The organism is Bradyrhizobium sp. AT1 (assembly GCF_001590795.1).
In the GTDB taxonomy this organism is placed as follows: Bacteria; Pseudomonadota; Alphaproteobacteria; order Rhizobiales; family Xanthobacteraceae; genus Bradyrhizobium.
This window is the reverse complement of sequence record NZ_JXDL01000001.1, coordinates 3,521,780-3,578,576: the sequence shown is the minus strand read 5'-3', so window position 1 is coordinate 3,578,576 and position 56,797 is coordinate 3,521,780. Positions and strand designations below refer to the sequence as shown.

Annotated in this window: 58 protein-coding genes; 31 read left to right on the top strand and 27 right to left on the bottom strand. The window is 59.4% G+C overall.

Annotated elements, in window-relative coordinates:
* Positions 1-4: 4 nt before the first annotated feature.
* From SE92_RS16710 to SE92_RS16675, 8 genes are all read left to right on the top strand, one after another.
* Positions 5-493, top strand: coding sequence for a chemotaxis protein CheW (locus tag SE92_RS16710; protein WP_063203581.1), 489 nt, complete (start codon positions 5-7; stop codon positions 491-493).
* Between the two features lie 50 nt (positions 494-543).
* Positions 544-2,346: a methyl-accepting chemotaxis protein gene (locus tag SE92_RS16705; protein WP_063196745.1), complete on the top strand. Its 1,803-nt coding sequence runs from the start codon at positions 544-546 to the stop codon at positions 2,344-2,346.
* Positions 2,347-2,492: 146 nt separating this feature from the next.
* The gene (locus SE92_RS16700) at positions 2,493-3,347 is read left to right on the top strand and encodes a CheR family methyltransferase (RefSeq protein ID WP_063196744.1); all 855 of its coding nucleotides are present in this window, start codon (positions 2,493-2,495) and stop codon (positions 3,345-3,347) included.
* Between the two features lie 17 nt (positions 3,348-3,364).
* Positions 3,365-4,456: a protein-glutamate methylesterase/protein-glutamine glutaminase gene (locus SE92_RS16695; RefSeq protein ID WP_063196743.1), complete on the top strand. Its 1,092-nt coding sequence runs from the start codon at positions 3,365-3,367 to the stop codon at positions 4,454-4,456.
* Positions 4,457-4,461: 5 nt separating this feature from the next.
* Positions 4,462-6,189: a hypothetical protein gene (locus tag SE92_RS16690; protein ID WP_063203580.1), complete on the top strand. Its 1,728-nt coding sequence runs from the start codon at positions 4,462-4,464 to the stop codon at positions 6,187-6,189.
* A gap of 144 nt (positions 6,190-6,333) precedes the next feature.
* Positions 6,334-6,780, top strand: a complete 447-nt coding sequence (locus SE92_RS16685) for a hypothetical protein (RefSeq protein ID WP_063196742.1) — start codon at positions 6,334-6,336, stop codon at positions 6,778-6,780.
* A 110-nt stretch (positions 6,781-6,890) separates the two neighbouring features.
* Entirely contained in the window at positions 6,891-7,172 is a 282-nt protein-coding gene (locus tag SE92_RS16680; RefSeq protein WP_063196741.1) for a hypothetical protein, read from the top strand.
* Positions 7,173-7,293: 121 nt separating this feature from the next.
* A complete protein-coding gene (locus tag SE92_RS16675) occupies positions 7,294-7,740 on the top strand; it encodes a CHRD domain-containing protein (protein WP_063203579.1) in 447 nt (148 codons plus the stop codon).
* A gap of 46 nt (positions 7,741-7,786) precedes the next feature.
* On the opposite strand, the gene SE92_RS16670 is transcribed toward SE92_RS16675, so the two are convergent.
* From SE92_RS16670 to SE92_RS36675, 3 genes are all read right to left on the bottom strand, one after another.
* Positions 7,787-8,152, bottom strand: coding sequence for a VanZ family protein (locus SE92_RS16670; protein ID WP_063196740.1), 366 nt, complete (start codon positions 8,150-8,152; stop codon positions 7,787-7,789).
* A gap of 74 nt (positions 8,153-8,226) precedes the next feature.
* The gene (locus SE92_RS16665; RefSeq protein WP_063196739.1) at positions 8,227-9,813 is read right to left on the bottom strand and encodes an EAL domain-containing protein; all 1,587 of its coding nucleotides are present in this window, start codon (positions 9,811-9,813) and stop codon (positions 8,227-8,229) included.
* 762 nt (positions 9,814-10,575) lie between these two features.
* A complete protein-coding gene (locus SE92_RS36675) occupies positions 10,576-10,749 on the bottom strand; it encodes a hypothetical protein (protein WP_198172659.1) in 174 nt (57 codons plus the stop codon).
* Positions 10,750-11,819: 1,070 nt separating this feature from the next.
* On the opposite strand from SE92_RS36675, the gene SE92_RS16655 reads away from it, so the two are divergent.
* The 3 genes from SE92_RS16655 (at position 11,820) to SE92_RS16645 (ending at position 12,996) form a co-directional block, all read left to right on the top strand.
* Positions 11,820-12,110 (top strand): hypothetical protein, encoded by a 291-nt coding sequence (locus SE92_RS16655; protein WP_063196737.1) that lies wholly within the window; start codon positions 11,820-11,822, stop codon positions 12,108-12,110.
* A 42-nt stretch (positions 12,111-12,152) separates the two neighbouring features.
* On the top strand, positions 12,153-12,569 hold the full coding sequence (locus SE92_RS16650) for a hypothetical protein (protein ID WP_063203578.1): 417 nt from the start codon (positions 12,153-12,155) through the stop codon (positions 12,567-12,569).
* A gap of 148 nt (positions 12,570-12,717) precedes the next feature.
* Positions 12,718-12,996 (top strand): hypothetical protein, encoded by a 279-nt coding sequence (locus SE92_RS16645; protein ID WP_245324620.1) that lies wholly within the window; start codon positions 12,718-12,720, stop codon positions 12,994-12,996.
* Positions 12,997-13,010: 14 nt separating this feature from the next.
* Here SE92_RS16645 and SE92_RS37145 read toward each other — a convergent pair whose 3' ends face one another.
* Positions 13,011-13,694, bottom strand: coding sequence for a hypothetical protein (locus SE92_RS37145; RefSeq protein WP_245324619.1), 684 nt, complete (start codon positions 13,692-13,694; stop codon positions 13,011-13,013).
* Positions 13,695-14,401: 707 nt separating this feature from the next.
* Between SE92_RS37145 and SE92_RS16635 the strand changes: the two genes are divergently transcribed.
* Entirely contained in the window at positions 14,402-14,644 is a 243-nt protein-coding gene (locus SE92_RS16635; RefSeq protein WP_063196734.1) for a hypothetical protein, read from the top strand.
* 80 nt (positions 14,645-14,724) lie between these two features.
* Positions 14,725-14,967, top strand: coding sequence for a hypothetical protein (locus tag SE92_RS16630; RefSeq protein WP_157095507.1), 243 nt, complete (start codon positions 14,725-14,727; stop codon positions 14,965-14,967).
* 30 nt (positions 14,968-14,997) lie between these two features.
* Here the strand turns inward: SE92_RS16630 and SE92_RS16625 are convergent, their stop codons facing one another.
* The gene (locus SE92_RS16625; RefSeq protein ID WP_063196732.1) at positions 14,998-15,375 is read right to left on the bottom strand and encodes a hypothetical protein; all 378 of its coding nucleotides are present in this window, start codon (positions 15,373-15,375) and stop codon (positions 14,998-15,000) included.
* A 290-nt stretch (positions 15,376-15,665) separates the two neighbouring features.
* Entirely contained in the window at positions 15,666-16,058 is a 393-nt protein-coding gene (locus SE92_RS16620) for a hypothetical protein (RefSeq protein WP_063203577.1), read from the bottom strand.
* 217 nt (positions 16,059-16,275) lie between these two features.
* Here SE92_RS16620 and SE92_RS16615 point away from each other — a divergent pair, with 217 nt between their 5' ends.
* A complete protein-coding gene (locus SE92_RS16615; RefSeq protein WP_063196731.1) occupies positions 16,276-16,650 on the top strand; it encodes a hypothetical protein in 375 nt (124 codons plus the stop codon).
* Between the two features lie 4 nt (positions 16,651-16,654).
* Here the strand turns inward: SE92_RS16615 and SE92_RS16610 are convergent, their stop codons facing one another.
* Positions 16,655-17,317, bottom strand: coding sequence for a hypothetical protein (locus SE92_RS16610; RefSeq protein ID WP_063196730.1), 663 nt, complete (start codon positions 17,315-17,317; stop codon positions 16,655-16,657).
* 62 nt (positions 17,318-17,379) lie between these two features.
* Positions 17,380-18,117 (bottom strand): metallophosphoesterase family protein, encoded by a 738-nt coding sequence (locus SE92_RS16605; RefSeq protein WP_063196729.1) that lies wholly within the window; start codon positions 18,115-18,117, stop codon positions 17,380-17,382.
* A gap of 193 nt (positions 18,118-18,310) precedes the next feature.
* On the opposite strand from SE92_RS16605, the gene SE92_RS16600 reads away from it, so the two are divergent.
* Positions 18,311-18,937 carry a transglutaminase-like cysteine peptidase gene (locus SE92_RS16600; protein ID WP_063196728.1) on the top strand — a complete coding sequence of 209 codons (627 nt, stop codon included), beginning with the start codon at positions 18,311-18,313 and terminating at the stop codon, positions 18,935-18,937.
* Positions 18,938-18,946: 9 nt separating this feature from the next.
* On the opposite strand, the gene SE92_RS16595 is transcribed toward SE92_RS16600, so the two are convergent.
* From SE92_RS16595 to SE92_RS16585, 3 genes are all read right to left on the bottom strand, one after another.
* A complete protein-coding gene (locus tag SE92_RS16595; RefSeq protein WP_245324618.1) occupies positions 18,947-19,894 on the bottom strand; it encodes a hypothetical protein in 948 nt (315 codons plus the stop codon).
* Between the two features lie 460 nt (positions 19,895-20,354).
* Positions 20,355-20,630: a hypothetical protein gene (locus SE92_RS16590; RefSeq protein WP_063196726.1), complete on the bottom strand. Its 276-nt coding sequence runs from the start codon at positions 20,628-20,630 to the stop codon at positions 20,355-20,357.
* 76 nt (positions 20,631-20,706) lie between these two features.
* Positions 20,707-21,270: a hypothetical protein gene (locus SE92_RS16585; RefSeq protein WP_245324617.1), complete on the bottom strand. Its 564-nt coding sequence runs from the start codon at positions 21,268-21,270 to the stop codon at positions 20,707-20,709.
* Between the two features lie 277 nt (positions 21,271-21,547).
* Here SE92_RS16585 and SE92_RS16580 point away from each other — a divergent pair, with 277 nt between their 5' ends.
* From SE92_RS16580 to SE92_RS16525, 12 genes are all read left to right on the top strand, one after another.
* Positions 21,548-22,750 carry a polysaccharide biosynthesis/export family protein gene (locus SE92_RS16580; protein ID WP_063196725.1) on the top strand — a complete coding sequence of 401 codons (1,203 nt, stop codon included), beginning with the start codon at positions 21,548-21,550 and terminating at the stop codon, positions 22,748-22,750.
* A gap of 295 nt (positions 22,751-23,045) precedes the next feature.
* Positions 23,046-23,507 (top strand): hypothetical protein, encoded by a 462-nt coding sequence (locus tag SE92_RS16575; protein WP_245324616.1) that lies wholly within the window; start codon positions 23,046-23,048, stop codon positions 23,505-23,507.
* 81 nt (positions 23,508-23,588) lie between these two features.
* On the top strand, positions 23,589-25,037 hold the full coding sequence (locus tag SE92_RS16570; RefSeq protein WP_245324615.1) for an O-antigen ligase family protein: 1,449 nt from the start codon (positions 23,589-23,591) through the stop codon (positions 25,035-25,037).
* 139 nt (positions 25,038-25,176) lie between these two features.
* A complete protein-coding gene (locus SE92_RS16565; RefSeq protein ID WP_063196722.1) occupies positions 25,177-25,797 on the top strand; it encodes a hypothetical protein in 621 nt (206 codons plus the stop codon).
* 299 nt (positions 25,798-26,096) lie between these two features.
* Positions 26,097-28,346 (top strand): polysaccharide biosynthesis tyrosine autokinase, encoded by a 2,250-nt coding sequence (locus SE92_RS16560; protein WP_063196721.1) that lies wholly within the window; start codon positions 26,097-26,099, stop codon positions 28,344-28,346.
* 24 nt (positions 28,347-28,370) lie between these two features.
* On the top strand, positions 28,371-29,096 hold the full coding sequence (locus SE92_RS16555) for a hypothetical protein (protein ID WP_063196720.1): 726 nt from the start codon (positions 28,371-28,373) through the stop codon (positions 29,094-29,096).
* Positions 29,093-29,512: a hypothetical protein gene (locus SE92_RS16550; protein WP_210183124.1), complete on the top strand. Its 420-nt coding sequence runs from the start codon at positions 29,093-29,095 to the stop codon at positions 29,510-29,512. The genes SE92_RS16555 and SE92_RS16550 overlap by 4 nt, the downstream gene beginning before the upstream one ends.
* Before the next feature lie 88 nt (positions 29,513-29,600).
* Complete coding sequence (locus SE92_RS16545) at positions 29,601-30,794, top strand: glycosyltransferase family 4 protein (RefSeq protein ID WP_157095506.1); 1,194 nt, start codon at positions 29,601-29,603, stop codon at positions 30,792-30,794.
* 57 nt (positions 30,795-30,851) lie between these two features.
* Positions 30,852-32,171, top strand: a complete 1,320-nt coding sequence (locus tag SE92_RS16540; protein WP_157095505.1) for a hypothetical protein — start codon at positions 30,852-30,854, stop codon at positions 32,169-32,171.
* A 123-nt stretch (positions 32,172-32,294) separates the two neighbouring features.
* The gene (locus SE92_RS16535) at positions 32,295-33,389 is read left to right on the top strand and encodes a hypothetical protein (protein WP_063196716.1); all 1,095 of its coding nucleotides are present in this window, start codon (positions 32,295-32,297) and stop codon (positions 33,387-33,389) included.
* Positions 33,390-33,545: 156 nt separating this feature from the next.
* Positions 33,546-34,388, top strand: coding sequence for an FkbM family methyltransferase (locus SE92_RS35030; protein WP_084251831.1), 843 nt, complete (start codon positions 33,546-33,548; stop codon positions 34,386-34,388).
* Positions 34,385-35,842, top strand: coding sequence for an oligosaccharide flippase family protein (locus SE92_RS16525; RefSeq protein ID WP_063196714.1), 1,458 nt, complete (start codon positions 34,385-34,387; stop codon positions 35,840-35,842). Before SE92_RS35030 ends, SE92_RS16525 begins: the two co-directional genes overlap by 4 nt.
* A 9-nt stretch (positions 35,843-35,851) precedes the next feature.
* Here SE92_RS16525 and SE92_RS16520 read toward each other — a convergent pair whose 3' ends face one another.
* On the bottom strand, positions 35,852-36,592 hold the full coding sequence (locus SE92_RS16520; RefSeq protein ID WP_063196713.1) for an FkbM family methyltransferase: 741 nt from the start codon (positions 36,590-36,592) through the stop codon (positions 35,852-35,854).
* Between the two features lie 293 nt (positions 36,593-36,885).
* On the opposite strand from SE92_RS16520, the gene SE92_RS16515 reads away from it, so the two are divergent.
* Positions 36,886-37,845, top strand: coding sequence for a class I SAM-dependent methyltransferase (locus tag SE92_RS16515; protein ID WP_063921220.1), 960 nt, complete (start codon positions 36,886-36,888; stop codon positions 37,843-37,845).
* Positions 37,846-37,854: 9 nt separating this feature from the next.
* Here the strand turns inward: SE92_RS16515 and SE92_RS16510 are convergent, their stop codons facing one another.
* The 8 genes from SE92_RS16510 to SE92_RS16475 form a co-directional block, all read right to left on the bottom strand.
* On the bottom strand, positions 37,855-38,997 hold the full coding sequence (locus SE92_RS16510) for an endo-1,4-beta-xylanase (RefSeq protein WP_198172658.1): 1,143 nt from the start codon (positions 38,995-38,997) through the stop codon (positions 37,855-37,857).
* Positions 38,998-39,189: 192 nt separating this feature from the next.
* Positions 39,190-40,386 carry a glycosyltransferase gene (locus SE92_RS16505; RefSeq protein ID WP_063196711.1) on the bottom strand — a complete coding sequence of 399 codons (1,197 nt, stop codon included), beginning with the start codon at positions 40,384-40,386 and terminating at the stop codon, positions 39,190-39,192.
* A gap of 16 nt (positions 40,387-40,402) precedes the next feature.
* The gene (locus SE92_RS35025; protein ID WP_084251829.1) at positions 40,403-42,076 is read right to left on the bottom strand and encodes a GMC oxidoreductase; all 1,674 of its coding nucleotides are present in this window, start codon (positions 42,074-42,076) and stop codon (positions 40,403-40,405) included.
* Positions 42,077-42,089: 13 nt separating this feature from the next.
* A complete protein-coding gene (locus tag SE92_RS16495) occupies positions 42,090-42,971 on the bottom strand; it encodes a hypothetical protein (RefSeq protein ID WP_063196709.1) in 882 nt (293 codons plus the stop codon).
* Positions 42,972-42,981: 10 nt separating this feature from the next.
* Complete coding sequence (locus tag SE92_RS16490; protein ID WP_063196708.1) at positions 42,982-43,323, bottom strand: hypothetical protein; 342 nt, start codon at positions 43,321-43,323, stop codon at positions 42,982-42,984.
* Between the two features lie 152 nt (positions 43,324-43,475).
* Positions 43,476-43,823 (bottom strand): glycosyltransferase family protein, encoded by a 348-nt coding sequence (locus SE92_RS34700; RefSeq protein ID WP_084251828.1) that lies wholly within the window; start codon positions 43,821-43,823, stop codon positions 43,476-43,478.
* Between the two features lie 104 nt (positions 43,824-43,927).
* On the bottom strand, positions 43,928-45,028 hold the full coding sequence (locus SE92_RS16480; RefSeq protein WP_157095503.1) for a Gfo/Idh/MocA family protein: 1,101 nt from the start codon (positions 45,026-45,028) through the stop codon (positions 43,928-43,930).
* A gap of 326 nt (positions 45,029-45,354) precedes the next feature.
* Positions 45,355-46,740, bottom strand: a complete 1,386-nt coding sequence (locus SE92_RS16475) for an undecaprenyl-phosphate glucose phosphotransferase (RefSeq protein ID WP_245324614.1) — start codon at positions 46,738-46,740, stop codon at positions 45,355-45,357.
* Between the two features lie 432 nt (positions 46,741-47,172).
* Here SE92_RS16475 and SE92_RS16470 point away from each other — a divergent pair, with 432 nt between their 5' ends.
* A complete protein-coding gene (locus SE92_RS16470) occupies positions 47,173-48,105 on the top strand; it encodes an ABC transporter substrate-binding protein (RefSeq protein WP_245324613.1) in 933 nt (310 codons plus the stop codon).
* A gap of 684 nt (positions 48,106-48,789) precedes the next feature.
* Here SE92_RS16470 and fcl read toward each other — a convergent pair.
* The 6 genes from fcl to SE92_RS16435 all read right to left on the bottom strand — a co-directional run bounded on the left by fcl (position 48,790) and on the right by SE92_RS16435 (position 54,428).
* Positions 48,790-49,767, bottom strand: a complete 978-nt coding sequence (gene fcl / locus SE92_RS16460; protein ID WP_063196705.1) for a GDP-L-fucose synthase — start codon at positions 49,765-49,767, stop codon at positions 48,790-48,792.
* A complete protein-coding gene (gene gmd, locus SE92_RS16455; RefSeq protein ID WP_063196704.1) occupies positions 49,748-50,833 on the bottom strand; it encodes a GDP-mannose 4,6-dehydratase in 1,086 nt (361 codons plus the stop codon). The genes fcl and gmd overlap by 20 nt, the downstream gene beginning before the upstream one ends.
* Before the next feature lie 198 nt (positions 50,834-51,031).
* Positions 51,032-51,616 carry a transglutaminase-like cysteine peptidase gene (locus SE92_RS16450; protein ID WP_245324612.1) on the bottom strand — a complete coding sequence of 195 codons (585 nt, stop codon included), beginning with the start codon at positions 51,614-51,616 and terminating at the stop codon, positions 51,032-51,034.
* Positions 51,617-51,800: 184 nt separating this feature from the next.
* Positions 51,801-52,427 (bottom strand): hypothetical protein, encoded by a 627-nt coding sequence (locus tag SE92_RS16445; protein ID WP_245324611.1) that lies wholly within the window; start codon positions 52,425-52,427, stop codon positions 51,801-51,803.
* The gene (locus SE92_RS16440; protein WP_063196703.1) at positions 52,424-53,605 is read right to left on the bottom strand and encodes an ERF family protein; all 1,182 of its coding nucleotides are present in this window, start codon (positions 53,603-53,605) and stop codon (positions 52,424-52,426) included. Before SE92_RS16440 ends, SE92_RS16445 begins: the two co-directional genes overlap by 4 nt.
* The gene (locus SE92_RS16435) at positions 53,589-54,428 is read right to left on the bottom strand and encodes a YqaJ viral recombinase family protein (protein ID WP_502686796.1); all 840 of its coding nucleotides are present in this window, start codon (positions 54,426-54,428) and stop codon (positions 53,589-53,591) included. Before SE92_RS16435 ends, SE92_RS16440 begins: the two co-directional genes overlap by 17 nt.
* 311 nt (positions 54,429-54,739) lie before the next feature.
* Between SE92_RS16435 and SE92_RS35880 the strand changes: the two genes are divergently transcribed.
* Complete coding sequence (locus SE92_RS35880) at positions 54,740-55,159, top strand: hypothetical protein (RefSeq protein WP_157095502.1); 420 nt, start codon at positions 54,740-54,742, stop codon at positions 55,157-55,159.
* Between the two features lie 85 nt (positions 55,160-55,244).
* On the opposite strand, the gene SE92_RS16430 is transcribed toward SE92_RS35880, so the two are convergent.
* Positions 55,245-55,463 carry a hypothetical protein gene (locus tag SE92_RS16430; RefSeq protein ID WP_063196702.1) on the bottom strand — a complete coding sequence of 73 codons (219 nt, stop codon included), beginning with the start codon at positions 55,461-55,463 and terminating at the stop codon, positions 55,245-55,247.
* A 457-nt stretch (positions 55,464-55,920) separates the two neighbouring features.
* Here SE92_RS16430 and SE92_RS16425 point away from each other — a divergent pair.
* On the top strand, positions 55,921-56,797 hold an 877-nt coding region (locus SE92_RS16425), incomplete at its 3' end, for an ABC transporter transmembrane domain-containing protein (protein WP_245324610.1).

The window sequence follows — 56,797 nt, the reverse complement described above, 5'->3', positions numbered from 1 at the left end:
CATCATGGCCGCAACCTCGCAATATCTGACGCTCGGGCTCGCCGGCGAGACGTTCGGCATCAGCATCCGCAATGTCCGTGAGATCCTGGACATGCGACCGATCTCACGGCTTCCTCATGCCCCGGACTTCCTGCTCGGCATGATCGACGTGCGCGGCAGCGGTTATCCGATCGTCGACCTCCGGACCAAGCTCGGCCTGCCGAGCGTGCCGGCGACCGAAGCCACCCGCATCATCATCCTTGACGTGCCGATGAAGGACCGCCTGGTCGGCGTCGGCTTCGTCGCCGACTGTGTGTTCGAGGTCACCGACATCGACGAGCAGGCGATCGAGCCGATCCCCGAGATCGGCGGCAAATGGCAGTCCGATTATGCCTCCGGCATCGGCCGCAAGGGCGAAAAGTTCGTCGTCATCTTCGATCTCGCCAAGCTGATGGCGAACGACAAGATCCCGGAAGGGCGCGATGCCGGCGTGGATGCGCCTCGCGCCGCCTGAGTTTTGTGAAGCGTGATTGAAGAAACCCAATTCGAACCAACGAGACCGACATGAGATTCACCGTCAAAGCCAAGCTCGCCAGCGCCTTCGGCCTGGTCATCCTGCTGTTCATGGTGGCGGGCGCCGTCAGCTACACGAAATTGTCCGAGTTGGCCGCGACCGCGGAGTCCATGGTGCTTCGCGCCAAGCGGATGGAGAAGGCGGCCGAGGTCGAGAAGATCATCTGGCAGCAAGTCAGGGCGGAAAAGAACGCGATCCTGGGGACGGAGCATCAGGCCGAAGAGTTCGCGGCGAATGCGGCCAAGCTTCGCGACGAGGCGACGAAGATCAAGGACGAGGTCTACGCGCTCGCCAGCGAGGGCGGCAAGAAGCTGCTCGACAATTTTGCGAGTGCCTATGCCAGGATGAACGCCTATCAGGAAGAGACGATCAGGCTGGCGAAGACCGACAAGGCAAAGGCGAGTGAGCGCTCGATGGGCGACGGCCGCAAGGTGGTCGCGGACGCAACGGAGGCGATGGGTGCCTATGTCGCGAACACCAAGAGGCAGATGGCCGAGCAGGCCGTGCAGTCCCAGGAGGACAGCCGCCGGGCCCAGCTGATCCTCATCGTTCTGGTCGTGGTCTCGCTGATCGTTGCCGCGATCGGCGCGGTCTGGATCTCGATCAACATCAGCCGGTCGCTCGCCAAGGCGGTTGACCTCGCCGATGCCGTCGCGATCGGCGATCTCAGCCACAAGATCGATAATGTCGCCAACGACGAGATCGGCGATCTCGTCAAATCCCTGAACGCGATGACCGCCAATCTCAATGCAACGGCTGCCGTGGCCAACGAGATCGCACATGGCAACCTGATGGTGGAAGCCAAGCCGTTGTCGGACAAGGACACGCTCGGCCTCGCGCTCGAACGCATGGTCGAGAAGCTTCGCCAGATCGTGTCGGAAGCCCTGACGGCGGCGCAGAACGTCTCGGCCGGCAGCCAGGAGCTCTCCGCCAGCGCCGAACAGCTCTCGCAGGGCGCGACCGAGCAGGCCTCGTCCGCCGAGGAAGCCTCCTCCTCGATGGAGGAGATGGCCTCGAACGTGAAGCAGAACGCCGACAACGCCAACCAGACCGAGAAGATCGCCGCACAGTCGGCGAAGGATGCGGAAGCCTCCGGCGCAGCCGTCGGCCGCGCCGTCAGCGCGATGCAGACCATCGCCGAGAAGATCACGATCGTGCAGGAGATCGCGCGCCAGACCGACCTGCTCGCGCTCAACGCGGCGGTCGAGGCCGCCCGTGCCGGCGAGCATGGCAAGGGCTTTGCGGTGGTCGCCTCCGAAGTGCGCAAGCTCGCCGAGCGCAGCCAGGCCGCCGCCGCCGAGATCGGCACGCTCTCGGCCGAGACCGTCAAGGTGGCGCAGGAGGCCGGCGGGATGCTCTCCAAGCTCGTTCCCGACATCAAGAAGACCGCCGAGCTGGTCGAGGAGATCACGGCCGCCTGCCGCGAGCAGGACGTCGGATCGGCCCAGATCAACCAGGCGATCCAGCAACTCGACAAGGTCGGCCAGCAGAACGCCAGCGCGTCCGAGCAGGTGTCCTCGACGTCGGAGGAGCTCGCCTCGCAGGCCGAGCAGCTCCAGTCCACCATCGCCTATTTCCGCATCGAGCAGGGCGGCAAGGGGCATGCGGCGCCGATCGACCGGGCCGTCAATCAGTTGCGCGCGAAGGCGGCCACCATGGCGGCCGTCGAGCGTCCGGCGAAGAAAGTCGTGCCGGCCAAGCCGGCGCGCGCCGTGAAGGTTGCCGGCGGCGGTGGCTTCGCTTTTGACATGAACGACGGCGAGGACGATCGGGACGCCGATTTCCAGCGCTAGGACCCCTCGAAACTCCGGCAGACCGGCTCACCCCATGACGGTGAACCGGTCCGCTTTCAACGGCTACGTCAACGCTTAGGATCGAAGATGGCCCGTACGGCCCGACATTCAGTACAGGCGGCCATCCCGGACCGGAGCGTGCGGTCATGATGCCCGCCGTGCAGGATACCGCCGTGCATCTGTCGGACCGCCATTTCCGGACCATCGCCGAATTGATCGAGGGTCAGGTCGGCATCAAGCTGCCGCAGGGCAAGCGGCTGATGCTGGAGGGGCGGCTGCACAAGCGCGTGCGCGCGCTGAATTTTTCCGGCCTCAACGAATATGTCGAGAACCTGTTCGAGGCGGATCATTTCGATACCGAGCTTACCCATCTCATCGACGTGGTCACGACCAACAAGACCGATTTCTTTCGCGAGCCGCAGCACTTCACCTTCATGCGCGACGTCGCGATCCCCGCTTTGCTCAAGGCGCACGGACGTACGAACGCGAACCTGAAGGTCTGGAGCTCGGCGAGCTCGACCGGCATGGAGGCGTACACCACCGCGATGGTGCTCGACGACATGACGCGGAACGGCTCGCGCTTCCAGTACCGCATTCTCGGGACCGACATCTCGACCGCGGTGCTGCGCCTCGCCAAGACGGCGATCTACACCCGCGACGTGCTCGCGCCCGTGCCGGAGCACTTCGTGAAACGATATTTTTCGTCGTCGCGGGACAAGTCGCGCGGCGAGGTGCGTGTCGTGCCCGAGCTGCGGCGCACCACTCATTTCATGAGGATGAACCTCATGGACAAATCCTACCCCGTCGATCGTGACGTCGATATCATCTTCTGTCGCAACGTCCTGATCTATTTCGAGCGCGAGACCCAGCGCAAGGTGGTCGAGCAATTGTGCAGCCATTTGCGTCCGGGCGGCTATCTGCTGGTCGGACATTCGGAATCGATGATTCACAGTGCCGTGCCTGGGCTGAAGCAAGTTCAGCCAACCATTTTCCAGGTCTAGCCGGAGCGCCGCCTAAAATGCCGAAGCAGAAAGTTCGCGTGCTGATCGTGGACGATTCGGCGTCGGTGCGCCAAATCCTCCTGACGATCCTGTCCGAAGACCCTGATATCGAGGTGATGGGAACGGCATCCGATCCGTTCGTTGCGGCAAAGCGTCTGCAGGACGAAATTCCCGACGTCATCATCCTCGACCTCGAAATGCCGCGGATGGACGGGATGACGTTCCTGCGCAAGATCATGGCGCAGCGCCCGATCCCGGTGATCATCTGCTCTTCGCTGACCGAAGAAGGCTCGAACGTGATGTTCGAGGCGTTCGAAGCGGGCGCGGTGGACATCGTGCCGAAGCCGAAGATCGACACGCGGCAGGCGCTGCTCGAATGCTCGACGCGGCTGCGTGAGGCCGTGAAGTCGGCCGCGCGCGCGCGAGTTCGCCCGCGTGCGGAGCGTCGGGCCATCGAGAAGAAGCTGACCGCCGATGCCATCATCCCGCCGCCGGTGCAGGGCAGGGTTCGGCCGACCACGGAACGCATCGTCTGCATCGGCGCGTCGACGGGCGGGACCGAAGCGCTCAACGACGTCCTCGAGATGCTGCCGCCGCACAGTCCGCCGATCGTCATCGTCCAGCACATGCCCGCAGGCTTCACCGCGGCCTTTGCCAAGCGTCTCGACGGCGTCTGCCAGATCAAGGTCAAGGAGGCCGAGGACGGCGAGCCGGTGCTGCCGGGCTGTGCCTATATCGCCCCCGGCGCCCGGCACATGCTGCTCCAGCGCATCGGCCTGCGCTACCAGATCGCGATCAAGGACGGTCCGCCGGTGTCGCGGCATCGTCCCTCCGTCGACGTGTTGTTCCGCTCGGCGGCTCAGCACGCCGGCGCCAACGCGCTCGGCGTCATCATGACCGGCATGGGCGACGACGGCGCGCGCGGGATGCTGGAGATGCGCAAGCTCGGCGCCTCGACGCGGGCCCAGGACGAAGAGAGCTGCGTGGTGTTCGGCATGCCCAAGGAAGCCATCGCTCACGGCGGTGTCGAGAAAGTCGTTTCGCTGCATCAGATCCCGCGCGAGATCATGCACTGGTATCAGGCCGGGCACGCCGCGGTGGCGGGTTGATGGCCATGTCTTCCGTTCCGGCCGATACGTTCGCTGAGGCAATTGCCGCGATCGAGGACGTCTCCTCGCGGGTCGAGGATGTCTTCGCGCGCGTCGGTCACGGGCTCGGCCGCGGCCACCTCATCTTCAAGGAGCTGAACCAGGGTCTAGCGACGCTCTCGGGCGAGCTCTCCGGCGCGGAGATCGAGGGCGCCGCGACGGCGCTGCAGGAGATCGCCGCGAGGCTGAGCGAACTCGCACAGGCGCTGCCGGCGGAGAGCGCCCTCCTGGAGACGATCGGCAAGAGCACGGCGGAGGCGTCTTCGCTGCTCAAGCCGCTGTTCAAGCACATCCAGATGATCACCATCATCGCGCGCAGCGCGCGGATCGAGGCCGCCTCGCTCGACGGTGACCGCGAGGGCTTTCTTGCCTTCACGCAGGAAGCCTATGATCTCGGCAAGGCCGTGCAGCGCTCGATCGAAGGCTGCGGGCGGGACCAGCAGCGCCTGTCCGAGGCGGTCGCGACCGCCTCCGGCCGCCAGAAGGAATTCGAGAGCCGCTACCGGGCCCAATTGATGTCGGAGAGCGCCGAGCTCGGTGCGGCCTATTCCGGCCTGCGCGACCAGCGCAGCAAGAGCAGTCACCTCGCCGATCGCGCCAGCTCCAGCACCAGGAAGATCGCCGAGGCGGTCGGCGGCGCGATCATCTCGCTGCAGGCCGGCGACAGCACGCGCCAGCGTCTTGAGCACGTGTCCCACGGCATCAAGCTCGCGTCGGAATCCGCGCCGAGCCTGGTCCCCGGACCGCTCCCGAGCGATGACGGCGTGCGTGCGATCTGCCAGCTGCAGGCGGCGCAGCTCAGGGACGCCCAGCGCGAGTTCGGCGGCGACGTCGGCCAGATCGTCGGCGCGCTGACCGCCATCCTGCGCGATGCGGGCAGCGTCGCCGGCCACGGCCGCACGCTGTTCGGCGGCGAGGAGGACGGCTCGTCGTCGTTCCTCACACGCATCAAGCAGACGCTGGCGCACGCGTCGACCCTGATCGGAACTTGCGAGAGTGCGGGCCGCGCGGTCGACGAAGCGCTCGCGATCGTCGAGGATACGCTGGCGAAATTTCGCCAGGCGATCGCCGGGCTTGCCGAGGCGACGGTCGACATCACGCTGATCGGAATGAATGCCGGCCTCAAGGCAAGCCATCTCGGCAGCCGCGGCAGCGCCTTCGTCGTCATCGCCAACGAGCTCAAGGCGACCGCCGACCAGGTCTCCGCGGGCGCGGGGCGGCTGCGGCCCGTGCTCGACGGCATCGAGCGCTCGGCCGGTGAGCTGAGGCAGCTGCGCGTGCAGGGTGATCCCACGCAGCTCGCCAAGCTCGAGCCGCAAATCCTTGTGGCGCTGCGCGAGGTCGAGGCCGGCAACGAACGGCTCGGCAAGCTGATGAGCCGCCTCGTGGACGAAGGCGCGGAATTCGAGCGGCTGATGAATTCGGCCCAGGTCCTGATGACCACGCTCGGCGAGAGCTCCGCGGCCCTGCCTGCGGTCGCCGCGCGGCTCGAGACCGCGAGCGCGGGCGCGCAGCGGTTGCGGCCGGAAGCGCAGGATCAGGCGATCCTCGACGATCTCTTCGCGCGCTACACGATGGAGCGTGAGCGCGACGTGCATCGCGACGTCCTGCAAACACTCGGACTGGTGTCGGCCGCCGCCACGCGCCGGGTCGAGGCGGTCGCGGCCGCGGATGACGGCATCGAATTGTTCTGACGCCGGTGCCGCGATGCGCGGCGGCTGCAATTTGACGGGTTCGCTTTGCAGGGCGTTAACCGTGGCGGAATGCTCGCCGCATCGGTCATTGCCGCGCCCCGGAGTTGGTTGCAAATACCAGTGAATTCTACGGTGGATGCTTCCATGATGCGGGACGGCAAATACGCGGCCTGGTTCAGGACCCCGCGCGCCCAGGGCACGGGCGTCGTGCATCTGGCTGGCGGGCGGATCTCCGGTAGCGACAGCTTCTTCACCTATGGCGGATCCTATCAGTTCGATGACGACCAGCGCTTCACGGCCGTCCTGACCACCCGGCGATATGCCGATGGACCGCCGACCGTGTTCGGCCTGGACGAGGTCGAGGTCAGCCTCGCCGGCGTGTGCAACGGCGCGATGGCGACCTGCTCCGGAACGGCCAGGGAAGCGCCCGACGTGATGTTCGAGGTGACGCTGATCTACAGCCAGGAAGATGCGCCGGCGACGGAGGCTCGATCCGCTGTCGTGAAGCTCAACGACAAATTGCCCAAGGGCCTCGACAGCCGTGCGCGCTCGCGCCAGTTCCCGGCACCTCCGAGGCCACCCGCGTCTTAGTCTTGTGTTGACGCTATCGCCGTGAAGCGGGCTGCGACCGCGATGCGGCAACGGTGCATTCAGGGGGACAAGGCTAGGATGAAGCCGCTTGTAAAGGGACGGACGACAACATGCCTCAGATCTGGATGACGTATGACGAACTGGCGACGCTCAGCGGCTGCACGCCGGCGGAGGCCAGGATGCGGGCCATGCATTTGTCGCTCGACCGCCGCAAGAGCCGCGATGGCGCAACACGCGTCAAGCTCGACCTCGCGCTGACCGCCAAGTTCTTCGCATCGATCCGCGAAGCGGATTTCGATCTCGACGGCGCCATCGCCGCGCTCCAGAGCACGCATCGGCAGATGGCCGAACTCCTGACACCAACCGGGTTCCGCGAGCGCGGAGCAGCTTAAGCGCTTCGCGCTTGGAACTCCGATAGCTTTTCGCGAATCAGGCATAGTCTCGTCTCCGGAAGATCAAGCCGAAGCCGGGGTTTCAACCATGACGGGCCTTTCCAGCCCGCAGGAGAATGCCATGAGGAAAGCCAGGGATCGGATCGGCGTGACTTTGTTGGGAATTGCGATGCTCGGCGGGCTGTGGACCGCCACGGCCGCGCCGTCACGCGCGGAGGTCGTCAAGCTGCAGGCCGACCTCAAGGGCAGCAACGAAGTGCCTCCCAACAGCTCCACCGGTTCGGGCAAGGCCGAGGCCGCGTTCGATACCGAGACCAAGGTCCTGACCTATACGGTCAGCTATGCCGATCTGACGGGTCCGGCGATGGGGGCTCATTTTCATGGTCCCAGTGAAGCGGGCAAGAATGCCGGCATCGCGCTGCCGTTCAAGACGGTCCAAAGCCCCATCCAGGGCAGCGCCACGCTCACGGAGGCTCAGGCGGCGGATCTGTTGGCCGGGAAGTGGTACGCGAACATACATACCGCGGCGAACCCAGGCGGCGAACTGCGCGGGCAGATGATGAAGTAGGGGCCATGCTGCGCCGGCGCTGAAAGGATCTTCAGCGCCGCGAGCTTCAGGCGGGTGGCCGGGGCAGGAAGGCCAGGATCGTTTGCGCGAGGATGACACCGACGGTGCCGCCCGCAGCCTTTTGCAGCACGTCCAGGAAGCCCGGATCACGATCGGGCGTCAGCGCCTGCAGCACCTCGAGCCCCATTGCGACGGCCAGGACAAGCGAGCAGGCCAAAACCAGCCGCCCGGGCAACAGGAAGGCGAGCAGGAAGCCCAGCAGCCCATAGGCACTGAAGCGCTCGATGACGACGATCCAATAGGCCTCGCTATGCCCCATCAGCGCCGGCCGTCCCGCCAGTCTTGCCAAGGTGGCATAGACGATGAGAGCGAGGCAGATGGCCGCGGCTGCGATGAGGTGATTTCGACGCATGGCCCATCATAGCCGCTCGGGGGCCGGACCGCTTCGAAAGACGAGAATATCGTTAAAGCATCCCGGCGAGCCGGTCAGGCGACCAGGACATCGCCAGCCGGCGACGGGCTTGCGGAGCGGCGGCGTGAATCGACGAGCTCGCTGAATTTTGCAAATGGGAGCGGTGCGGCGACGAGATAGCCCTGGCCTTCTTCGACGCCCGTCGCGATCAGCGCCCGGAGCTGCTCCTCGGTCTCGATGCCTTCTGCAACGACCGTCATGCGGAAGTCCTTGGCGAGCGCGACCAGCATCTCGACGATGGTCGTGGTCGATGCATCCACGGTGATGGTGTCGACGAAGAACTTGTCGATCTTGATCGTGTTGGCGCCGAGCCCCTTCAGTCGCGACAGTCCGCTATGGCCAACGCCGACGTCGTCGATGGCGACGCGAAAGCCATGGTCGCGCAGCTCGGCCACGATTGCCGCGGCGCGCGCGAGATCGTCCAGTTCGTCGCGCTCGGTGACTTCGACCACGATCTGGCGTGCGGAGACTCTGGCCGTCAGAACCGTGCGGCGCAGCGTTTCGACGAAGCCGGCACTCAGCAGGTGCTTGGGCACGACGTTCAGGGACATCTTGAAGGTCTTGTCGGCCTTCAGCATGGGTTGCAGGTCGGAGAGCGCCGATCGCAGGATCTGCCAGGTCATCACCTGGATGCGCCCGCTGGATTCGGCCAGCGGAATGAAGTTCATCGGCGGCACCACCGAGCCGTCCCGACGGACCCAGCGTGCCAGGATCTCGCAACCCGTGATCCTGCCTGTCCTGAGATCGAAGATGGGTTGATAATAGGGCTTGAATTCGCGGGCTGCGAGGGCGCGATCGAGATCGGCGACCGGCCCTTCCATCCGGCGGCTGCGTGCCAGCAGGATGCCGAAGAGGACGCCAAGTCCGACGGACACTGCGAGCGCCGGCCAATAGGATTCGCTGTTCCAGTTCGAAAGGACCGCGTGCTCGATCCGGATCGTGGCGTGAAGCGGGAAGCGCGTGGAATGCCGCTCGAAGCTGATCGGCCCGAGCAGGGGCCTGTCGGCATCGAGCCGGAAATCGCCGAGCTTCTCGCCATTGCTCAAGGCGAGGATCACCTCGCTGTGCGCGCGCAGCTCGGCGGGCATGAGATCGAACAGGTTGGCATTGATGCCGACGATGGCGACCAGGGCGGAGCTGCGATCGACGTCCCTGAGCACACCCAATGCATCGCCGCCGAATTGCTCGACGCGAAACAGCGAGGGCGCGTTGTCGCGCGAGGGCAGCATGTCGCGGCGATCCACCCATCCCTTGTCGAATTCGAGCGTCTCGGAATAGGCCGAGCAGATCACCGAGCCGTCCGGCTTGACGAGGCGGACATCCTTGATCGTCGAGCGCTGGTAGACGTGGAGGCGGATGGCTTGCAACGCCCCCGGCTCGCAGCTGGCAAGATTGCGCTTTGCGAGCTCGTCGAGGCTGGCGGCGGCAAAATCGACCGCGAATTCGGAGCGGCGCAGAACCACCTCGGTCAGCTCGTTGAGCTGGTGCGCCTGCTGGTGGCGAATGACGGCCTCCGCCGCAAGATGGCCCGCCAGGGCGAACGCCATCGTGCTCGCGAGCACGAGCGCCACAAACGGAAGGTTCGGTCGCTGGTGTCTCATCCGGTCCGGGCGGAATTCAGGAGAGGCGGGGACTTGATCTTGGGAATTATCTTGAGAACTAGCTTGGGACTTATCTTGGGAATTGATCCTAGCCAGCGGGGGCTAAGATAGGGTTTAACGAGCGGACCGGCGCGGATGGGCGACCGAGTGGTTGCCTGACCAATGGTCGCGCGGCCCGAGCATGAAAGTTGAGCAGTATGATCAGGACGTTAAGCCTTCTTCTCCTGTCGTTGGTCGTCGGAAGCTCTGTGGCCTTGGCGCAGGGGACCAAAGACCAGCCGGCGGGCAATCAGCCCACCACACGCAGCGGCACGGCGACAAATTCCAGTTCGGACAGCATGGGTGGTGCCTTCAAGGGGACGGGGACTCCCAACTATGGAACCAGCCCGGGGATGGGATCCCAGAAGAAGACGCGCAACTAGGCCTGAACGGCTGGGCGGATTGAAAGGAGGCCGTTCGCGCTCACCGAAGGCGGGCGTGGATGACCTCTGGATAGGATCTGCCTGAGCCGGCGGTGCGGGGTGCGGCGGGGTCGCGGGCGGCCCGCAGGCGAAGCACGACGAATGCGATGTTAATCGCCAGCCAGATCAACATTGCGGAAATGGCAAAATGGACCACTGCCAGACCTCACTTCGAGGTCTGGATAACAGCCCAAGGTTGCCTTGGTTCCGTCTTGCAGGGCGAGAAAGCTCAGCGGATTCGGAGGGCTGCCAGGAGGGGACCGACGGGGAAACTGTCGTCCGCGACGAACCGCTTCCAAGACTAGCCCTTCTTCCCCGTCTTCGACTTCAGCGAAAGGCCAAGCCGCAAAGCCATGCGCTTGATCGCGTCAGGCGAGCGTCCGAGAACCTTCGCTGCCTCTTCCAGCGAAGCCGAAGACTTCGCCAGCTCCATGAGCCGGCGGTCTTCCTTAAACGACCAGGGCTTGCGCGCCATAACCGAAATGATCCTCTCGTCGACACAACGACAAAGCCGCCAAGCGACCCATGTTCGCTCGACGGCTTTGCTTGGGTGGGGCCAGGCTTGGGGGAGCCCGGTGCGAAGATGGATATGCGATCGGTTAGACTTCGCAACAAACAACGCGGATTAAGCTAACTCCTCAACCTTACCGCGATGAAGTTGGTGCATGACGCTCCGTATAACCACGGTGTTTCGTGGCGAATCCAATGCACCGCGTTGTGGTGGCGAGGATTGGGGCCAGCGGAGCTGCACCGACGATGAAGGCTCCGTCAGTCCGCACGGCTGCCTTGGGCCACAGAAGAAAGGGCCGTCATCAAGGCGCGCCATGAACGAGGGTTCATTGTGTCGCCCTGTCGAGTTCTGGTAAAGAGAAGATCGAGAGCCTCTTGCCGGCGATCCGTGCCCACGCGCGTCGACCAATCTTCAAGCACCACGTTGCACAAACTTCATGTTCGTCTGACAAAAGTTTCAGCGCTGCCGATCTTGAAGTCGTCACAACGAAAAGATGAAATGAACGCGGGAGGAACGTTCCGGCAAACGTGGGAACATTCCAGATGTTGGCTGTTTTGGTTTTGATGTCGATTTTCGCGGCGGGTTTCTGCTGCGGCTATGGTGTCAGGGCGTGGCGCTCGAAAAGGCGATCGGCGCGATACCGCCTCTACGCGCCCTATACCCCCGCTGCGATGGAGACCGGTCGAAGCCAGCCGCCATCGTAAATCTTGCAGCGACCTGCGTCCGCTCGAGGGGCGTGGCCGCGAAATCGAAATGACGAACCGAAATAACGATCCGAAATAACCATGTGTGGTTAGGTTAACTGGTCACCGTCCTTGAGCGCTTCGGAAGGGCAGCCTAAAGACGGATCAGTTCATGACGAGCATTGGGCCGCTTCGAATTTTCCGAGGCGCGCAGGTAGGCATAGATGACGTATCTCATTGCGTTGCTGGGCGCGACGACTTGCGCCCTCATTCTGATTGCGTTTGTTTGCACCTATGGTCGGCATCTGAAGGACCTTCCAGGTCCTTGGATCATGAACGAGGGTCATTCAATTGATTGATCAACGACACAACGCGCCCCGCCGGTATTTCGTTGACGCGCAAGGGCATCGCGTTCTGATCGGCCTGTCGCTGCAGGAGACGGCGGAATTCGAAGCGCTGGATGTCACAGCGACGGAGACGCCGCAAATCGTGACCGAAACCGGCATGGGCAAGGGAGCCGCCGCGGTTGACGACGTTCGATGGCTTGAGCTCTACTCCAAGCACGAAGGAGCCTGGCGGGTGTGGATCGCACGGAGCCAGGCGGAGCGGATACCGGATTTAGGCTTTGTTAACCATGTCTGACCGATGGTAGCGGCTTAGATTTCGAGAATGGGGATGGCCCACATGTTTCAGCTGTTCCTGAGAGCACGCGCGCACAATCTTCTCGGCTCCCGCCGCGAGGACAAGGGCTTCAAAGCCCGCTCCGTGGAGCGTGATGCGGAGACCGACCGCGCCAGGATCGGCGCCGTGATGGCCGCGATCGACACCGCCCTGCGAGATGCGGAGAGGGAGCAGGTCGGTCTCAGTCGACGTGTCGATGACGCACTCGCGCGTGCATCCGTCACCTTCGGAAACGGCACCGACGAATATCTCGAGCGCGAGGCGCTCGACAATTATCACCAGGATCTGTTCGCGGCCGACATCTCCAATGGCCAGCGCCGGCTCAAGGAATTGGCAAGCTCCATTGCGCACTTGAAGTTCGTCAGGACCGCAATGCTGACGCGTTTTCCGGATTTCAAGCCGCCGCAGCTCAACAGCTGATATTGGGAAGCTTGTGGCGCGCCCTGCGGGCGTCCCCCAAGGGGCCCAGGGCAGGCCGCGTGACAATTCGGCTCCGCTTTGCGGTTTGGCGCCTTGATCCTTTTTGCTATGGTTCCGAGAAGCATTCACGGATTGAAGGAGCAAAGAGGTGCCGGTCAAGAATTTGCGGACATTGGTTGGCTTGGCGGCTACTTTGACATTGGCTGTGCCGGCAACGGCCTCAGCCATCACAGCGGAGGTCGCGCGCGCATGCGACGCGGCGGTGGCCAAGGCCTTTCCGCCCCGGCAAATCGGCAATCCGGCGGCAGGTAGCGCCAAGGGAACGGCCAAGGATCAGCGCGACTATTTCCAGAAGTGCGTCTCGAATAACGGCAAGGTCGACGACGCGCCGGCGGAAGCGTCCAAGGACAGCAAGCCGTCAAAATAGGAAATCGAACTAGGCTAGCGTCGCGGCGGCGGGCATGGCGAGTAGAACGCGCCGTTCGCCGCATTGATGCGCTCGACGCATTGGTTGGGATCGGTGACGGTCCCGGCCACGGTGAAATCGTAGCCCATGCCCTTGACGACGACGACGTAGCGGCCGGGCGACAGCGCGAAGCCGTCCTGCTCCGGTTGCAGCAGCAGCATCCTCGGCTGATCCTCGACCGGTCCGACCTTGTAGGGGTAGGACATGCTGCGAATGACCCAGGAATCGCCCGCGCTGACCATGGCGGCCTTGCCGGAGGCATCGACGCCCATCGACCGCGATACGTTGGCGACGACGCGAACCTCGGTCACGCTTGCGTCAATGCTTCCGTCGGGTCTGAACACGATGAATCTGACATCGCCGCTCGTCAGCGTCGTTGCACTCGGCGTGTTGATGGCCGCCGAGATGGCGACGCGGCGGTCCGGAATCTTTCCCGGGACCGGCTTCAGTTCCTGCAGCTGTCCTTCGTTCAGCGCGTAGACGCCGAAGGTCGTCGGCAACGGGATCGAGGGTTGCGCGGTTGGTGCCGGCTCCCTGGCGCTGTCGGACGACCGTTCAACGGTTTCGCTCTCAGGTGGGGTTGCCGTGGCAGCCGGGCGAGGCTCGGGGCTCGCCGCTACCTGCTCGGATGGTTTTGCCAATTGCGACAGTGCGGCCATTTGTGTCTTTAACCGCGGCCAAAAGATCACTGCGGCGCTGCCGCCGGCAATCAGCAGGAGAATGACGGCGAGCCGAACCAGAAAGGTGAAGGTGCCGCTCCGTTTAGGCTGATCCAGGGATCGCGGTGGTGCCACGGGACGGCGCGCTGCTCTCTCATCCTTTGCAGGCGGCGGCGAAGCCGAAACCGGTGATGTTGGAATGGGCGGGGGAGCGGGGCTCGCGGCCGGAGGAGGCGGCGAAGAGGCCGTTGCTGCGGCGGCGTTTGGCGGCTCTGACGCTGCGCTGCGCGCGAAGGTGCGCTCGACCTCCTTGATGGCGCGTTCGAGGACTTGCTGAAGCTCGCGAGATTCCCGCGCGTCGGCGTGGGTGAACTGCTCCAGCAGCTTGACGCGCGCCAGCTCATAGACGATCTCCCGCATCTGCGGGGGATCGTCGGATACGGCGCGGATTCGGCTCGACAGGAGACGGATAAACCCGGCTTTGATCTGTTGCGTCGAGGGGGCGTTTGCCGCAGTTTCACCGGAGTCGGTCATCAAGGCCGATCAAGTAGCTCGGATAAGGCCATTTCGCTAGGTTTTTCCGCTCGAGGCGTTGCCGCCGAGGGTACTTTCCGGACCCGCCAAAGCCATGCGCGTCTTTCGAAGATGCTTGCTTTTAGGGGAAAACCTGTGACATTTCGCCAAGCTCCTCTTTCCGGTGTTCGACCATGCGCGGCGTTCTGACAGTCCTCTCGGTTTTGACCTTCCTGGCTTCGCCTGCCGTTGCGCAAGGCATCAAGGATCAGGCCAACACCACGAGCTCCAGCATCATCACGACGCCGACGAAGAAGGCGCAAAGCACCCAGGCGGCGTCCCGGCCGACGGCGGTCCGGCATGTGACCGGGCTTCCGGCCGGAAAGTCGGCCCAAGGCGTCTGGCGCGATGGCAAGCTGGTCGCCGTTCCCCGCTGAGGCCACCGCCCAACGAACCGTGAAGCAGCCGTGAAGGAACGGCAATCGCCTCCCTGACGTTCTTGCTCGGGAGATAATTCATGAAACGACCAGTTCTGATCGCTATTGCGTTGCTCGTGCCCGCCGCCGCGTGGGCCCAGGGCGTCAACGATCCGTCGACGCCCAATCGAAACGTGACCATCGTCAATCCGTCGCAGCCCGCGCCGCCCAACGCCACGCGCAATATTCCGAGCCGGATCGAGCCGCCCGTCACGACCGGCGGCGGACGCGCCCGGCCGTATTACGGGAACAGAACCCGGGGCAGCGGGTCGAGCCGCCGTTAGCCGCGCCGTTCACCTTCGGCGGCGCTCGATCTATTGCGGGTTGACCTCGACCTCCAGGGTCGATGTCCCCGGGTCGTGTCGGTTCTTGCCCGAGATCAGCAGCGTGAACTTGTCGGAGCCGCCTGCTTCGTTTTTCGCCGAATAGCGGAAGCCGGAACCGACCACCGCCAATTCGCCTTGCGATGGTCCGCTCACGACCGATACGTCGAAGATCTGCATGTAGGACCAACGCAGTCCCTGGATGCAATCCGTCCCAGGCGCGATCGACATCGTCCATTTCACCGTGTCGTGCGACAGCGCAAACGGCGTTCGTTCCTTGATGCAGAGAGGGCTGGCGTGCGCTCCGAGGCTGGACACGGCAGAGGCCGCGACGGCAGCAGCTAACAGCAACACCGGTCTTGCACGCATGCTCGGCAACTCCACGAAGGGGGATGCCGAAAGCTAGCAGCAAGGAGCTAATGAGGTCTTAGAAGCGCTGGTTATCTGGAGACGGCTAACCCACGCGGAACTCAGGTTGACCGTTCATCCCGAGAACCAACTCGGAACCATGCATTCGGCTCCACGTGTTTGCCCGACGCAACCTGCATTTCGGGAAGTCGTAAGTCATTGATTTGGTTGAGGCCGTCTACTGTGCATGGGGTTGTTTTTCGAGTTTTTAACTGGAGCGCCGTCCCCAGGTCCCAAATTCCGGTGCTCGATCACTGCCCGTTGGGTGTCATTCCGCCGCCGGCGGGGAAGTTGCTGGACTTGAGCGTCATTCCGCTGACACGGAAGCGGACGTTTCCAGCGAGATAGAGATAGTCCGAGGTGGTGCTGCCAACCGTGCGCACTTCGACATAGGTCAACGTGATCGAACCAACGCTCGGCGTCACCTGGGTGATCTCGACGTAACGTGCTCCAGGGAAGAGCTTCTGGTCGAGGCCGTAGAAGATCTTCTCCCGCTCCGACCACAGGACGAAGTGCCCGCCGGTCTTCTGATCGACGGCCTCATATTGAGTATGGATGACTTGCGGGTATTCGATTTGGCCGGCTCTCGCGGGCTGCACGCCGAAGCAGATCGTCAAAATCAGCAAAGCAATGATGCGAGCCACGATCAAAATCCTCTGGCCAAAAACGAAATCTTGCCCGCGAATTCGCTTCCTTGCAATTGGCAAAGAGATAGACTGAAAGCCTTGCGCCCAAGCGTTTTCCGGCCAATCGCCGTTCTTGTGATGTGTCTTTGGATTTATCGATATGCGAACCGTTCGACCTGACCAATTGCCAGCTGGCGAACGCCGGCTCAGGGCGCTGGCTGGAGCAGTCGTAACCATGGCCGGTGCGCTCGGTCTTTGTCTCGCCAGTCAGTCCCTGTGTCTTGCTCAGACCGATCCGGAGCCTTCGATCAGCGACTATCTTCCGCCCAAAGAGCCGGAAGTCTCGCGCGACGAATGGCGGCAACGCATCGAGGAGGCGCGACGGCGGGCCAAGGATGTCTCGCGGGAGCGGCGAGAGCATCCGGAGCTCTACAAGCCGATCCCGGAGGATCCGGACCTCGTCGCGACCGAACGTCTGCTCCGCGACGACAGCCTGCAGCGAGGCGACATCGTCACGACCAAGAAGGGCATGTTCGTCTACCAGGGGCGATCCGATCAGCCGCGCCGCGATCAGGATTTTGTGCCGGTCAACCCGAAATCGGTGCGCTGAGGCTTTAGTAACGCCGCAGGATCTCGTTGAACTTGGGATCCGTTACTTTCGTGGTGTCGAGCAGCAGCGACTTGCCTTGCGGCGTGGCCTGCACGTAGGCCGCGATCAGCAGCGGCTCGTAGCGGGAGCGATTGGCCAGCGCGGAGCGGATGTCGGATTGCGCCAGCAGCTTGATCTCTTCGTCCGTCGCAGCCGCGGTCGAGGTCACGGTCCGGACGCGCGCGAAGGCGACGTCGATCGGCACCGATCCGGTCAGATAGGACATCTTCACCGCAGGCGTCGCCGCTTCGCCGGCCTGGGCCTGCAGCGTGCCGAGCGTCAGCCACAGCGCGGGCCGGATCGGCGAGACCTTCAAGGCCGCGACGATGGCGGCCTGGGCGGCCTTGTTCTCGCTGGCCCGTCCGGCTGCCTCGTTTGATGGACGGTGAAGAACGTCGGCGGCCCGCGCTGCCGCGTAGTTTGCGAGCAGGTCGCCATCCAGCGAAACCGATGCCAGGACACCGCCGGCGGCCAGCCCGGCCTTCTCGGGCGGGATCTCGCCCGAGAACAGGTCGCTCGCGCGAAAGTTCGGTCGGACGAGATCGCCGTAGAATGCCATGCCGGCATGAAGCGCCAGCAGGATTGCAGTGGAGATACCGACGACGCGAAGCAGGATCATGCGGTTCATGGTGAAATCGACGCGGCCTATGAGGGCAAGGCAAATACGAGTTTGAAAGGAGAGCTGGGACCTTAAATTGCCATCAGACTATCGCCCTGGATCGTCAGCAGCGTCAAGTTGCCGGTCGCATAGGCGCCGGTGTCGATGTTGATGCGGTTCGGGCGGATGTCGGGCACGCTGACCGGCGTATGGCCGTGGACGATATATTTGCCGAAGCGGTCTTCCGAGTTCAGAAATTCCTCGCGGATCCAGAGCAGGTCCTCATCCTTCTGGCGCTCGAGCGGGATGCCGGGCTTGACGCCGGCGTGGACGAAGAAGAAGTCGCCGCAGGTAAAGGACGAGGGCAATTGCTGCAGGAAGGCGAGGTGCTCGGGCGGCAGTGCGCGCCTTAATCCTTCGATCAACTCGACCTGCTGCTCCGCGGACGGATTCATGGTCGGCGTGATGCCGTACGAGACCAGCGTCAGGAGGCCGCCATAGTGGCGCCACTCCTGCAGGCGGGCCGGGTCCTTGAGCACCTCGAGCAGGAAGACCTCGTGGTTGCCCTTCAGGCAAACCGTCTCGTGCGTTTTCGAGCGCGCGATCAACAGATCGAGGACGCCGCGTGAGTCCGGGCCCCGGTCGACATAGTCGCCGAGAAAGACCTGGATGGCGCGCTCGGGGGCGGAGCGGGAAAGATCGGCGTCGATGACGGTTAACAGGGATTGAAGCAGATCGGCACGGCCGTGCACGTCGCCGATGGCATAGACGCGAAGGCCGTCGGGAAGCCGCGGCTTGGTCTTCTTTCTAAAGCGTCTGGAAAGGCCCATCAGGTCGGTCGAATCGCTTCTTGCGTCACGCGCGGAACGTCGTGACCGCTCTTAGCAGAACAAGTCACACATCGGTATTCTTAATTGTTTCCGACCAAGTCGCCCGCATTTTGATTAAAGGATCGCGCGGCCTTTGAGCCGTATTTCAAGACGTCTCGCGTAGCGTCTCCTCAACAAGAACGGGGAGCGCGACATGCGCAAAGTTGTGAAGTTCCTGGCGGCCGTGGCCGCCATCGTGGTTGCTGCGGGGGTGCAGCAGCGCGCTGAAGCCGCTTTCGTCGGTGCGCCCTTGGGGCTGCGCGGCGCCATCCAGTACATCAAGTTCGACCAGCCGACGCTGGCGCCGATGGCGTTCACGCTGTTTTGCCTGAAGTACAAGGACGAGTGCAAACCGCGACCGCAGCAGATCGTCTTCCGGGGCGGTCGCCTGAAGCTGACCGCCGAGCGGCTGGCGCTCATGCAAGAGGTCAACCAGCAGGTCAATACCGCCATCCGTCCCGAGGCCAATATGGAAGGGCTGCGCGGCGAGAAATGGCTGCTGCATCCGACCAGCGGCGATTGCAACGACTATGCTGTGACAAAACGCCACGAACTGATCGCCAAGGGCTTTCCGGCGCGCGCGGTGCTGCTCAGCGAGGTCGTGACCACCTGGGGCGAGCATCATCTCGTGGTCGTGGTGCGGACCTTCGCCGGCGATCTCGTGCTGGACAATCTCTCCGGCCACATCCTGCCGTGGTCGAAGAAGCCTTATCGCTGGGTCCGCATTCAGTCGCCCAAGAACCCGAACTACTGGGCCTCGCTCGGCGATCGCTCGGTCTGATCAGCGACGCTATCGTGATCCGGATTGGCTGACGCTCTGCGACAGCCCCAGTCCCACGATCACCGCAAGACACAGGATTGCTGCGGGATGCAGCAATCCGGAACCTGCAAAGCTCTGAACCAGCGCAAACAGCACACAGGCCGCGGTGGCCGCGGGGAAGAACGAGTCGCGTCCGCGCTGCAAGGCGCCGAAGAACAGGCGCACCAGGGCGATCAGAGCTGTCAGCACCGAGACAGCGAGGCCGATCGCTCCCATGCCAGCGAAGATCGCTGTCGCCGTCGTCGGTGCCGTCAAGGCCGCGCCGGCATCGCTCTGATAGATCCTGCCGACCGCCGCAAAGGTTCCTGCGCCCGCGCCGAACCAGCGTGTGTCTGCCAGCATCCGCTCCAGCGCCGCGCGCGCTTCCGCGCCCATATTAGGGGCCAGCCGCAGGAGGATCGGCCCCGAGCTCTGTTCGAACAGGAAGGTCAAGACGATCGCCGATCCGATCAATGCGGCGGCGGCGAGCGCGCCCGCGGCCAAAGGCGACAGATCAAGCCGGCGGATGACGAGGATCAGAAGGATCAACACGACGCCGAAGCCTGCGGCGATCGCGTTGTTGGTCCCGGAAAGGCCGAACACCGCGGCTGCGCTGATCAGGGCTCCGGCAAGGCCGAGCAGGCCAAGCACGATCGAGCGCAGCAGCGAATGACGGGTTTCGGCCCGCTCCGCGGCAAGCTGCATGATCGCAAGATTCAGGACGAGGCCGAACCCGGCCAGGGTCGTCGCGAACTCGGATGTTGCGGCGGCCCCAGCCGGCGCGAGCCGGTGCAGATCCAGGGTCAAGGCGGCGAGCGCGGTGATGCCGGCGAGGACAAACAGGACAAGCTCGGCGCGGCTGCGATCGCGGACGACCACAATGGTCACGCCGAGCAGCGCGGTCGCTGCCAGCGCCAGCAACAGCGCGTTCAGGGTCAAGCCAAGATCGGCGGTGACCGGTCCGAGCGAGAGGCCACCGAGGACGTCGCGAGCGCTCGCCCAGATCGGATGCCCGAAGCCGAGCGGAAGCGGCATCAGTTGAGCTGCGATCAAGAGCGGAATGGCGATCAGGATCCAGCGACCCCAGGAGGTCGCGCGGACATAATGGTCGCAATCGGCTTTTCGCGCGCTCAGCGTGGCTGCCAGCAGGCTCAGCGCGGCAGCCATCGTCCCGAGCTGCGCACCGAACTTGGCGCCAGCGATTTCGAGAGCGGAAGCGGAAACGATGGAGACGATGAGGGCAAAATAAGCGAGGGACAAACGGCGCGCTCGAAGGGATTCCTGAAACGATCAGGTCACCATACAAGCCGCAGGTCTGTTTTCAAGCACAGCCCAGTCCGGGCCAACAACTTGCCGCCATCCCAGCGCGTGCGCGCGAAAGGTTAATCGCGAAGAGAGTCTAGCGCGCGCTCTTGACCGGCCGGGCAAACACGCGCGCGGTCCGCGCCGCGGCAAGGCTGAAGCGGGCGGCCGAGCCGAAGAGGTAGCCTGCCTGCAGCGCGATAGACGCAAAGGCCGCGGCCTTCAAGCCTTCGAGGACGCCGAGACTTGTCATCAGGCTGACCGGCAGGACGGTGAGCACCAAGGCAAACGTGACCGGCAGCAGCACCAGGACGCGAAAGCGCTGGCCCAGCACGGCACCAATGAGAAAGGTGAAGATCAAAAGCGCGGTCATCCGAAACACTCCCCGTGCTTCGGACCCTAGGTTCCCCACCCTAAAAAGACCCTTAAGTCGTATGGCTAAATTTGGCCTATAGGCCACAATTTGCCAGCAGGGAGTGATAGGCCTCCCGCAAGCCGTTCAGGGCCACCACGCCCTTGATCTCGCTGTCGCTTTCCCTGACCACCACCGACAGCGAGGGCGTCGTCTGCCATTTGCCGGCGGCAAAGGCCGAGACCTCATCGGGCAGCAGCACCGCCGCGCCGGCTGCGGCCATGCTGGCGTCAACGGTCAAGGTGCCGCCGCCACTCGCGGCGATGGTGACCTTGGGGTGGCTTCGGGGCGGGAAGGGCCGGATCAGGGCCACCAGCACGTCGATCTTGCCTTTCGGCGCGCAGCGGACGATGAGGCCGGCAAAGTCCGGGTCGGATTGGGTGGTATCTGCAGTCTTCGTGATGGCCGCGAAGCTCTCGCCGTCCTTGGCCCCTTGCGTGCGGCTGAATTTCCAGACGGAGGAGGGGGCTGAGGCGGCCACCTTAACGATGGGCGCGCCGGGGCACGTGGACCGTGCGCAGGAGGTAGCCCGATCCAGGGGACGCTCGGCGCCGACGAAGAGCGAACCCACGAGGAACGTGAACAGAAGGAGGCCAGGCACGGGGAAATCCCATCTTGATGGTTCCAGCCATAACAGACGGCGGCGAGGCCAAGAAGGCCAGCGTCAGCGGACAGAGGGCTTCCCTTGGGCGATCTGCTCGCAGACCGGGCACACGAAATACAATAAATAGTCACAAAGGGTTAAACCAAGCGCCAAAGCGTGGCCCGTCCGCAACACTCGCATCGCGATCGTACCGTTAACCATTCAGGAACCCTTGTCGCACCGCCCCGCGCGCCGTACCAATCAAGGCTAATTGGGGTCTCTTGGGGCGCGATTCATGCATTCATTTTTCAATACAAATGTATTCAAGCCGGCCTTCTTAACGGCTGCCTTGGCGCTTGGAGCCTGTTCGACCAATCCCGGCTCGGGTCCGCTGACGGACGACGTTAACAACAAGATTCAGACGGAAAACGCGCCGGCCTATGAGCTGGTGCCGCTCAACCCAGCCACGGTGAAGATCCTGCACACCCACGAGCCCAAGGGGCTCGCCGGCGTGTTCACCGACCGCCGTCCGCCCGCCAGCATCGTGTTCGGCATCGGTGACGTCGTCAGCGTGACCATCTTCGAAGCCGCCGCAGGCGGTCTGTTCATCCCGGCGGAAGCCGGCGTCCGTCCGGGTAACTATGTGACGATCCCGGACCAGTCGGTCGACAATGACGGTTTCATCACGGTGCCCTATGCCGGCCAGATCAAGGCCGCGGGACGCACGGCGGTGGAAATCCAGCGCTCGATCATCGAGAAGATCGGCAACCGCGCCATCGAGCCACAGGCCGTGGTTTCGATGTCCTCGCAGCGTACCCAGCTCATCAGCGTGCTCGGCGAAGTCAATTCGCCGGCGCGTTACCCGGCGAGCGCGGCGGGCGCAAAGGACAAGGTGCTCGACGCGATCACCCGTGCCGGCGGCATCAAGGGCCAGGGCTTCGAGACCTGGGTCATGCTTGAGCGTGGCGGACGGCGGGCGACCGTGCCGTTCGAAAATCTCGTGATGGCGCCCGAGAACAACGTCTATGTGCGCCCCGACGACAGCATCTACGTCTACCGCGAGCAGCAGAAGTTCATGGCGTTCGGCGGCAGCGGCCAGAGCGGCGAGTTCAACTTCGATGCCTGGCGCATCAACCTCGGCGAAGCCGTGGGCAAGGCCGGCGGTCTGCTCGATGGTCAGGCCGATCCGTCTGCCGTGTATCTCTATCGCCGCGAGCCGCGCGAGGTTGCGGCCCAGCTCGGCATCGACGTGAGCAAGTACACGAGCGAGACGATCCCGGTCATCTTCAACGTCAACTTCCGCGATCCGGGCGGCTTCTTCCTGGCCACCAAGGTCATGATGAAGAACGGCGACATCATCTACGTCTCGAACTCGCGCAACGTCGAAGTTGCCAAGTTCCTGAACTACATGCGTGTGATCATGGCGACCGGCAGCGATGCCGTGAACCTCAGCAACGATGCGCTGATCTTCCGCAACAACGTCAAGCTGGCGCCGTAAGACGCCGAGTTGATCGACCAAACGCGATGGCACCGGGGCTTTGTCCCGGTGCCATTTTCGTTTAGCAAACGAAGCGGTTTTGCTGCGGCGATGAGTTCGGGAGCTGGATCAAGGCGCCTGAGCACGGCGCGCGGGTCATCGGTCACTTCGCATTTTTGCAAGAGGCTTTAGCTTCATGCGCTTTCGAATAGTCTGGCGCCTTCCGGCTCTCGTCTTCTTGTGTCTTGGGCTTGCGCCGGTCGCGACGGCTCTCGGCGCCGCTGCGGAGCTCGGCGTTCGCCACCGCATCGATGTGATGGTCTCCGCCGAGCCCGACGCCCCGATCTTCTCGCGCCTCAAGGGAGCCAAGGGCGAGCTGTCCTTTACCGTTCGCCTGTCGGCGAACTCCAAGGAGAGCAAGTTCTTCGGCATGTTGCGCCCGTCTTTCCCCGATATCGTCGTGCCCGATGGTCCAGGCAAATTGCTGGTTCAGCAGACTAAGCTCTGGGAGGAGGACGTCTGCCATCAGCGCCGCGGCCTTCCGAAGGTCACAGTGACCCAGCTCGGTGGGCATTTTGGCGAAGGGGAGGGGCGGGTCGAGATTTCGGCCATCAACCGGCACATCGGTGTCCTGGTCCCGCCCGACGAATTAACCCCTGGAATAAAACTCGATCAGGGGAGTGATAGCTTTGGGCTATTCTATGCGTTCCGGGCGCAGACCCGGAACAGCCGCCTCAACGTGGATCTGAAGATCTATTCGATCGATTGCTTCCTCTAAGCTCGAACAGAGCTCGCAAGAACGACGATGCGCCTTTGGCCTCCCAACATCAGCTGGTTCAGGATTCGTTGGTCGTGGAGCTTGCCCGCGACCTTTCTCCTGTTCTTCGTGGTGGCCGGCGCGCCGTTTCCGTTCGGCTCGACCAATGATCTGTCGATCGCGTTCTGGTGCCTCTGTCTCGGGATCGCGGTGATCTTCGCGCCGACGCGCGATCTGCGGGCGGCGCATTTGTGGCTGCTCGCCGGCATCGGCGTGATTGTCGCCGCTTACGCCTTCGTGCTGCATGAGCAGCTCTCCGATCATCCCTGGGTTGCGCCGTTCCAGCCGATCTGGAAGCAGGCCTCGGATCTTCTGGGCGTGCCGATCGCTCCATCCGCCTCCATTGTGAAGAACGAGGCGTTTTTCGCGCTGGGCGCGCCGCTCGCCAACATCCTCGCCATCGTCCTTGGCATCACCGTCGGTGCCGATCGCGAGCGTGCGCGAAGATTGCTGTGGGTGATCGCGATCTCCGGCGCGCTCTACGCCCTCTACGGCGTGCTCTCGTTTTTGATCGAGCCCACCATGATCCTGTGGCGCGACAAGACGGCCTATCTCGGCAGCGTCACCGGCACCTTCATCAACCGCAACACGGCGGCGGCCTATTTCGGCTCGGCTGCGGTGATCTGGATGCTCCTGATCCTCGAGGACGTCCGCCGCCGCCTGCCGGAGCGGCACATCGAATGGCGCCGCCTGTCGCTCGACGTCCGCGCGATCCCGCCGAAAGAGATCCTGCCGCAGTTGACATGCCTGCTGATCTGTCTGATGGCGATGTTCATGACGACCTCGCGCGCCGGCGTCGGCCTGTCGCTGCTCGCGATGATCGTGTCGTTCACGCTGTTCCTGCGCAAAGACCTGCCGCCGCGCACCGGCATCTGGATTTCGCTGGGCTCGGGCGCCGCCGTCGCGCTCGGCCTGCTGCAGCTGCTCGGCGGCCGGGTGTCCAGCCGCTTCGACAGCCAGGGCCTGGTCGACGAGGGCCGCATCGAGGCCTGGAAGTCGACGCTGCGGATCATCGGCGACAATCCCTGGTTCGGCACCGGCATGGGCACCTTCCAATGGGCTTTCCCGCCATACCGCAGCCCCAACATCTCGATTCGCGGTATCTGGGACGCCGCGCATTCGACGCCGCTGGAGCTTGCCTCCGAGGTGGGCATACCCATGGCGCTGCTGGTGGCGCTCGGCTGGGCGATCATGCTGCTGATACTGGCCAGGGGCGTGTTCGCCCGCCGGCGCGATGCCATCATCCCGCTCGCCGCGGTGGCGACCGCGACGCTGTCGCTGCTGCATTCGAGCCTGGACTTCACCCTGCAGGTGCCCGGCTACAGCATTCCATTCTTTGCGCTTTTCGGCGCGGGCCTGTCGCAGTCCTTCCGCACCAAGGAGGGCCGCCCCACCTCGGAGACGGACGCCACCAGCCGGCGAGGAGAGGGCCGTCAGACAACCGCGGGCGCGGCTCCGAGCCGGGTGCCTCAGTTTCACAAAACTGTCTAGATTTGAAGCAGTTGCACCGTTTACGAAGTCTTTAGAATAAGTGGACAGCTCTTCTCGCTTCCGCTAGGTTCCTGCCACGAGCACAGCCTTTTGCCCGGGCCGAGGAAGCAATCGGGGCAGCTGATTTTTGGAGGTATTTATGAGCGTTATCAGGATTGCGCTTCGCATGGCTGCCACGGCAGTCCTCGCCGCGACGATTTCGTCGGCCGCCAGCGCCGCCGTTTACCCGCCGCAGCGCCAGCTGCCGGCCACCGTCATTTCCGACTTCAAGGCGTCGCCCAACAGCCTGCTGCAGCAATATCCGACCGGCGGCCCGCAGCTGATCTCGCGCGTGCGCGACCTCGGCGCCTCCGATCCGACCACGCTCCCCGGCCTGATCGCGCTCCTGAAGGATCCCGCGACCACCAAGGACCAGATGCGCGGCATCGTCGCCGGCCTCGCCCAGGTCGCCCGCATGGCCGCGTCGTCCGACCAGGCCTATGCCAATGAGATCCAGGCCGCGATCGCCGGCACCGGCAACGCCGACGTGATCGCCGCCTACCAGGCCGCGACCGGCGACGTCGCGATCGCCGCGACCGGCGGCGGCGCGGGCGGCGGTGGTTCCGGCGCAGGTGGCCCGACCGGTAACAGTGGCTTCGCCAACGGCGGCGGCGGTGGTGGCCTGATCAGGTTCGGCAACAACACGACCGGCAACAACGCCCCCAACGGCGGCAGCGGCAGCGTCGGCAGTACAACGAGCAGCGTCAGCCCGCGGCGTTGAGCTTTCTGTTCGACCGTGCGCCGCGCTCACGCGGCGGCAACTGCAATGATTGATCGACCTCTGCAGACGGCGCTTAAACGGCGCCGTCTGGCGTTTGCGCGTTAATCTTCCTTCCAATTTGTAGTGGGCCGAAGCGGTTGCGCCGCAACAACAGGTTCTTCTCGCCACCGAGCCGTGCTATTCTTTTGCTGGCGTTATGCGTCGGTCGTGCTTGAACTCGCAACTCGTTTCGCAAGACGATGTAACGAGCAAATTCATCCAAGAAGATTTGGCGGCCGAACGATTTCAGGAATTGCGACATGCTGCAGGTGAACAAACCAAAATCCGAGATCAACCGCGAGATGGTCGAGGTCGAGAGTTCGCCGTCGCAAACGCTCATATCGTATCTTGAAATCATCCGACGCCAGTTTCCGACCATGATTGCGATCGTCTCGGCCTGCGTAGTCCTGGCACTGCTCTATCTCTTCACTGCCGCGCCAAAGTTTACCTCGACCGCATCGATGGTGATTGACACCCGTAAGGTGCAGCTGTTTCAGCAGCAATCGGTGCTGGGTGACATCGCGGTCGATTCGGCGACGGTGGAAACTCAAGTCGAGATCCTGAAATCTGAGAACATCAGCCTCGCGGTGATCCGCGATCTGCGTCTGATTGAGGACCCCGAATTTACAGGCGTCGGCGCTGGCCCGGTAGGCGCGGTGATCGGTTTTCTTGCCGACATGTTCTCCGATGGCCACGCGCAGTCCGAATTCGAGCTGACGCGAAAGGCGCTGGACCGGTTCGAGAAGAATCGCACCATCAAGCGGCTCGGGCTCACCTATGTGATGGAGATCGGCTACACCTCGCTGGACCCAGTGAAGGCGGCGCGCATCGCTAACGCGATCGCGGACGCCTATATCGTCGATCAACTCGAGGCGAAATATCAGGCAACACGGCGTGCCAGTGTCTGGCTGCAGGACCGCATCAAGGAGCTGCGCACCCAGGCCTCCGCCGCGCAGAAGGCGGTGGTGGATTTCAAGTCTGCGAACAACATCGTCGATACAGGCGGCCGGCTGATGAACGAGCAGCAGCTCGCCGAGGTCAACAGCCAGCTTATCATGGCGCATGCGGCGACCGCGGAGGCTAAGGCGCGGCTCGACCGTATGAATGACATCCTCAAGCAGGAGATCCCCGACGCCAACGTCGCCGACGCTTTGAAGAACGAAACCATCGTCAAGCTCCGCGCGCAATATGTCGACATGGCCTCGAAGGAATCGATCTGGTCGACCAAATACGGACGCGATCACCTCGCAGCAGTGAACCTGCGCAGCCAGATGGCCGAGATCAAGAAGAATATCAGCGCGGAGCTCAAGCGCATCCAGGAATCTTACAAGAGCGATTATGACATCGCTGTGACTCGCGAGGAGAGCATCAAATCGAGCCTTGCCAACGTGGTCTCGGAATCGCAGCTTACCAACCAGGCGCAAATCCAGCTTCGCGAACTCGAGAGCAACGCGCAGTCCTACCAGGCCATGTACGATAATTTCCTGCAGCGCTACATGGAAAGCGTGCAACAGCAATCGTTCCCGATCACCGAGGCGCGGGTGATCAGCGCAGCGACCACGCCGCTGAAGAAGAGTAGTCCGAAGACGTTGATCGTCCTAGCGGCGAGCCTGATGGGAGGGCTGCTTTTGAGCTTCGGTGCGGCGCTGGCGCGCGAACTCACCGACCGCGTGTTCCGTACCACTTCGCAGGTGGAGGAGGTGTTGGGCGTCAACTGTATCGCCATCCTCCCTACTCTCGGTGGTGTGAGTCCGGCGCTGGACAGGAAGTCTCCCCGGAAGAAGGGCAATCCCCAGCCCGACCTGTTGCGCTACGTCGTCGAGAATCCGCTATCGCGCTTCTCGGAGGCGATCCGTTCGTTGAAGGTCGCGGTGGATCTCAACTCAATCGTGCGCGAGAACCGGGTGCTGGCGACCACCTCGACGCTGCCAAACGAGGGTAAGAGCACGATCTCCACCAATCTCGCGCAACTGATCGCGCATGGCGGAGCGCGCGTCATCCTGGTCGATGCAGACCTGCGTAACCCTTCGCTGTCGCGCGCTCTGGTGCCGGATGCCAAGGTCGGTCTCGTCGATGTCGTCGCGCATAAGGTGAGCCTGGAGGACGCACTAACAATCGACCCTACGACTAGGCTCGCGATCCTGCCTGCCGGGACCACCTCGAAGCTTCTGCACACTAACGAGATCCTCGCATCCAAGGCTATGCATGAGCTCGTCACCCAACTCCGCTCAAAGTTCGACTATGTGGTGCTGGACATGCCGCCGATGGCGCCCGTGGTCGACGTACGCGTCACCTCTAGCTTCGTTGATTCGTACGTGTTCGTGGTGGAGTGGGGCAAGACCAAGACGGACGTCGTGCAGCATAATATTCGCAATTCGCCCGAGATCCTGGACAAGCTGCTAGGGGTGGTCCTCAATAAGGCCGATACCAAGCTGCTGGCGCGTTATGAGTCCTATCATGGTCGCTACTACTACCAGAAATACTATGCCCGCTACGGCTATGTGGAATAGCCGAAATTAGTTCGGCGGAAGATCATGCGCCCGCTTCTGTGTCTCTTCGGCCTTGCTGGTGCTCTTTGGTCGTTCAACGTTGTTCCGTTGTTCTGGCTAGATGCGCCAGCTGAGGATGTGGCGGCGCGAATATTGATTAACGATCGTTTCAAACCGGACACTTTAACAGACATTTTGGCGCGCCTAAGCGAGGGAAAAACAAGCACAATCTTGATGCCCGCCTTCGCAAGGGCGAAAGCCGTCGTCAATATCCGAGCCGCGGAAGAGGTAACCAAGAGCGCCTTCCAGGACGGAGACCACTATATGGACGTCGCTGAAGCACAGGTAAGGTCAGCGCTTAATCTGAACCCTCACGACTCGTTTCTCTGGTTGATGCTGTATTCCGTGGACACAACGCGCAATGGCTTTAATCTCGCAAAGCTGGATTTGCTCGATCAGTCTTACGCGACTGGTCCTCTTGAGGGATGGATAGCACTCCGACGCAATCGGATAGCTTTGAACGCTTTTCCAACGCTTACCAGAGCGACTCAGGCTTCAGTCCTTTCTGAATTTGCCGAGATGATCGACGCAAACCTCATCGAGGAAGCAGCTGCCAATCTAACAGGTGTTGGCTGGGCATGGCGCGAAGAACTCCTAGCGGGCGTTGATAAGGTGGACATTGCATCAAGGCAGAGGTTGGCAAAGGTCCTCTCAAGAGACGGGATAAAGGTGCGCATTCCAGGTATTGAAGAAAGCGAAAGGCCCTGGTGATGAAACTTACCTATCACGCTCGATTGCATTTCGTCGTGCTGCCGGCGATCACCTTGATCGTGATGTTTCTCTCAACTGAAAGCCGATCGCAAGCCACAGCTCCTACTCCGAGCAAGCCGAGGCTTATGTTGCAGGGACCGGCGGAGAATTCCGACGCTCCAATTATTCGTGATGCCTTCGGTCAGCCGTGTCTCAACATCGAAGCGGCCGCGCGCCCTCATGTCGTCAATCCGGACGTGCTTGATCATGTGGTGAGCCTCAAAAACAACTGTCCAAGGCTTATCAAGGTAAAGGTGTGCTACTTCCATTCCGAGAGGTGCAACGCTTTCGACGTTCAAGGATATCGTAGGGTGGACACTATCCTTGGGACCATGACGAAGATCTTCGCCTTCAGATATTCAATAACGCAAAAATAGGCTCGTGAGGGGCATTGAGTTCTTCCGCGGTCCGCCCGTGATTGCCATTCAAGAGTTGTTTCTAGCCAGCTGCGCCTCGGAGTCCGGAATGCGAATCCTCCTATTATCCAGCGAATTTCCACCGTACAGCGGTGGTATTAGTACCTACGCTGTAGAGATGGCCCATGCAGCGCATCAACTCGGCGCACAGGTGAGAGTGGCCGCGCCTGATTTTGGTAATGACCTCACGAAAAGCGACTTGGCCTATCCGTTTAGGGTAGAGCGGTTCTCTGGCGGACTACACACGGTCAAAGACGTGCCGGAAAAATGTCTCCTCGTAAAAAGGCTACTCAAAAATTCGGAATATGATCTGATTCACGCGATCGATTGGCCCTTCTTTGTTCCGGTCTCACTGTTTTCGGGAACGACCAAGCGCCTTTACACAATCCATGGGTCAGATGTGAACGATATGGCGAGTAGTTACAAGCCGTTCGTAATTCGGTTGCTTCGCCTTTTTTCTGGCCCAGTCGAAATAGTTGCGAACAGCGAGTTCACCAAAAATCTGTTCATTGAAAAGTTTGGTTACGTCGGTCGCACTAAGGTCAGGCATGAATTGCTAGGGGTAAGTGAATACTGGAAAGAGAGGACGATTCCTTCCTCGTCCGATCGTGTATCGCTTGGCCTTCCAGATGAAAAATTCATTATTGTTACCGTCGCTCGCCTGACGCCACGGAAGAATCAGCTCGGTGTAATTGAAGCGCTAAAACTTCTTAGCGCAGAGGATAGGCTGAAGGTCTGTTATGCGATCGTTGGTCCAGAATACGATAGCTTATACACGAAAGCTATTAAGGCTGCCATCGAAGGCGCCGGCCTTGACGTCCGTCTGCTCGGTCGAGTCGGGAACGATGACTTGCGGCGCATTTATGCATGCAGTGACCTGTTCTGCCTCGTCGGTAAGCCGATCCCGAATGGGCCCGTGGAAGGATTTGGTCTGGTTTTTCTCGAAGCTGGAGCTCAGGGATTGCCATCGTTGGCTGGCGACATAGGGGGGGTGAGGGAAGTTATGTTGGATGGTTACAATGGGATGCTCATCCCACCCGATGACCCGAGCCTTGTCGCCAATGCTATAGCGGGTCTGATTCACTCGCCGGCAAAATTAGAGAAGCTGAGGCTGGGTGCTCGGCAACGCGCCTCCGATCTTTCTTGGCTACGTTGCGCCGCCGAAACGTACCGGCTGCCGATCTCCGAGATTAGCAATCGCAGTCGCCCGGATGACCGACCGGCAGTATCGATGAATGGTTAGTCATCACACTCACATAGCGCATTTTGCAATCCCTCTAGACGGCGGGCCATCAGATTCATGTCAATCAAAGCCACCGGAATGTTTCGTGGTCGGAGCTATCATGGAGTCATCCAGAGACCCATCCAGTCGGCGTCGGTTTCAGTCGGCAAGTATCTCGTGGTTATGGCAGTGCTTCTCTATGTTTCGGTCTCAGCGTCATTGATGAGAACAGTAGGATGGCACTATGGTGGCGGTGGTAGCAGCATCGAAAAGCTGCATCCGGGAACATATCTGCTTGTATTTGCACTCGCCTGGATCGCCTTTCTTGAGAAGCACTTCGCATTAGTTGCTCTACGAACCTTCTTTCGAGACTACGCTTTGGTCAGCTTCACTGTGTGTGCAGCGTCGACAGCGGCATTCTGTGTTTTGGTCAAAGAATATCCTGTGACGCCTTTCATTGAAACGTTCGGCGTCACGATAATTGTATTCTTAATCTTTTCCCTTCTAGGAGAAGAGGAGCTGAAGGTATTTAAGTTCTTTGTCGATACCTTTGTGATCTTAAACATCGCTCTCATATTCGTGGAGTACCTTACTCAAAGAAATTTTCTTCCAGCGTACATATATTCAGCAGCGAGCGGTACGGAGCAGCCGGTCGAGATAGGGCGTCCTGCGGGACTTTTCGGCCTTCCTCTCTCAGCCGCGGCATTTCTTTGTCTCTATTCTCTTGTCAATTTGATCCCATCTATTGGTGGCCAGCATCGCGGCTTGCTCCGTCCGTTATTGGGAGTAATTTCGCTTATGGCAGCGGCCATGACCGGCGCGCGAGCTGCGCTGTTGGGAAGCATCGCTGCGGTTCTGATCCCGCTCGCATATGCCTTTGCGATGTCCTTCATAAGGGGGGTATCGTTGCGTGCCGCCATCGTAGTCCTCATGATGGCGCTTGTCGCTCTGATCGCTCTTGTCATTGCGTCAGAGAACGGCTTGTTTGATCTTCTTCTCGCGCGATTCGAGTCAGATAGGGATAGTGCTCTATCCAGGTATTTTGCTCTGCAAATACTAATTAATATGCCTTCGGAGTATGTGTGGACTGGCGGTCCGGCCGACTATATCACTCAACAACAACAAGTGTATAACGTGCTGGCGATCGAGATATCGTGGGTTAATTTCGTTCTTGCGTGTGGGCTTGCGTTTACAATCCCGCTTATTCTGACCTATTTGCTTTTCCTGTTTAGATCAGTTGCAAAACATGCAGTATTCGGCTTTGTGCCGAGCATCTACGTGGTGATTGTTCATGCGTCGGCGCTGGCTTTATGGTCGAAGTCGACATCATTCGCAGCCAGCATTGCCGTCGTACTTGCATACATTGGTCGAAAAGGTGGGCTTCGAGGTGCTGGGTGATCAGTCCTACAGCCTTGACGTGTAGCACCGTACAAGACCTTTTTATTCGATAGATTTTGTAACAAGCACCAGACCCGCGGAGGCCCGTGGCACTTCAGGTCCTTGTCAAGAGGCAGAGTTCTAATGGTCCTTAAGGTCGTGCAGATTGTCCCGAGTCTAGTGCCCGGACGAGATGGTCTGGGAGACTACGCTTCTAAACTCGCGATGGCGCTCAACGACAAAGGGATTGAGACGACCTTTATTGTAGCCAACCATCTTCAGGAATCGGGCTGGACAAGCGAGCCATCAAAGGCTGGTCACGAGACAGCCTGTCGTGTTCAGTTGCAGAATGACACCGCTAGCTCGTTAGTGAGAGCTCTTTCTGTTGCTGACGCCCAGTATGTGCTGATCCACATGGCGGCCTATGGCTACGACGAGAAGGGCATACCAGTCTGGTTAGTGGACGGCTTGGAGGATTACCAAAGAAGAACCAAAACAAAGATTGTCTCAATTTTTCATGAGCTGTGGCAAGAGCCTGTGCTTTGGAAAAAGACAGTGATTCGCTGGTACTTTCAGTACCGTGAAATTCGTCGTCTGTTTGACATTTCGGATGGGTTCGTCACGAACACCCAGCGTCGCTTCGAACAGGTCTTGAAACCATGGAATTCTGCAAAGCCCGGATTCTGGATGCCAGTTATATCCAATGTGGGCGAGCTTAACGAGTTTCCTTGCAAGGAGGGCGGTCTCGGAGTCGTGTTCGGACTAAGCTCGGGCAAGAGTAGGATCTATGAGGCGCTAAGGTCTCGGCCTTCGATCCTATCAACATTGCGGATCAGCAAATTGGTCGAGATTGGCTCATCGTCTTCGGACGTGCCTGGGCCTCTTCGCGCCATTACGACGCTAGCTGGGCAACTAAAGGACGAAGCTGTTTCCGACTTCCTGACCCGTGCCCAATACGGATTCATTCACTACGATTCTGGCGTGCTTGAAAAGTCTGGCGTGTTTAACGCGTACGCCGCGCATGGAGTTTGTGCAGTTAACCTAGGAAAATCCAAATCGGGCGCTAGTACTTTGGTATGTGGACGAAATTATCTAAGCTCGCTACAACTGAATGATGCCGAGTTCTTGGCTGCATTTGACCCTAACGAGATTGGGCGGTCTGCATTTAATTGGTACAAGGGACACAATCTATCCGCGATGGCCGATAGCCTAGTGAAGCTAATCCGGGCCATTGCTTGACAAGCCTCTATTGCACACGTTGAAACGAAGTGAAGGAAGAGTCTCTTGAGGAAATCGACACGCAGCACCTTGCTCAAAGTCGACCACCTAGCATGCGGCGTCATAGGATGGTTGCTCGAAAGGCTTTCGCGACGTTCTCACTACAGAATCCTGCTGATGCTTGCGAAGTACTACAAGATGGATGCCGTCGTGGTTCGCGGCACAAATGGTGCCATCGAAGGCGACCCACGCGACGAAGGGGTATTCCGCAGGTACGCCACAGAAGGCGAATGGTCAGGTCGCCTGTTAGACATGGTCAAGAGTCGGATGAAACGCAGTGCAACCGGAACGTATATAGACATCGGCGCGAACATAGGACTTACAACGATTCCCCTTGCCCGAAATAGTTCGTGGAGTTTTTTTGCGTTTGAGCCAGATCCGGCCAATTTTCTCCGTTTACGTTTGAATCTCTTGCGCAACTCAATTGAAAATGTGTGCGCTCGCAATGTCGCAATGAGCAACGCGAATGGCAAACTAATCCTTCGGAGATCTCCGACCAATTTTGGAGACTTTAGATTAGATAGCAACGTGCAACCGATTGGAATGAATTGGGCGAACGACAAATACGACGAGGCTAAATGGGATAAGATTGAAGTTCAAACTCGAACTCTGGACGATAGTTTCAAAGAGCTCGCCCTTGCCGGTCCACTCATTATGAAGATTGATACTCAGGGTGCCGAGCCGCTAATCGTGGGGGGCGGTCGTCAGACACTCTCGCGCGCCGATCTTGTAATAATGGAGTTTTGGCCCTACGGGATCGCCAGACAAGGTGTCGATCCGATAGCTTTCATAGATGTGCTGGCAGGACTTTTTGGATCGGTTACGGCAATTTCGGCTGTTGAAGGTGATCCGCTTGCGGATAATTTCGAAGCAATTAAACGACTTGTGTCAGGCAATATCTCAACCGAACCGACGGGCTATTTCGATCTGATATTGACTGAACCTAAGCGGGTAGAATGATGAAACGCAAGGTGATTGCGGGTGCTCTTTGGTTCGCTGGCCAAAATGTCGCCCGACAGGTCATCTCGTTCGCTTTATTCGTAGCGCTTGGCCGTATGCTGAGCCCTGCTAACTTCGGCACAGTGAGCTTAAGTGCTTCCGTGATCGCGATTATTCAGGCGTTTTCATCGCAGGGCATAACTCAGGCCGTGATCCAAAGGTCGGACCTCACGGAAGACGAGGCGGAAATCGCCTATACCTTCAACCTGCTATTCTGTACCACTATCGCAGCCACTCTGATTGGGGGGTGTGCATTGTTTTGGTACGTAGCGCCTCCGCCTTTAGGTGACCTCCCCCTTGTTCTTGCTGCCTTAGCGACACTCCTGCCTCTGTCCGCCTTCTATGAGATGCACCAAGCCCGGTTGGCCAGAAGTTTCGATTTTCACATAATTGCAGGTAAAGCGTTGGCAGGCCAAGTTATTGGCGGACTCATTGCGGTCATGGCGGCCTATGCGGGAGCAAACGTTTGGAGCCTCGTGGCGCAGCAATTCGTCGCCCTGACCATCGAAATGGCAGTCATACGGAGCGTTTCCTCTTGGCAGCCAAAGCTTAGGCTGGAGTCAAAGTTTATAGTTCATCTATGGCATTTTGGGGCTCATCTGTTCGGCGCGCGGTTGTTAAGTACAATTGATGCAAGGGGGCCAGATTTGATTATCGGAATGTTTTCCGGCCAGACCCCTGTGGGATTTTTTCGTGTTGCTAAGCAGATGTTGGATGTTGTCGTATCTGTTTTCGCCTATCCGGTGAGCAGCGTATCTCTTCCATTGTTCGCAGCAGAACGGGGGCACGTGGATCGCGTTAGACTGCATTACTTGCGCTTGACCGAGGCGCTTTGTTGGCTGCTGACGCCTCCATGCCTAACACTGGTACTTTGGGCGCCTCAAATACTAACGTTTGTTTTCGGCCAAAACTGGAGATCGAGCGGAAGTTTTCTGCAGATATTGGCCTTTCAAGGTGTTGTGCTCGGAATGTTCTATCTGTACGACCCGCTTCTTGTCGCCCTGGGAAAAACGAAAGAAGTGTTTGCGTTGAGGTGTTGGCAAACAGGTTTGAGTTTCTGTTGCATGCTCTCGGGCGGCTTCTTTGGCGCTGAATCCATTGTCGCGGGCCAGGTAGTCGCCCTATTCCTAACAACGCCCATATTCTTTAGGTACATTTCATCTGCCGCTGTGATCACGCTAAATGACTTTCTGGCGCACGTCTGGAAGCCAAATGTGTGCGCTCTTGCTTTCGTGAGTGTGGCGAAGATTCTCGACTCTTTTGTGGGCGCATCTTTCGGCATATCAGGCCTGGTCGCAGCATTGGCCGTGGGTTATTTTGGATATGGCGTTCTTTTTTATCTTTTTGCGAGTAAGCAATTAAGGAGTGAATTTCTGGCTTTAGCAGGTCGAGTGATGCGCCCGAGTGCATCGTGATCCGTCGTCTTAGCGGCACAAATCTTTGCGCAGCATGATGCAGTTCGCTTCGATCAGAAGCGGGAAATGTCCCCGATTGTTCTGCACAATCGCGCTCATTTCAAATCCTTGCGACTGATAGAAAGTAACTGCTTCACGAAAATCCGTCGATAAATCATATAGCTTCTTGATGGCTAACTCGCTTTGTAGTCCTACGAATTCCGGAAGTACGTCGGTGCCGCTCTTCACGATCTCAACGTCGAGGCCCTGCGTATCCATCTTTAGAAACGGACGACGAAACCCAAATTTGCTCTGCAACCTAACAAAGGCTGACGAAAGCGTCTCGGTCTTTACCACGATCGTGCTTGACGGAGTGTTTTGCGAGCGAAATCGAGCGATTTCGGAGTGATCTGGATTTGCTAGCGAGCTAAATTGGGAGTCCTTCATTACATTGAAGGAGCGTTCGCCGTCATCGGAAGCCAACGCTAGTTGCTCAATGTCCCACATCGGATCTCCCGCTGCTAGCGTTCGAAGCGTAGTCGCGGCCTCGGGAATAGGCTCGAACGAAATGATTAAGCCCCGATAGCCAACTTTCTTTCTCAACATCGTTGCGTACTGGCCGATGTTCGCACCTACGTCGAAAACGCAGTCGACTTTCAAGAACTCAAATAGCTTTTCGAGATGTTCGCGTTCGGGCAGCGTATAAAGCACCCGATCGTCAACAACGCGAAGGGCAAGAAATTTGTTAATTGCGCGTGAAAGGAGGTTCATCGTTCAACTAGGCCATTGTTTTACTGATCAAATTCACTTTCAAAACCATATCACAACGGAACTGATAGCCAAGCCTTGAAGAGCAACTTTAGACCAGCCGAATTTCAACCGGTGCGATTACGTTCGACTATGTCTGACTATGTTGTAAATCCCACGCTACAAAGCTAGGTTCCGACGGGAAGGATGTCCGAGGGGGTGCGCATCCAAACAATACCTCCTCGATCCCCTCGGGACGACACGGTGGCGATCTGCGCAGATCTTCACCTTTGCCAGTCAATTGGATTTGGTTGAAGATGATCAATATTGAAGCGCTTGTATGTTGCCCTGCCTGCCGAGCGGATCTTCGGATGCCAATCGATGTGAAGGAGCGCCTATTTTGTTCGAGCGATGGTTGTATCTACTCGCAACGAGGATTTCCGAGGCTTGATGGTCGCCCCGTTCTCATCGATTTTCGGGAAAGTATCCTCCTGGAAGGAGACCTACTTGCGCGGGCCGGTAAGTCGTTCATGCGCCGGGACGACATGAGAACAGACCTGTCAACGCGGGTTAGAAAGAAGCTCTTAGGTCGCAATCTTACAGCAATGCGGAATGCAGAGTCGATGATCGCGGCTATGAAGAAGGTGACATCACGTCCGAAGCTTCTCATTATCGGAGGTGGGGCGATAGGGAGTGGTATTGAGCAGATCTATTCCGATCCGGAGCTGGAGATACTCGCCACGGACATCTACGTTTCTCCATTGACGCAGATCCTGGCTGATGGACACCAACTACCATTCAAAGCCAAGAGCTTTGAGGGCGTCTGGATTCAAGCTGTATTGGAGCATGTGCTCGATCCCAAAAAAGTCGTCGATGAAATCTGGAGGGTTCTGAAACAAGGCGGCGTCGTTTACGCAGATACGCCCTTTATGCAGCAGGTGCATGAAGGCGCGTACGATTTCACGCGATTCACGCTAAGTGGCCATCGTTGGCTCTTTCGGTCATTTGAGCACCTGGATTCCGGGGCAGTCGGCGGTCCCGGAACTGCGTTGATCTGGTCGGTTCAGTATCTGGTGAGAGCAGTCTTTGGCAGTCAGAAATTGGCCAAGGTTGCTGCATACAGCTGCTTCTGGTTACGATATCTGGATCGGATCGGTAAGAAGCAACAAATTGAAGATGCCGCGTGCGGCGTCTTCTTTTTAGGGACGCGCTCGGATCATACGTTGCGTCCATCAGATATTGTTGAATACTACCAGCGGCGCGGTGCGGCAATCTGATCCGCTCTCCTAGCGGCTTTTGGCTTCGTCTAAGGCTGCGGCCATTGCCCTCCAAAGTGGCTTTCGCTCGAAATTGTCGTCTCTTGGTGTCGGGCGGAGCGGCAAGCCGTCGGGCCGCTGTTTTCCGGGTACAAGCCTCAGCCAATTATACTTATCGCAGGGGCCCCACGTTAATACCCCCAGACAATTATCGTAGTCGAGCGACACATCAAGAAAGGCCTTGCCCAAGTCGGCTACGCGCTCATCTCGGTCCTCAATCGAATTGAACATGCCGAGGTCGTGTATGTCGAATTCACTTATGAGGGTTTTTAGTCCCATTCCGCGCACCTCATCCAGGAAGGCGCGATAAGGGCGCTCCGCGAAAGGAATGTGGAGTTGCAGATGGCCCTCGATGCCCAAAGCTTGAACGGGTGCGCCGCGGCCAAGCAGACGTTCTAGGAGACGCAAAAGCTGGGTTCGGCGTCTCTCGTGCTCCCGGGAGTCCATTTCGATCCAGTCTTGATTTATGAAGAGCAGGGCATCTGGATCGCTCGACTTTGCCACCTCAAACGCGACGTCAATGTAACGCTCGCCAATCTTCCGACTGAAAACGGTATCCGCGAGCCCATTTCCTGTCACCGGCTCATTCACGACCTCCTGATGAACCAGACGGCCTTTCCAAGCTGATATTACTCGCTGGATGTGGTCGATCATAAAGTCTGCAGCGCCCGACGAAGTCAGGGTTTCAACGAGTTCCCTGGCCCACGGCGGCATTATATGATCGTGCCAGATGAGATTGTGCCCGCGCATTCTTTGGCCATTTGAATGCGCAAACGTGTAGACTGCTTCAGCCTGCCGGAAGTCAAGTGGTCCGTTCTTCGGCGCTTGAAATCGAGTCCAGTTGAAACCGTTCTCCGGAATCAAGATATTGCAGTCCAGTCTTAGAACCTCTTGAAGCCGCGCATCATTGATGATGGCTGGAAAATCAGCGGCAGTGCCGCACAAAAGCCCTTTCCGGTCTGCCTTCGCCCGCAGTGAAGTTACGAGAGGTGACTGTTCGCTATTTAGTTGCGCCTGGGACGTCCGGAATCCTGAAGCAAGTACGCAAGCTGCGGATAACCCGCTCACTATGCAGTCGCGACGTGTTAGGTTTGGCATGTCGCTTCCAAGCATTTCCGTTCTCCTTCTGGTCATACGGTGGCGCAGAGGGACCATGATACGAAATGAACGTAGCTGAGACGAAGCACTCCAATTATGCGGCCGCGCCGAAGATTGTTCAAACTTGTAGGAGCATGTGGTGTCCTCTAGCCACGCTCCCTCCAAGCATTCTGGAGGAACTCGTCCTCAGGTAATAAATCACGCACTTCAAGATAGCAGGCCATGTAGTTTTCGGTGGTCGCGCCAGATTTTGCTTAGAAGAGTCTCGGGGCCGAACGGCTCGACAGCCTTTGCTACTTCTGAAGGAGTGATTGTACCAGCCCGCATAAGCTCGTAAGTCTCGAGCATGAAACGGGCCTGCGCTTCCACGTGATCAGCAGTACGAGCCACCAAGAATCCGCTTTGACTATTCTTGATAACGGGTTCGAGTTGCGGCAGATGCAAAGCCACAACAGGGCGGCCCGCCGCAAGCATCTCCATCACGACGCGAGGCATGCCCTCAAACTCAGACGTCAAAATGCCGATGTGCATTCGTTCGAGGAGTGTGGCGATCTGCGGGCTTGCCCTTACTCCATGACACGTAGTTATGTGCCTGACTGGCGCAAATTCGGCGAACTCCTTGGGATCTCCGTCTCCAACATAATGGAAACGCGTATTCCCGTTGAGCCGAAACATTTCGGCGAGGGTACGAAACATTAAGTCCGGCCGCTTGAATCTATCCAGTCGCCCCGCGTACACGACGTGGATCAAGCCATCGTCAAACTGATAAGGCGATGGTTTGAAGATGCTCGTGTTAGCCCAGGTCGTTAGTGTATCGAACTTGCGTGCGAATAGACGGTACCTTGCTTTATACATGGCCGTCATATTCGGATTTACGGAATAGAACTTTCTTGCAAGTGCAGCGGCGACAAATTCGGCCGTGTCACGGATATACCAATGTTTGCCGAGCGAACTGCTCATCTGCTGGTTCTTGCCACCCCAGACGTGGACCATCTGGATGACGGGAATACCCATGGACCAGATGATTGGCGCATATTCTACGCGACGTATCTCAGCGCTGTAGCCCCCGGATTGTAATATCCTTCTCAACATGCCCCAATTTCTGACAAGCAAGGAAGCGAAGCGCCAAGTATCCGATTTCGTGATGGACTCCCCGTAAGCATTCTTATGCTCGGTCAGGTAGCTAAGGGGCAGATATTTAAACTGTCGGCCGCGGAAGGTTACTTCTGAGATCTGGCCAATGGGCAGTTCGCCAGTTTCGTCTGGGCCAATAAACAGCAAGTCCATGTCATCAGGATGGTAGTATATGTAATCACGAATATAGGTTTCGATTCCCCCAACTTTTGTGCCCCGCGGATCCCCGCTGTTGAAAAGAGCAACGCTGTATCGCTTGCCATCTGCCATGTCGAGCTGCCTGTTATTAGTGCGCAGATGTCGTTTTCCCGCGCAGTTCGGTAGTTTCTTTCATCGCAAGGTGGTCAGCCAATCGTAGTGCTAGTGCAACTGCGGTAAGCGTTGGGTTGGCTTGGCTTGAGGTCGGTAGAACCGCTGTACTCGCGACATATAGATTGGATGCATCGAAGGTTTGCAAGTTGGCATCTACCACGGCATCATTGCGCCCGTATCCCATCCGAGCGAGTCCGATTTGATGCGTTCCGTGACAGGCCTGATCGAGAATCGCTGCGGCTCGCTCTTCGGGCCGAACGCGGTATTCGAGGTGACCAAGGTTGTTATGCTGCAGCCACGCCTCGAGCAGGGAGTGGCTCTTGATAACCGACTGAGCGTCTTGAGCACAGAACCGGTAATCAATGATGAGCTTCGGTACGCTCAGGCGATCGGTCTCTTCAGATAGTCTAACGCGGCTGTCGCGGCGCGGAGCCTGCTCCGCGTGGTAGGAGAGACCATAGCGATGAGCTCTGTTGTAGATGAATAAGCCCGGGAGGCGCATGTGGTGCATGTAGCGCCGACGCATGAAATTATAGCCAAAGGCCAAGGCGGCAGGTAGTCCTGTAAGCACGTTTGCGAAATGTGGCGCACGCCGCGAAGACCCAGAAGAGACTTGGCGCCTTCGTATCACTTCGGCCACCAGCAAGCGCCCGAGCGGACCGAAGCTCATTGCGAGATATACCAGAGACAGGATTGCACTGCCGTGGCGTGCATCTCCTATGGGCGGAACGACCGGCCAGAAGGCGGCATTCAATAGCTGGTTCTTGCGTTGTATGTCAGCGGATGCAGCGATGCGCCGCCGGACATATGATCCGTGCAAATCTACGTGGAAGTCGAAGGCGCGTTCAAAAACGTCGCGCGTAAAAACTATGTCTGCGATCTCCCCGACCAAATGTCCCATGTAGGTTCGTCCCAGCGGCCCGTCTTCTCCGCCGAAGCGACTAGGACACGAGCGCTGAGTGGCAAGAAGAAGACGTGCGCTTTCCAGGCCGCCAGCAGCTATAACTAGAGTATCTATTCGAAGCCGAATGCGTTCCCCTGTTTTTGAATGTGTGATGTTGATCGCTTGCACGCGGCCGGATTCGGAGAAGTCGATCCCGGTCAACGTCGCATGAGTTCGTAGATCGAGCTTTGGATTCTTGGCTAACTCTTCTGAATGAATTGTCTGCGCCGCCGTCGTGTTGGCCCAACGTTCAAGCGTGTCACAGCTGAATGAGTTGTCGATCAGAGATAGTTCGGGAATTGGCTCTCGATAAGTAGGTTCCCCGGAGAGAGTCGCCAGGGCAGCTTTACCCAAATAGGGTTGAATGTCACCGATACCAATGGGCCATCGAGCGTCAACCCAGTCGCGGCGCTCAAAATCGATCGGATCGTACGGGAGGCAACGTCCGCCCCAGAGATTTGAGGTGCCGCCTAGCCGGCGCGCGACTGCAATCATCATATCATCATGGTGCTTTGGGTCGAGCAGCATGGCACTTGAGAGGTCTTGGATGTCCGGTTCAGCATTGGTGCCGCCTGATTCTAGCACCAACACCCGCCGTCCGCGGCGCGCAAGATTGGTCGCAAGCGCGACGCCAACAGGCCCTGCTCCGACCACACAAAGATCGTGTGCTGCCTCTTCAAGACCTGCGATTCCATCTTTCAACATTGCAAGCTGTGCCTCAAGCCAGCATGGCCTGCCTGCCTTCGTCAAACTGTCTGATGAGCGCTACTGTATTTTCTATATTTGTACGACTCGAAGCGCCGAATAAGATTGAACTGACGTAAGGTTCTCTTGTTACCCATTCGATGGCTTCTCGGGGACGAATTCCACCTGATGCTAGCACCGACATGGCGATTACCCTGCTCGGATATCTTTTGGTGGCCTCACGATATCCTTCGATGCCGCCGCACATTCGAAATGCAATCTTATTTACGTTTGCACAAACTATTGGATTCTCTACTCCGGCGACCTTCAAAAGCGGCAACAGCTTCGGCAAATTCATGGTAATGAAGCCTGGCTCGGCGCCATATCTTTCACGCACGTGATGAGCGAAGATCCCAAAGGCATCCACAAATCCAAGACCCTGGACGAGATCAGTCACAACGTTCTGCAAAAAGATGACCGGCGTTTCGAGGCCCTCGAACATTTTCATTTCCGAGTCTACAAGCAGAGTTATGAGGCCCTCAATGTCTTTTCCTAAAACCGCTTTGGATCCGCGCACCATAACGTCAATCAGTCCTTCCTTGGGCAAGAACTTGCGCATGGCATCGAAGTAGCCAAGTTCGGTAACGGCATTCGCGTATTTGTGCGCATAGGGCATTCCCGGATAGAACCGAAAGCCCTGCCACATCGAGGGCCTGGCTCTCACATCGTCAGCAATTTGCCCAATTAGATCATGCGTAGTGCACATAAAACCGCCAACACCGCACTGAAGCGCGGCTTGAAGCACGTCTACTATTGCATCAGTCTGTTGGAACCGCAGCGCTTGCTGCCGCGCCTTTTCTTCAGAAAGATGATTGATGCCGAAGAACTGGTTATCGCCGAAAAGAATACGTTCCATGTTTCCGATCCTAAAAGCGTGGGCGAGCGGCCTCGAGCCAACAGCTAATGCTTCGCAGCAGTTCAGGTGACGCTTGGTTGGAAATGGCAGTGCCAGATTCGAGGGGGGCGACAATCAATCGGCTCATCTCACGATGTAGGGCCAGCACATCGTCAACGATCAACAACCCTTTGGTATTGCGGAAGCGCGCTGCGGTATGAAGCTGATGGTCGGTCGTGTGCTCGCCGAGAGAATGTAGACGGGGCAGGAGAAGCATCTGCTTGCGCTCTTCCAGTGCTTGCAGAATTGACCCCATCCCAACATGCGCCACAAAGAGAGTGCAGTCGCGCATTCGTGCACGATACTCGGTCATTGGCATTATTCTTGCGAAAGGAGCATTTCGAGGTTCGTACTCTCCCTCGCCAATTTGGATGAACACTGGTTCACTCGGATTGTCGTGGGCCCACTCATCCACCGCACGAACGAATCTATCGAAGGGGAGCATCGATCCAACAGACGCAAAGATCACAGAACCGCTCCCCAGTACTGAACGTCCTCCTGCTCCGCTACCTCAGGCCATTGAGCTAACGTGCAGTGCGCAATCTTGCGAGCAAGCCTTCCGGATGAAGACAACTCCGCCGCCTGAGCGATGCTATCAATCCATAGTGTCTTTGCGCCGATCATTCGGCCGAGCAGAATGAAACAAAGCATCGGAGCTGATCCGGTTGTCACAATCGCATTCGGTCGTTCGCGAAGCGTAATCCAAATCGCGCGCAGTGCCACCTTTAGAAATGCTAGCTTGTCAAACCTAGATGCGTCCGGAACAGTGTAGTAACGTGCTGCTGGTACGATTGAGGCGTAGTTTTCAAACATCGATACGTACGCTACGTCCCAGCCATCGAACGCACTTTTGAGCCGCAGGAGTTCTATCCAATGTCCTCCTCCGGAAGCGACCGCAAGCAGACGTGCTGGCCTCTTCACAGCTGGCGGCCCATGATTCGGCCGACAAGGCGCGCGGCGGGACTCGGCTTGGCTGATGGTGTGCCGGTGCCGCCGTGTTTCGCGGTAGCGGCAGCGCGAATTATTTCAATCGTGACGTCAGTAGCGAGCGAGGTCTCAAAGCTGTTACCATGTTGGCCATTTGGCTTCGTGATGGCCCGGCCGAATGCCTCGAGCTGCGCTGTGTACTCTTCTCCGCGAAGATAGAACGCGACAGGCTCTGTAAGCTCTGTGATGTATTTCACCGTCCAGCCAATTCGGTAGCCTTCTGGTATGGGAGCCCCACCAGTCAAGAAGACTTGGAGTTCCTGGCGGTCGGCATAGATCTTTCCTCCATCTCCCCAAATGGAGATGCGTGTGGTCATCTTTCGGACTGAAGCGTCAGACCAATTGACTGATAGCTGTGCTGTCACGTCGTCGGGAAATGCTAGGGTCGCGTAGACTTCGTCGTCAACTTCCGTAGAGAAGCCGCTCCTTAGAATCGAACTTTGGCAAGCCTCAGGCTGGCCGAAGTACCAATTCAGGAGGTTGAGAGGATGCGCGGCGTAATCATTAAGGCAGCCACCACCTTGGCCTGACTTCCCTCGCCAAGTTGGCTTCGCTGGCCTCAGAACGACCGGCCCGTAAGCTTCTGCAAGTACGTGGCTGACTCGGCCAATGGATCTCGCCGAAATCAGCTTTTTTGCTTCCGCAAAGGTTCCGATGAAGCGGTTATGATAACCTACCTGAGTTATCAGTTTTTTAGATTGGGCAAGTTCGGTCAACTGCTCGCTAACCGAAGAGGAAAGCGTTAAAGGTTTCTCGCAAAACACGTGAAGACCGCGCTCAAGAGCTTTGCGGACCATCATCTCATGCGTCAGAGTTGGCGTCGCAATTACTACCGCTTCAATATTTGGTGCGGCCAGTAGACTATCGTAGTCCGAAAAATATCGAAGACTTCCGTACTTTTGGATCACGCTGCCAACGATTGTCGCGCTGTCGCAAATCCCTACGACGTTGAACTCGGGCAAGGAGTTCAAAATGGCGAGATGAGAAATGCCCATCTTGCCGAGGCCAACGATGCCAACGTTAACTGCCAAAGTAACTCTACCTCTATTGCATAGCGTGCTTCGGAAGATATCGGTTACGTTTTCCGAAATCAATCGAACGTCGAGACGCTTGTGAAGCTTGGTTAGTGCGTACGCGGAGGGCCGTGGCTTCCAAGCCTGAAGGCTTATTGTCTATTGATACGCGGACCGATGTGACGATTTCGGTGCGCCTGGCTGGCCCAAACCCGGTATTCCACCGCAGAGGCGAATAGTCATGCGGATGATATTCCTCGTCTTAAGCTCCTAACAGGAGACAGCGGCGCTGCTGAGACATTTGCTCCAACTGCGCTCTACTCCCTCGTAGTATCGAGACCAATCTAATATGCCTTCGGATCGGAAAATGAGGTTAGTACGGTTCGCAACAGAATGCCTACGTCCAAGAACAGGCTCCAGTTGTTTATGTACCAAAGGTCATGCTCAACTCTCTTTATCATCAATTCGACTGCCTTCGTCTCACCCCGGTAACCATGAACCTGAGCCCAACCGGTGATGCCCGGCTTCACGTGGTGTCGGAATGCGTATTGTCCGATGATCTGCTCGTATTCGGAATTGTGAGCGGCCGCGTGCGGGCGGGGGCCGACCAGCGACATGTCGCCCTTGAGCACATTGAAGAGCTGCGGCAGCTCGTCGATCGAGGTCTTGCGCAGCCATTTGCCGATCGGCGTGACGCGCGGGTCGTTCTTCTGCGCCTGCACGATCGTCGGGCCGTCCTCGAGCACGCGCATGGTGCGGAACTTGAAGATCTTGAACGCGCGCCCACCGAAACCGTGGCGGGTCTGGCGGAAGAACACCGGGCCCTTCGAGCTCAGCTTGATCAGCAGCGCGGTCACCACCATCACCGGCGCGAACACGAACAGCGCCGCGCTGGCGCCGACGAGGTCCAGGATGCGCTTCAAGGCGCGCTCCTTCCAGGACAGCGGCGCGCGGCGTAGCTCGGCGGTCAAGGTGTTGCCGGTATCCTGCAGCGGATAGCGCAGAAAGCGCGCCGTGTTGGGGTCCGGCACCAGATGCACCGGGACGGGCAGGATCTTCAGCACGTCCAGAATGCTCTCGATCGCATGCTGCCGGCTCCAGTTGATCAGCAGGAAGACGTGCTCGATCCGCTCCTCCCGCGCGAACGCGATCAGCTCCTCGAAGCGCACGGCCTGCGACGACAGCAGCAGGGGCGAGGCAAGCTCCTTCGGCGGAATCTCCATCACCCGCATCAGACGATAGCCGTGCTGGCCAAGCTCCTCGACCGCGTTGGACGAAGTGGCAAGGCCGAATTCGGCGATCAGCAGCGCCCGTCCGTTGGCGAAGGCGCCGGTGCGCAGGCCATGCGCGGTCCAGCGCGCAGCTAGCGTCTTCCAGGCGATGAGGGCGGTGAGGCCGACCAGGTAGAACGAGATCGTGGTGCCGCGCGAGAACTCGTCGCTGACCTTCATCGTGAACGCGATCGCCAGCAGTGCCCCGAACAGCCCGGTCCAGGTCGTCAGCGTCATTCGGAACATGCGCGGGAGGTTCGTGATGTTCTTCAGGCGGTAGCCGTGCTGCACCGTCGTCAGCAGCACGAAATTGATCGCCACCAGCACGCTCGCCGCCGCATAGACATCGGTCTTGCCCAGCGTGCCCACGGTGGCGATGTGATAACCCAGCGCGCAACCGATGCCGCTGACCACGACCAGCACCGCATCGACCACCGCCATCGCCCGCTCGACAACCACCGGGCGCATCCAGCTGGACGCAAAACCTTTCGCAGAGGGCGGAGCCTGCTCGACCACGCCAGTTTTCGCCGTAGAATCAACGACAGGCACCGGCCGTGTGGAAAGAATCGTCATCTTACCAAGCCCATCGACGCAAAATTCATTTACCCGAACAAGCCGTGCTATCGGTCAAAATCGCTGTTAGAACAAGGTGAAGGAAAAATTAACCTTACCCCATAAGCTGCATTGTAGCCCATCTCGCCTCGACTGATATGTTAAATTTCGCAACCCGTTAGGAAGTTCTCATTGCCTCGATCCCAGTCTCGGCGACGGACCCGGTCGAGAGGGAAGCGTGCCCTCGCCATTGGCCTTGCTGCCTTGGCCCTGGCCGGAATCGTGCTTCTCCTTCTTCGCCCCGATGGGGCACCCGTGCGAACTCCGACGTCTCCACCTGTGGGCGCGGTCAAGCTCCTGTTGGACGGGCCATACGCGACGCGGTTCGCCGGCGAGCTCTCGGCATCCAGGCAGAACTATTTTTCCTCCCGCATCGAGCTGGCGGCTCAGCCCGACCCTGACTTCGTCCAAACTGTTGCACGTCAACATGCCATCGGCGTGACGAGCGGCCAGAAGTTCCTGCTGGCAACCTGGCGCGGCGTCCCCGTGACGGCGTTCGCTGCAAGCTTCCTCGATACCTCCGTCGCGATCTTCACGCTCGAAAGCTCGGGCTTGCGGCGGCCGGCTGATCTGGTCGGCAAGCGGGTCGGATACCGCAAGGCGAGCGAAGGAGATGTTGTATTCGATGCCATGATGGCGCAGCTCGGACTGCCCCGGAGTCAGATCACCAAGGTGCCCGACCGCGACAGCTTCGAAGCCCTGCGGGGCGGGCAGGTGGATGCCATCATCGCCGCAATCGACGAGCAACCGGAACCCTCCAGTTCGACCTTCACGAAGCTGAATGTCATCAAACCGCAAGACTACGGTATCCATGTTCCTGGCTTGGTCTACTTCGCGAGCAACGCTCTCGTCCATGAACAGCCATCCATGATCGCCGATGTCCTGCAGGGCCTCATTCGGGGATGGCAGTTCACCTACGCGGACTATGCACGGAGCGTGCCCATTCTCGCCGGGGCCGGACCAGCCGCGCTGAACCCTGAGCGGCTGAAATTCGAGCTGCAGCAGCAGCGCCCCCTGGTGCTGCCGACCGGCGGCCGTATCGGCGACTACGACGAAAGCCGCTGGCGCACGCTTAGGGATATCCTTCTCTTTGCCAAGCTCGGCGAGGAGGACGTGCCTCTGGCCCAGACGGTCAACTACCAGTTTCTCCGGGACGTTTACCGAAGATCGCCCGATCTCGCCGCTCCAGGCGCCTGGAGCGAGGAAAAATAGGACCAAGAAGCCACACTTGCGCGCCATATCGTTCCAAAGGCGCCTCGGGGGCCCCTGCATCAGTTGCATTCGCGCCGCTGGCCTTGGTAAAGTTCGGTTCACTATTTGGGCTGGTCGCGGAGTGGCCTTGCGAACCGGTGATGTCGGTCGGCTGGGAACTGACGGGCACGGTCGGGGATCAACTCCGCAGGGGCGAGGAGCTATTTTGGATGCTTAAGACGTTGATGCGAGCGGGCCTTTTGGCCGCAACTGCTACGTTCTGCGCGGCGAGCGGAGCGAATGCCGCGATGCAGATGCCCGCACCGGCCGCCCTGCTCTCGGGCGAAAGCCAGGCAACGCCCGTGACGTTCTGGGCGCAGCCATATCCATATCGCTATGCGCCATGGCGCCGTTGCCCGCTGGTGCGGGTCGAAACGCCCTATGGCTGGTACATGGATCGGGTTTGCGCGCCTGTCGGTCCCGTGTTGCGTCGGGCGTACTGAGCTTGAACTAGCCGGACGGCGGGTGCCGTTTTCAAGGGTCATTCAAGGCAGAGCACGGCAGATGCGGCTGCCTTGCTCGTTTTTGTTTTCATTGTGTGCTGGCCTTTTGTGCGCGCAGCGCAGGTTCACATGAATATCTTTGCGCGGGCTGGGCAGGCTGTTGCGTGGTGAAGATTGTATAAGCTGTTTGGCGGGCTGCATCTCACAGAGATGATTGGACCGCGTGTTTTCCCCCGCCCTCAAGCGATTTCAGGTAACTTTGGTAAGCTAAACTCAGTCCACGCCTGAGCGGCGTAGTCGCCCGCCAGCCGAGCTGGGCAAGGCGGCTGACGTCGAGCAGCTTGCGGGGAGTGCCATCGGGGCGCGAAGCATCGAAGCTGATCGCGCCGCCGTAGCCGACGATGTCGGCTACTATGCGTGCAAATTCCGCGATGTTTATGTCCTCACCGACACCGATGTTGACCAGCTCGGCGCCGGAATAGGTCTTCATCAGGTGCACGCAAGCGTCGGCCATATCATCGACATAGAGAAACTCGCGTCGCGGCATGCCGGTGCCCCACACCACGACGTTTTGTGCACCGGAGACCTTTGCTTGGTGGAAACGGCGGATCAGGGCGGCGACGACGTGGCTCAATTCGGGATGATAATTGTCGCCAGGACCATAGAGGTTGGTCGGCATCACGCTGATGAAATCGCTGCCATACTGGTTGCGATAGGCCTCTACCATCTTAATGCCGGCGATCTTGGCGATGGCATATGGCTCGTTGGTCGGCTCCAGCGGGCCTGTCAGTACGAATTCTTCACGCAGAGGCTGCGGCGCCAATTTCGGATAGATGCAGGAGGAGCCCAGAAACATCAGCTTCTCGGCGCGGTTTTGATGCGCCGCGTGGATCACATTGGCCGCGATGGCGATATTGTCGTAAACGAATTCAGCGCGCTGCGTGTCGTTGGCGACGATTCCGCCGACCTTTGCCGCCGCGAGGAAGATAACTTGCGGTCGCATCTTCGCGAACCAGTTGAACACAGCTGCCTGGTCGCGGAGGTCGACCTCGCTGCGATCTACCGTCAATAGCTCGACGTCCTCTCGCGCCACTCGGCGCACGAGCGCGCTGCCGACCATGCCGCGATGGCCGGCGACGTAAACGCTCTTGCCTTTTAGCTCAAACCGAGCGTCTGCCATGGCCCGCATGCCGCTTCGCGTCGGCTAGATCGCTCGCCATCATCTCCTCGACCAGCTGGGTGAACGTCCGCTTTGGTGTCCAGCCAAGTACTTGGCGCGCCTTGCTGGCATCACCGATTAGGAGATCGACCTCGGTCGGACGAAAATAGGTTGGATCAATCTTCACGAGCGTCTTGCCGGTTCTCTCGTCGACACCGGTCTCCTCCACGCCCTTTCCCCGCCAAATAATGCGGCGGCCGACCTGCCCAAACGAAAGCTCGACCATCTCGCGTACTGAATGCATCTCGCCGGTGGCGAGGACGAAATCGTCGGGATCATCGGCCTGGAGGATCATGTGCATGCCCTCTACATAGTCCCGGGCATGGCCCCAGTCGCGCTTGGCCTCGAGATTTCCGAGATAGAGCGCGTCCTCGAGCCCGACCTCGATGCGGGCAACGCCCCGGGTGATCTTGCGCGTGACGAAGGTTTCGCCGCGGATCGGGCTCTCATGGTTAAAAAGGATGCCGTTGCTGGCGAACATGCCGTAGGCCTCGCGGTAGTTCACTGTGATCCAGTAGCCGTAGAGTTTTGCAACACCGTAAGGCGAGCGCGGATAAAACGGTGTCGTCTCCTTCTGCGGAATTTCCTGCACGAGGCCATAGAGCTCGGAGGTCGATGCTTGATAAAACCGCGTTTCCTTCTCCATGCCTAGGATGCGGATCGCCTCTAACAGGCGCAGCACGCCGATCGCGTCGGCATTGGCGGTGTATTCCGGGCTCTCGAAGCTGACCCCGACATGGCTCTGGGCGGCAAGATTGTAGATCTCAGTCGGTCGGATCTGCTGCACCAGGCGGATCAGGTTGGTGGAGTCCGTCATGTCACCATAGTGCATCAGGAACGGCACGTTCCCGGTATGCGGATCCTGATAAAGATGATCGACCCGCGCGGTGTTGAACGAGGATGAACGTCGCTTGACTCCGTGCACGATGTAGCCAAGCGACAGCAGATACTCGGCTAAATAAGCCCCGTCCTGGCCTGTTACGCCCGTAATGAGAGCGATCCGCTGCTTATGGCGAAGGTCTGTCAAGTTGGCCTCGGAAAGGTTTTGGAGGACCTTCCCCGTTCCTAGGTTTGCCGGGCTCGGGAGCTGCCTCGATGCAGGGTATAGTGAAGTAAAGATAGCCTGGCAATCGAGCTTCAAGGTATTGGCGCTATTTAGTTTTCTTTGCCTCGTCGCATGCCGGCGGTCTTCACAAAATCAATTGAAATCGAGCGCAGCCCATCGCTAAAAAGCCGCGACTTCCCTTGTCCACCTTTTGGGATCTGCCCCTGATTCCGCGCGCACGATGGTGAATCGGTCCAACGCATCGACGAGCGGTGTAACCACCGGGCTCAGATTATCGAGTACGAGGACCGCTTTTTGCTCGCGCACGAGCAAGACGAGGTGGTGCTCTCCGGTTGCTCGGATGAGGACCTCTGCGAGGAGGAGCGCCGAGCTCGGCCAACCAGATCTTAGCAGGAGATGGCGTTTGGTGACAGCATAGTCGCCGCAATTGCCTTCGTGGGGGAATATCTGCCACTCTGAATCACGTCGGCTTGCGGCCGACTCCTTTGGCGCTATGCCCAAATTCACCGTTGAATTGATCTGGGCGAGTTCTCGCCAACGCTGGATCGATGAGCGGAAGTCTCGGATCCTGCGATCGTCGTGGCGTTGGCAGTCTTCAGGATATTGAATGCAGAATTGCGAGAACGACAGCGGTGGCGTCACCGCTTGGGGTTCGTAGCTTGAATAAGCGGGCTGGCCGCAAACGCAATACATTACGGCCAGCATGCGGACCGCATGTCTGATCATCGAAAGTTCGCCTGACATCTCTGATTGCTAGACGAAGTATATTGCGATGCGGTGGAAGCGCTATGACAATTGTGGGGCAATCCATGCTCAATTTTGGAGCAGAGCGCGGTTGACGGAGCTGAAGGCGACCACGACGCAGTTGTGGCCGTCAATTTCTACCAAGCGAATGCTCCGTGATTTGTCTCTGGACGTGCTGGCCTCTTCAGCAAGAACTCGCCAAGTTTACGCGGCGTTGCGGACCTCCTTGGCACCGCTCACCATTGCCAAGATCTGTCGTTTGTGAGCGTTGAAGATTCCTCATCTCCTTCAGCAACATCAATCGTCTAAGCTGCGCTCCGTTCAGGAGTGATTCAAACAGCGTGAGGATCTCGCGCGCCTGAACATAGACCTCCATGCTGATGGCGTGTTGATCGAAGCCGTACGATTGGAGACGGGCCTCGATGTCGAGCGCCGCAGAAGTATCCAGTTGCCAATCAAGAGCATTACCAATGGTGTAGACTTCGGCTATATCCTGGAAGTCGGGGGCGATGCCTGCGAGATCGACGCGGCGAAGCGTCATTTCAATCGCCTTTTGGCGATAGGTGCTCAACAGCCTATGCCGCAGAACCCGGTAACGTTGGATCTCCCAAGAGAGTTCTGCGATGTCAATAGCTAGCAGCCACTCGATGGCGGACTGGGGATCGAGGTCGCGGAAGATGACTGCCTGAATTGCCTGATAGTGGTCGATGCTCTCTCCGGGGAGAAGTTGCGGCGGCGGACACAGCGCCTCAAACTGAGTTGGCAAGACGCTGGTCAACTGCGGTTGACGAAGGTTAAGAGGACCATTCATTGACCTTGCGCCTCCGACAGCCGACGCGATAACGGCGCAGCAACTGTTTCGCCGTTCAACAGAGGGACGGGGCTCGCATCCCAAAGCTCCTTCGCGATCGGCAGCGGCGAAATTTGTAGATTGGTCCACCACGCCCGCTCGTTTCCGTGCCGATGCAGGGATTGGTGATGGGATCGGCAAAGCGGGACGGTAAACTCGTCACTGACTTTTCGGCCCAAGGTGCGCGGTTGAGCAAACTTCAGGTGATGCGCGTCAGCGGGAGTCTTCTGGCAAACCAGACAACCTTGGCTGCGAATAAAGGCGAGGTGGTCTTTGCTTCGCCTGCGAGGCGGTTCTTTCGGGAAGGCGAGTCCGATCTGCTTCCCGGAAGAGGCGTTGGCGCGGGCGGGAACGTCGCTGGCTGTCTGCGGAGAACGGTCCTCCGGTAGGAGCTGTTCGACCGCCAGCAGGGCTTGCTTATCCGCTACATCGAGATCAGGAAGGGCGGCTTCCTCGAACCTCTTCTGGTAGGCGGCCTCAAGAATGCGGGCATCCGCCTCCAGAAGAGTGTTCTTGAGCGGGAGGCTGATCTTGGCCCAGGCGAGCAGGTCCTCGCCGTCCTCCTGCAACGCAAGCTCACCCAAGAGGCGATCCAATAGCTCAGCCGAGCGGTCAGGCGGAAGTATAGGAGAGCGGTTTAGGACACCTTTGGCCGGCTTGCCTTTTGGTCCTGGTGCGATCTGTGGTTCGGCAGCGGCGGTAGGGCCTGTCATGAGATCCGGGGCGTCCACATCGTCCTCGCCCGCAATACCGACCAAAGCAAACAGCGCATAGCGGCGGGCGTAAGTCAGCGCCGCCCCCATCCGGTGCGGCGCCTCCACTTCCTTGGATGCGCAGACCGGAAGGTCCGAGGAAATCCACTCCCCTGAAGCGTGGGCGAGCAGGGTGGTAAGATGAATCTGGCCGGTCGGCCGCTCGACCCGTGTGGTCTGGATCGTGGCGATCTCCTGCTGGCTCAGCGTCCTGCGCACGATGTCAAGGCCGCTCGCGAGGGAGGCGTAGCGGAACGTCCGATCCTCCTCCCGCGGGAAGGGCGACCTGATGACGGCGGTCAGGGTTTTCTCGGGGTTCATCAGTTCGGCCTGGGCCCGAGCGAGGGCGGCTGCGATGGTCCCGATGCGCTCACTGGACTGATGCACGGGATTCCTCCGTCGGCTGGGCTTCGAAACTGACCGCCCCGGACTTGGAGCGTTTGGCCTTGATGCCATGGCCCGCCGCTTCCTTGGCGTCCTCCGGCATCAGCTTTTTCAGGTCAGCCTTGGCCGTTTCGTGCTCACCATGTGCCGCTCGGGTTCGAAGGTAAGTAGCCGCCAACTCCGCCCATTGGTTGGAGGTGGACATGTCGACAACCCTGACCGCTTCCAGTCGGGGGCGCGGCGTCTCAATGTTGAACAGCATTGGCGGCTCGCCGTTCTGGACGCAGCGCCAAAATTTCTTCTCGGCCGTCAGGAGGAGATGCTGGTACAGCGGGTCGGCGTGGATCTTGATCTCGACCCATTTGCCGCCACCGGTGATGATCGAGAGAACGGCCGTGCGCGATGCGGTCACCCACATGCTATGCTGTAGTTGCGCCATATGCTTCTCGGCTGCAGCTTCTTCCGTGAAGGCCCAGGGCAACATGAACTTGGCTTCGAAAACCGCGCCGGTCTGCTCGACGGTCCCATCCAGCGTTGCGGCCATCCATTTGTGGATGGGATGGCGAACACGCTTCTGGATGTCTTTGACGGTGTGACCGCTTGTGCGTTGATACCAGGCGCGATTCAAGACTTCGGTCACGGTGCCGAGCTGGACAATGAGATTGTCCGAGAGATCCTGCGGCTCGGCTTCGCCGCGCTTTTCGCGCCAAAGTCGGATCAGGCTCTCTTGGTCATCGCCCATGATGATGCGGGCATCCGAGCCGCCGATGAAATGCCGCCGGTGGTTTGGGTTGAACCTGACGATGTGATGCTGTGGCTCGGTCAGCCCGTCACTCTGTACGCTACGCACTTGTATCTCCTGCTTCAAGAACAGCGGCGCTCTTCGCCGCACTGCGTGAAGCCCCGCGTCCGCGAGGTGAGATACCGGCGCCGCCATCGCGCCCGGCCGACTCAGTAACGCTCCAATTGCAGGTGAATGCCAGTCCTTTCTGCAGCAATCATGTTGCTCATATCGCCATGAATTGGTGGCAACCGTTCGCCCAAGCTACCCCCATCCCAAAGTAACAAATCGAAGCCAAATGTGGTGGGGGCTGGACAGCCTTGAATTTTGAGCGAGATGGAGCAAGGAGTGCGGGATTGCGCAAGCTAGTGAACAGCTCCATGACCTCAGAGCGGAAGATCGAAGCGAACCGTCAGAATGCCAAGCGAAGCACTGGGCCCAAGACCGAAGTCGGAAAGACAAAGTCGAGCGGCAATGCCCGTAAACACGGGCTGTCGCGTCGGTGTGTAGAGGAAGGGGCTGTATCCAGCCCACTAGTTCGCTCCGCAATCACCGAGGGATTTGAACAGCAACGAAACTTATTAGACGTGGATGATCTTGTCCGTACCAACCGGCGTCTCGGCCGCATCAGACAAGCGCGCCTCGATCTTCTCGTTGCATTGCTGGAATGCCCGAGCCCGAAGCTTGCCAAACGCCTTGCCGGGCTGGAACGCTATGAGAGGCCGGCCCGAGCCGCGCAACGGCGTTTCCTGAGGCGTTGGCTGAAGCCGGGATGAGAAGGGAATAGGTGCTGCGCCAGGAGTTGCAGCTTCTTCAGCGCTTGCCGACTTTCATGTTCGCAGACGTGAGGCTTTAGTCTTGTCAATCCTGCATTCGAGCAAGGAGTGTGGCGGCATCATGAAGCCGCCCAGCTTCATAGATCAGTTGCTCGATATCCATGGAGACCCTAACTGCCTCGGCTACCCCGCCGGCCTCTGCGCAGGCCTGTGCCGCCCTGGCGATCTGTTCAGCCGCCTTCAGCTTGGTATGGATTTCCGCGAGGCACGCCTTGATGGCTGGTTCGATGATTTCCGTTTCCATGGCTTGTCGGACTCCGCTGGCAGATTCGAACCATCGGATGCACGCTCCGCTAGGCGCAGAAGTCCAGCGAATTCGGAGCAACTTTGCGGCTCTTCGTCAGCCTATCGGAGCACATTGTGAAGCGGAGGCAGCCGCGCACTTTTTGCGTGTCCGCATCTTGCGGAGAATCGATCCGCTTCTGATCGGCCGTCGCGGCCTAAAAGGAATATCCTAGCACCAGTTCTATCGTGAGCCGCGTTGCCTTTCTTTGAACCCTGAAACTCTTTGAGCGCTTTTAGGCGTCGTGCTTTTTCGATTTTGAGGGCACCCGCCAATTTGAAGGATGGTGCTTACACGCAGTCGCCATTACCAACTTTTGTTGAACTTCAGTCACAACCTGTGCGAGATTTCATTTTGCTTCTCAGAAACAAACATGCAATACAAAAGGTGACGAGGGGAAGTAGGGACAGGGGCGACTTTGGAGGCCGTACGTCAGGACACGGGGCTGCAGTGCCTTGCGCTGCTGTTGCGATTTCATCAGGTCGCAGTCGACCCCACACAGATCGCACATCAGTTCGGCGGCTCCGCGTTTGGCGTTCAGGAAATGCTTCGCTGTGCCAAGCAGCTCAAGCTCAAAGCGAGGGCGGTTCGCGAAGGCTGGTCTAGCCTTCCCAAGCTCTCTTTGCCCGCAATCATCGAACGGCGTGACGGCAGCTTCGCGATCCTCGGCAAGGTCGGCACGGACGACGTTCTCATTCACGATCCCGTGGTCAATCGTCCGCAGGTGGTCAAGCGGGCCGAGTTCGAGGAAAGTTGGACCGGCCGCCTCGTGCTGATGACGCGCCGCGCCTCGCTGTCCGATCTCGCGCGCCGTTTCGACATCACCTGGTTCCTCCAGGCCATGCACAAATACCGCCGGCTGCTCGGCGAAGTGTTGGTCGCGTCGTTCTTCCTGCAATTGTTTGCATTGGTGACGCCGCTGTTCTTCCAGGTCGTGACCGACAAGGTGCTGGCACATCGCGGCTACACCACGCTCGACGTGCTGGTGTTCGGCCTGATCGTCGTCTCGATCTTCGAGACCGTCCTCGGCGCGCTCCGGACCTATGTCTTCTCCCACACCACCAACCGGATCGACGTCGAGCTCGGCGCGAGGCTGTTCCGTCACTTGATCGCGCTGCCGATTGCCTATTTCGAGGCGCGGCGGGCAGGTGACTCCGTTGCGCGGGTGCGCGAACTCGAGAACATCAGGAACTTCCTCACCAGCTCTGCGCTGACGCTGGTGATCGATCTCGGTTTCACCTTTGTGTTCCTCGCGGTGATGTTCTACTACTCGCTGTTCCTGACCTGGATCGTGG

Coding starts and splice junctions, on each gene's coding strand:
- SE92_RS16665 (WP_063196739.1), bottom strand. CDS start 9,813: ATGAGACACCAGCGACCGAACCTTCCGTTTGTGGCGCTCGTGCTCGCG.
- SE92_RS16630 (WP_157095507.1), top strand. CDS start 14,725: ATGAAACGACCAGTTCTGATCGCTATTGCGTTGCTCGTGCCCGCCGCC.
- SE92_RS16520 (WP_063196713.1), bottom strand. CDS start 36,592: ATGAACCTCCTTTCACGCGCAATTAACAAATTTCTTGCCCTTCGCGTT.
- SE92_RS16605 (WP_063196729.1), bottom strand. CDS start 18,117: ATGGGCCTTTCCAGACGCTTTAGAAAGAAGACCAAGCCGCGGCTTCCC.
- SE92_RS16615 (WP_063196731.1), top strand. CDS start 16,276: ATGGCCGGTGCGCTCGGTCTTTGTCTCGCCAGTCAGTCCCTGTGTCTT.
- SE92_RS16490 (WP_063196708.1), bottom strand. CDS start 43,323: ATGACCGAGTATCGTGCACGAATGCGCGACTGCACTCTCTTTGTGGCG.
- SE92_RS16535 (WP_063196716.1), top strand. CDS start 32,295: ATGGTCCTTAAGGTCGTGCAGATTGTCCCGAGTCTAGTGCCCGGACGA.
- SE92_RS36675 (WP_198172659.1), bottom strand. CDS start 10,749: ATGGCGCGCAAGCCCTGGTCGTTTAAGGAAGACCGCCGGCTCATGGAG.
- SE92_RS16710 (WP_063203581.1), top strand. CDS start 5: ATGGCCGCAACCTCGCAATATCTGACGCTCGGGCTCGCCGGCGAGACG.
- SE92_RS16450 (WP_245324612.1), bottom strand. CDS start 51,616: ATGTCAGGCGAACTTTCGATGATCAGACATGCGGTCCGCATGCTGGCC.
- SE92_RS16560 (WP_063196721.1), top strand. CDS start 26,097: ATGCTGCAGGTGAACAAACCAAAATCCGAGATCAACCGCGAGATGGTC.
- fcl (WP_063196705.1), bottom strand. CDS start 49,767: ATGGCAGACGCTCGGTTTGAGCTAAAAGGCAAGAGCGTTTACGTCGCC.
- SE92_RS16445 (WP_245324611.1), bottom strand. CDS start 52,427: ATGAATGGTCCTCTTAACCTTCGTCAACCGCAGTTGACCAGCGTCTTG.
- SE92_RS16505 (WP_063196711.1), bottom strand. CDS start 40,386: ATGGCAGATGGCAAGCGATACAGCGTTGCTCTTTTCAACAGCGGGGAT.
- SE92_RS16625 (WP_063196732.1), bottom strand. CDS start 15,375: ATGCGTGCAAGACCGGTGTTGCTGTTAGCTGCTGCCGTCGCGGCCTCT.
- SE92_RS35030 (WP_084251831.1), top strand. CDS start 33,546: ATGCTTGCGAAGTACTACAAGATGGATGCCGTCGTGGTTCGCGGCACA.
- SE92_RS34700 (WP_084251828.1), bottom strand. CDS start 43,823: ATGTTTGAAAACTACGCCTCAATCGTACCAGCAGCACGTTACTACACT.
- SE92_RS16495 (WP_063196709.1), bottom strand. CDS start 42,971: ATGGAACGTATTCTTTTCGGCGATAACCAGTTCTTCGGCATCAATCAT.
- SE92_RS16675 (WP_063203579.1), top strand. CDS start 7,294: ATGAGGAAAGCCAGGGATCGGATCGGCGTGACTTTGTTGGGAATTGCG.
- SE92_RS16515 (WP_063921220.1), top strand. CDS start 36,886: ATGATCAATATTGAAGCGCTTGTATGTTGCCCTGCCTGCCGAGCGGAT.
- SE92_RS37145 (WP_245324619.1), bottom strand. CDS start 13,694: ATGGCCGCACTGTCGCAATTGGCAAAACCATCCGAGCAGGTAGCGGCG.
- SE92_RS16700 (WP_063196744.1), top strand. CDS start 2,493: ATGATGCCCGCCGTGCAGGATACCGCCGTGCATCTGTCGGACCGCCAT.
- SE92_RS16545 (WP_157095506.1), top strand. CDS start 29,601: ATGCGAATCCTCCTATTATCCAGCGAATTTCCACCGTACAGCGGTGGT.
- SE92_RS16540 (WP_157095505.1), top strand. CDS start 30,852: ATGTCAATCAAAGCCACCGGAATGTTTCGTGGTCGGAGCTATCATGGA.
- SE92_RS16635 (WP_063196734.1), top strand. CDS start 14,402: ATGCGCGGCGTTCTGACAGTCCTCTCGGTTTTGACCTTCCTGGCTTCG.
- SE92_RS16510 (WP_198172658.1), bottom strand. CDS start 38,997: ATGCTTGGAAGCGACATGCCAAACCTAACACGTCGCGACTGCATAGTG.
- SE92_RS16670 (WP_063196740.1), bottom strand. CDS start 8,152: ATGCGTCGAAATCACCTCATCGCAGCCGCGGCCATCTGCCTCGCTCTC.
- SE92_RS35025 (WP_084251829.1), bottom strand. CDS start 42,076: ATGTTGAAAGATGGAATCGCAGGTCTTGAAGAGGCAGCACACGATCTT.
- SE92_RS16590 (WP_063196726.1), bottom strand. CDS start 20,630: ATGACCGCGCTTTTGATCTTCACCTTTCTCATTGGTGCCGTGCTGGGC.
- SE92_RS16695 (WP_063196743.1), top strand. CDS start 3,365: ATGCCGAAGCAGAAAGTTCGCGTGCTGATCGTGGACGATTCGGCGTCG.
- SE92_RS16525 (WP_063196714.1), top strand. CDS start 34,385: ATGATGAAACGCAAGGTGATTGCGGGTGCTCTTTGGTTCGCTGGCCAA.
- SE92_RS16650 (WP_063203578.1), top strand. CDS start 12,153: ATGTTTCAGCTGTTCCTGAGAGCACGCGCGCACAATCTTCTCGGCTCC.
- SE92_RS16610 (WP_063196730.1), bottom strand. CDS start 17,317: ATGAACCGCATGATCCTGCTTCGCGTCGTCGGTATCTCCACTGCAATC.
- SE92_RS16430 (WP_063196702.1), bottom strand. CDS start 55,463: ATGGAAACGGAAATCATCGAACCAGCCATCAAGGCGTGCCTCGCGGAA.
- SE92_RS16600 (WP_063196728.1), top strand. CDS start 18,311: ATGCGCAAAGTTGTGAAGTTCCTGGCGGCCGTGGCCGCCATCGTGGTT.
- SE92_RS16685 (WP_063196742.1), top strand. CDS start 6,334: ATGATGCGGGACGGCAAATACGCGGCCTGGTTCAGGACCCCGCGCGCC.
- SE92_RS16565 (WP_063196722.1), top strand. CDS start 25,177: ATGAGCGTTATCAGGATTGCGCTTCGCATGGCTGCCACGGCAGTCCTC.
- SE92_RS16690 (WP_063203580.1), top strand. CDS start 4,462: ATGTCTTCCGTTCCGGCCGATACGTTCGCTGAGGCAATTGCCGCGATC.
- SE92_RS16575 (WP_245324616.1), top strand. CDS start 23,046: ATGGTCTCCGCCGAGCCCGACGCCCCGATCTTCTCGCGCCTCAAGGGA.
- SE92_RS16680 (WP_063196741.1), top strand. CDS start 6,891: ATGCCTCAGATCTGGATGACGTATGACGAACTGGCGACGCTCAGCGGC.
- SE92_RS16705 (WP_063196745.1), top strand. CDS start 544: ATGAGATTCACCGTCAAAGCCAAGCTCGCCAGCGCCTTCGGCCTGGTC.
- SE92_RS16580 (WP_063196725.1), top strand. CDS start 21,548: ATGCATTCATTTTTCAATACAAATGTATTCAAGCCGGCCTTCTTAACG.
- SE92_RS16555 (WP_063196720.1), top strand. CDS start 28,371: ATGCGCCCGCTTCTGTGTCTCTTCGGCCTTGCTGGTGCTCTTTGGTCG.